Source organism: Streptomyces sp. NPDC017202, assembly GCF_044331705.1.
Classification (GTDB): Bacteria; Actinomycetota; Actinomycetes; order Streptomycetales; family Streptomycetaceae; genus Streptomyces.
Genome location: NZ_JBIRNP010000007.1, coordinates 141183 through 197508, shown reverse-complemented (window position 1 = coordinate 197508; position 56326 = coordinate 141183). Strand labels below are relative to the sequence as shown.

The window sequence follows — 56326 nt, the reverse complement described above, 5'->3', positions numbered from 1 at the left end:
GCTCTCCGTCCTCGTGTTCGCCGTGCTGCTGGTGGCCGTCGACGCGACCGTCCTCGGCCTGGCGACCCCGTACATCAGCGAGGACCTCGAGCCCTCGGGGACCCAGCTCCTGTGGATCGGCGACGTGTACTCCTTCGTCATCGCCGGTCTGCTGGTCTCGATGGGCAGCCTCGGTGACCGGATCGGCCGCAAGCGCGTCCTGCTCGTCGGCGCCACCGCCTTCGGCGCGATATCCGTGCTGAACGCGTACGCGACGACACCCGAGATGATGATCGCCGCCCGAGCGCTCCTCGGCGTCGCGGGCGCGACCCTGATGCCCGCCACCCTCGCCCTGATCCGCAACCTCTTCCACGACCCGCGCGAGCGGAGCCTGGCCGTGGGCATCTGGGGCGCCACGGCCTCCGCCGGCACGGCGGTCGGCCCGATCGTCGGCGGCTTCCTCCTCGAGCACTTCTGGTGGGGCTCGGTCTTCCTCATCAACCTGCCCGTGATGGCGGTCCTCGTCGTGGTCGGCATCCGGACCCTGCCCGAGTCCCGCAACCCGGACCCGGGCCCGTGGGACCTGGCCGGCGTGGTGCTCTCCCTCGTCGGTGTGATCGCGGTCGTCTACGCCGTCAAGGAGGCCGCCGCCCACGGCCTCACCCGGGCCACGGCCGGCGCCGCCCTGCTGGGCGCGGCGGCGCTGTACGGCTTCGTCCGCCGCCAACTGACGCTGCCGGTGCCGCTGCTGGACATGCGCCTGTTCCGCAACCGCGGCTTCAGCGGCGCGGTCCTGGCCGACCTGCTGACCGTCCTCGGCCTGTCCGGCCTGGTCTTCTTCCTGTCCCAGTACCTGCAACTGGTGCAGGGCAGAAGCCCGTTGGAGGCAGGACTCGCCGAACTGCCCGCCGCGGTCGGCGCGGTGGTCGCCGGTCTGCTCGCCGGACACGCGGCCCGGCGCTTCTCGGTCCGGGCGGTCGTCTCCGGCGGCCTCGCGGCGATCGGGCTGGCGCTGGCCGCCCTCACGGTGATCGACGAGAGCACCGGCTATCCGCTGCTGGGAGCGTCCCTGCTGGTCGTCGGCGTGGGCGCGGGCCTGTCGTTCACCGTCACGGCCGACGTGATCCTGTCCTCGGTGCCCAAGGAGGAGGCCGGCTCGGCGTCCGCGGTCTCGGAGACGGCGTACGAACTGGGCGCGGCTCTGGGCATCGCCGTCCTGGGCTCGATCGTGACGGGCGTCTACCGTGGCTTCCCGTCCCCGCCGGGCACGCCCGCGGGAGCGCACGAATCGCTGGGCGGGGCGGTGGAGGCGGCCTCGGGCCTGCCCGCGGCCACGGCCCGGGAACTGCTGGCGTCGGCGCGCGGGGCCTTCGTCGACGGCCTGACGATCGCGGCGGGCGTGGGCGCGGCGGTGCTCCTGGCGACGGCGGCGTGGTTCATGCTCCGGGGCCAGCGGCTGGACAGCCGGCCCTGAGAGCCGCGGAGCCGTGCCGAGCCGCTGAACCGTGCCGGGCTCCGGAACCGTGCAGGGCCGCTGAACCGTACCGGCTGCGGCTCAGCAGCGAGGGCGCGGCCGCCCGGGCGGGGCGGCCGCGCCCGGGCGCGCGTCCTCAGGCGGCCTTCGCCTTCGTGGCGTACATGTCCACGTACTCCTGCCCGGACAGCCGCATGACCTCAGCCATCACGGAGTCCGTCACCGCGCGCAGCACGTACCGGTCCCGGTCCATCCCCTCGTACCGGGAGAACTCCATGGCCTCGCCGAACCGCACGGTGACCCGCCCGGGCCGGGGCATCCCCGCCCCGCCCGGCTGCAACTTGTCCGTGCCGATCATCGCGAAGGGAACGACGGGCGCACCCGTCATCAACGTCAGACGGGCGATGCCGGTACGCCCCCGGTACAGGCGGCCGTCGGGAGACCGGGTCCCCTCGGGGTAGATCCCGAAGACCTTCCCCTCCTCCAGCACCCGCCGCCCGGTCATCAGCGCGGCCACGCCTCCGCGGCCGCCGTCGCGGTCGACCGGGATCATGCCGACGCCGATGAAGAACCAGGCCATCAGCCGGCCCTTGAGGCTCTCGCCGGTGACGTACTCGTCCTTGCCGATGAAGAAGACCTGCCGGTCGCAGACCAGTGGCAGGATCATCGAGTCGATGAAGGTCAGGTGGTTGCCGGCCAGGATGACCGGACCGTCGCCCGGGATGTGCTCCGCGCCCTCGACCCGGGGGCGGAACATCAGGCGCATGATCGGTCCGAGCACTGCCTTGATGAGCGCGAAGCGGGACAACGGGCCCTCCGGTGTCAAGGGATAACGGTATGAGTCTGTGCAGGTGAGGACGATACTCGCGCCGCCGGGGGCGGCGCACATCGGGTTCACCGAGGTCTTACGCACTGTTGACCTACGTTTACCTGCACGGCCGCTCCGCCGCGGGCCCGACACACGGACGGAACGATGTGACGGACATCGCGCCCCGGAGGCCCGTGAGGTCCCCACGGCCTCCGTGCCGGCGGCCGGGTGCGGTCTCGGCCGGTACCGGTCGCGTACCCCGCCTCGCGCCACCGAATCGGACGCCCCGTCATGTCGTCGTACGGCACGCGCCATCCACCGTCAGCCGGGTGTTCCGATCGCGGTCTCCCGGCGGTCATGTCCACGCACCTACGATCGGCGCGCACGGGACGAGCCGATGGCAGGAGGATTCCCATGGTGACGCAGGAGCCGCAGGAGCCGCAGGACCCGAACGCCCAGCCGAGTGGAACCGGACGGCGGGCGTTCCTCGGAGCGGCCGCCGCGCTCGGCGCCGCCGGAACGGCCCTGGGCCTCGCCGGCACAGCGGGAGCGACCGGGGCGCGGCCTGCCGGCAAGGGCATCCGCAGTCTCCCCGTGCCGACGGTCATCGGCCACCGCGGCGCCAGCGGATACCGGCCCGAGCACACCTTCGGCTCCTACCAGCTCGCCCTCGACCTCGGCGCCGACATCGTCGAGGCCGGCGACCTCGTCCCCACCAAGGACGGTCACCTCGTCTGCCGCCACGAGCCGGAGATCGGCGGCACCACGGACGTCGCGAGCCACCCCGAGTTCGCCGGCCGCCGGACCACCAAGCTCCTCGACGGCGTCTCCACCACCGGCTGGTTCACCGAGGACTTCACGCTCGCCGAGCTGAAGACGCTCCGCGCGACCGAGCGCATCCCCGCCAACCGCCCCCACAACACCCTCTACAACGGCCGCTGGGAGATCCCCACCTTCGAGGAGGTCCTGCGCTGGCAGGACGAACAGACCCGCAAGCGCGGCAAGCAGGTCTGGATCTACCCCGAGCTGAAGCACCCCACCTACTTCCGCAAGCTCGGCCTGAACCTGGAGGAGCGCGTCGCCGGACTGCTGCGCAAGCACGGCAAGGACGGCCGGAACGCGCCCGTCATCCTCCAGTCCTTCGAGCCGACCAGCATCCAGCGCCTGGACCGGATGGTCCGCAACCCGCTCGTCGTCCTGCTCTCCGGCGCCACCACCCGCCCCTGGGACTTCGTCGAGACCGGCGACCCGCGCACGGTCGCCGACCTGGTCACCCGCGAGGGCCTGCGCGAGATCGCCGGCTACGCCCAGGGCATCGGGCCCACCCTGGACCTGGTCGTCCCCAGGGACGCGGCCGGCAACCTCACCACGCCGACCACCCTGGTGAAGGACGCCCACGCGGCCGGCCTCGTCCTGCACCCGTACACGATGCGCAACGAGAACCCCTTCCTGCCCGCGAACTTCCGCAAGGGCACCGACGCGGACGCCTACGGCGACGTGTTCGGCGCGTACAAGGCGTACTTCGCCACCGGGATCGACGGTGTCTTCACCGACCAGCCGGACACGGGCCGCCTCGCCCGCGAGGACTTCGTCAACGGCTCCTGACCCCGTCGGAGTGACAACCGGCCGCCCGGGCGACCCGCCCCCGGGCGGCCGCGTCGTGCCGCACATGACGTACGACATGCACGCCACCGCGCGCTGCGCGAGGCCGTGCACCGGCTGCCCGACCGGTGCTCCCGGCTCCTGGACGCCCTGCTGTCGCCGCAGGACCTCACGTACCGCGAGATCGCGGGGGAGTTGGGTATCTCACAGGGAAGTCTCGGACCGGAACATTCCAGATGTCCGGCATGTCCGCGACGTCTGCTCCGAGCGGAGGTTGCGGCCCATGGAGCGCGGGGATAGGAGTGTAGGACCACAGGCGATCAGGTGAGCGGGAGGCGTGCGCACATGGGCATGAGCGTGACCATCTCGGTGGGAACCGAGCAGGATGCCGAGCAGATCTTCAGGCTTCAGTACCTGTGCTTCCAGGGTGAGGCGGCGCTGTACGGCAACTACCGCATCGCCCCCCTCGTGCAGACCCTCGACTCCGTCCGGCAGGAGCTGGCCTCCGACTGCGTCTACGTGGCGCGGCTCGGCGAGGAGGTCGTCGGCTCGGTGCGCGGCACGATCACCGAGGACGGCACGGCCTCCATCGGCAGGCTCTGCGTCCACCCCCGCCTCCAGGGGCACGGCATCGGCGCGAGGCTGCTGCGCGCGGCCGAATCGGCGCTGGCCGACGAGCGCGGCGCCACCAGGTTCCGCCTCTTCACCGGTCACCGCAGCGAAAGCAACCTGCGCCTGTACCGCCGGGTCGGCTACCGCACGGTGGGCACCTCCCAGGGCTCGGACGGCGTCCCGATGATCGTCCTGGAGAAGCCGGCGGACGAGTTCGCCACCACGGCCTGACCGCCCGGGTCCGCCCCACGGACCGACCGCCCGGGCTCAGTCCGCCCGCCGCGCCTTCCGCAGCCAGAAGAGGGCGGTCAGGGGCAGCAGCACCGGGATGAACACATAGCCCATCCCGTAGTCCGACCACACGGTCGAGTCCGGGAAGGCGTCCGGGTCCACCAGGGTCCAGGTGCCCACGGCCAGCACGCCCGCCAGCTCGGCGGCGCAGCACACCTGCGCCGCCCTGCGGGCCGTCTCGCCGCCCCGCACCAGCGAGTACGTGATGAAGCCGTACACCAGACCGGCCGCCGCGGACAGCGAGTACGCGAGCGGCGCCCGGTCGAACTCCGTCGCGATCTGGTACGCCGACCGCGACACCGCGCCGACCACCATCACGCCGTAGAACCAGACCAGCAGCAGACCGGGCCCGCCGATCAGCCGCGCCGGCTTCTCCTCCACGGACGTCACCTCAGCCTCCCCAGATGTCATGGAGCCGCACCTCCAGGACGGCGAGCACGACCCCGCCGGCCGCGACCGTCACCGAACCCCACCGGGTCCGCTCCGCCAGCGACATGAACCCCGCCGCCGGGACGCACGCGAACGCGCCCAGCAGGTACGCCACGAAGATCGTCGTGCCCTGCGCCGGGTCCTCGCCCCGCGCCAGCAGCACGATCCCGACGACCAGCTGCGCCAGTGCCAGCACCGAGACCACGGCCATCCCGATGAAGTGCCAGTCCTTCGTCGGCTGGTCACGGTAGGCCGCCCAGCCGCACCAGGCGGCGAGCAGCAGCGCGGCGACACCGGTCGTCAGCGTCAGGGCAGCGAGCATGCAGTGACCTTATTACGGCCGTATGCGGCCCCCACGGCCGGGCCCGCGCCGCGCGCCGGACCCGGCGGCGGCCGTGGCGTTGACCACAACCCGCCACGGCGGCGGACCCGGGTCCGGCCGCCGCGAAGAGGCCCCGTCCTCCTTGTCCGCACTGGTCGGCGTTGAAGGAGCGGGGGACTCCGGTTGTGCGGACGCACTGTCCACGACTGTCCAGCATGTGGACGACCGGACCTTGTCAGGACCGTAGGTCTGCTTTACTGATCGCATGACCACGACGAGCAGCCGCACCCTTGCGACCGAGGCGACCATGACGCCCGGTGCTCGTTGTACGTGTCGAATGTGCGCCTTCTAGAGGGCCCCCGCACCACCCCGAGCTCGCGCCCCGAAGCGAGACGCCGTGGCACGTCCGTACCCCCGCGTACGTGACGAGGCACCTCCCCGCTGCCCGGACGGCGCGGGGAGACCCATCGCGCACATGTTCTCCCCCGGTTCCATCGCCACCGCGAGAACCGTGTCGCGTCCCTGACCGAATGCATCCGTGCCCGGGCACACCCACGCCCGCGCACTCGACAGTGACGGAAACCCACGTGATCACCACCACGGGCCTGAGCAAGGTCTACCGCTCACGCGGCCGTGAGGTCACCGCCCTCGACGGCGTCGATCTGCACGTCCGCGAAGGCGAGGTGTACGGCGTCATCGGCCAGTCCGGCGCCGGCAAGTCCTCGCTGATCCGCTGCGTCAACCTCCTGGAGCGCCCCACCTCCGGCACGGTCACCGTCGCCGGCCAGGACCTCACCGCCCTCGCCGGCCGCGGCCCGCGCGCCGGCCGGGAACTGCGCGAGGCGCGCAGCCGTATCGGCATGGTCTTCCAGCACTTCAACCTGCTGTCGTCGCGGACCGTGCGGGACAACGTCGAGCTGCCGCTGGAAATCCTCGGAAAGTCGGGGAAGGAACGTTCCCGCAAGGCGCTCGAACTGCTCGACCTCGTCGGTCTCGCCGACAAGGCGGGCGCCTACCCCGCCCAGCTCTCCGGCGGCCAGAAGCAGCGCGTCGGCATCGCCCGCGCCCTCGCCGGCGACCCCAAGGTGCTGCTCTCCGACGAGGCCACCAGCGCCCTCGACCCGGAGACCACCCGCTCGATCCTCCAGCTGCTGCGCGACCTGAACCGGCAGCTGGGCCTGACGGTCCTGCTCATCACCCACGAGATGGGCGTGGTGAAGTCGATCTGCGACTCCGCGGCGCTCATGGAGCGGGGCCGCGTCGTCGAGTCCGGCACCGTCGGCGAGCTGCTCGCCACGCCGGGCTCCCAGCTGGCCGCCGCGCTCTTCCCGGTGGGCGGCGAGGCGACCGGCGGCGACCGGACCGTCCTCGACGTCACCTTCCAGGGCGAGGCCGCGACCCAGCCGGTCATCTCCCAGCTGTCGCGCACCTACAACATCGACATCTCGATCCTGGGCGCGGCCATCGACACCGTCGGCGGCCTCCAGGTCGGCCGGATGCGCATCGAACTGCCCGGCCGCTACGAGGACAACGTGGTGCCGATCGGCTTCCTGCGTGAACAGGGTCTTCGGATCGACGTGCCGGGCGCCGCCGACGAGCGGCCCCAGCTGGTGAAGGACGGTGCCAAGTGACCTGGTCCGAAATGCAGCCCCTGCTGGAGCAGGCGTGTTGGGACACCCTCTACATGGTGGGCTGGTCCACGCTCATCGCCGTCGTCGGCGGTCTTCCGCTCGGGATCCTCCTGGTCCTCACCGACCGGGACGGCCTGCTGCAGAACGTCGTCGCCAACAAGGTGATCGGGCAGGTCGTGAACGTCGCCCGCTCGATGCCGTTCATCATTCTGATGGTCGCGCTGATGACCTTCACCCGCTGGCTGACCGGGACGACCATCGGCCGCGAGGCCGCCATCGTGCCGCTCGCGATCGGCGCGATCCCCTTCTTCGCGCGGCTGGTGGAGATGTCCGTCCGCGAGGTCGACGGCGGGCTCGTGGAAGCCGTGCAGTCCATGGGCGGCAGCACCTGGAAGATCGTCCGCAGCGTGCTCGTCCCCGAGGCGCTGCCGTCCCTGATCTCCGGCGCCACCACGACCGTCGTCGCCCTGATCGGCTACTCCGCCATGGCGGGCACCGTCGGTGCGGGCGGCCTGGGCGACATCGCGATCCGCTACGGCTACCAGCGCTTCGAGACCGGCCTGATGTGGATCACCGTCGCCGTCCTGGCCGTCGTCATCTCCCTGCTCCAGTTCGGCGGCGACCTCGCGGCCCGCTCCCTGCACCGGCGCAGCGGCAAGGGCGGCCCCCTGCTCCTCTTCAGGCCGCTGCGCGGCGTCCTGCCCGGCACGGTCGCCACCGACGCCGTCAGGAAGAGCTGACCGCGGCCCCGACCGCACCCCCTGCGCCACCCCCCGTTCTCCCCCGCACACCCACCGCGGGGACGCACCACCTCAGGAAAGGCACTTTTCGTGCGTAACACCGCCAAGATCACCACCGCTGTCCTCGCCGTCGGAGCCCTCACCCTCGGGCTCAGCGCGTGCGGCTCGGACAAGGACTCCGGCTCCGGCTCCGCCGGCACGAGCGGCCCGCTGGTCGTCGCCGCGAGCCCCGTCCCGCACGCCGAGATCCTCACCTTCGTCAAGGACGAGCTGGCCAAGGACGCGGGCCTCGACCTGGAGGTCAAGGAGTTCACCGACTACGTCACGCCGAACACGGCGACGGAGGACGGCTCGGTGGGCGCCAACTACTTCCAGAACCAGCCCTACCTCGACGACTTCAACAAGAAGAACGGCACCCACATCGTGCCCGTCGTCACGGTCCACCTGGAGCCGCTCGGCCTCTACTCCCACAAGTTCAAGAGCGTGGGCGACCTCAAGAGCGGCGCGACCGTCGCCGTTCCGAACGACACCGTCAACGAGGCACGCGCCCTGAAGCTGCTCGCCGCGAACGGCCTCATCACGCTCAAGGACGGCGCGGGCAACTCCGCGACCCCCGCCGACATCGCCAAGAACCCGAAGAACCTCAAGTTCAAGGAGCTGGAGGCGGCGCAGACCCCGCGCTCCCTGGACGACGTGGACGCCGCCGTCATCAACGGCAACTACGCCATCGAGGCCGACCTGAAGCCCTCGAAGGACGCCCTCGTCCTGGAGTCCGCCACGGACAACCCCTACGGCAACTTCCTCGCCGTCAAGGAGGGCAACGAGGACGACCCGCGCGTGCGGAAGCTCGCGAAGCTCCTCACCTCTCCCGAGGTCAAGAAGTTCATCGAGAACAAGTACGCCGGTTCCGTCATCGCGTCCTTCTGACCCGGGTTCCGGCTCCGTCCCGGCCGGTCAAGTCCTGACGTGGACGAACGAGTTCAGCACGGGGTCCGCGCCGTCCGCCGGCGCGGACCCCGTGGTGCGACCCGGTGCTTTCATGCTGCATGCTGAGCAGTTCAGCGGGCCTGACGGCCAACCAGGTCGGACCCTGACGGTTTCGAAGGTTACGGAGCGGCGCATGACGAGCACCTTCCCCAGCATCTCCATCAGCACGGAGCGGTTGGTGCTGCGTCCCCTCGACGAGGACGACGTGCCCGCACTGGCCGAGATGATGAACGACGAACAGGTCACGGCCTGGACCTCCGTCCCCCAGCCCTTCACCGCCGAGAACGCCCGCGCCTGGATCACCGAGTACGCCCCCGCCGAACGCACCTCCGGACGCGGACTCGACCTCGCCGTCACCGAGTTCCTCACCCAGCGGCTCGTCGGCGTCATCCAGCTCGGCAGGACCAACTGGCACGTACGGTCCACCGAACTGTCGTACATCATCGCCCCCTGGGCCCGCGGCGAGGGCTACGCCTCCGAGGCCGCGCTCGCCACCGCCCAGTGGCTGCTCACCGACCAGAAGCTCGAACGCATCGAGCTGCGCACGGCCGCCGACAACACCGCCTCGCAGCAGGTCGCGCAGAAGATCGGCTGCATCAGCGAAGGCGTCCTGCGCGGCGCCTGCATAGCGCGCGTGCGCGCCGACGACGGCACCTGGAGCGAGGCGCGCACCGACTTCATCGTGTGGAGCCTCCTCCCGGAGGACATCGAGGGCGCGGGGGAGCACCTCACGGAGAGCGGCGGCTACCCGTCGTACGGCGACTGGAACTGACCTCCGGACGCCGCACCGACGCCGCCCGCCCCGTACGACCAGGTACTCTCACGGAACCCCGCCAGCCCCGCCAGCCGCGCAGACCCACGGGAGACATACGACGATGGCCGACCGCGTCACGGTGATCGGCTGGGACGGCTCGCCGCCGACCGCCGCCGCCCGTTCGGCCCTGGGTGCCGCCACCCTGGTGGCCGGTGCCGCCCACCACCTGGCACTGCCCGAAGTTCCCCCCGCCGCCGAACGCATCCGCCTCGGCAGCGTCGCCCTCGCCGCCCGCCGCATCGCCGGCCACCGCGGCACGGCCGTCGTCCTCGCCGACGGCGACCCCGGTTTCTTCGGCGTCGTACGGACCCTGCGCGCCCCCGAGTTCGGCCTGGAGGTCGAGGTCGTCCCGGCCGTCTCCTCCGTCGCCGCCGCGTTCGCCCGCGCCGGCATGCCCTGGGACGACGCCCAGGTGGTCGTCGCGCACCGACGCACCCTGCGCCGGGCGGTGAACGTGTGCCGGGCCCACCCCAAGGTCGCCGTCCTCACCTCACCCGGTGCCGGCCCCGCCGAGCTGGGACTGCTCATGGAGGGCGTCCACCGCACCTTCGTCGTCTGCGAGGAACTCGGCACCGACCGCGAACAGGTCAGCGTCGTCACCTCCGAGAAGGCCGCCGACCACACCTGGCGCGACCCCAACGTCGTCATCGTCATCGGCGGCACCACCGGCACGCCGCCGGCGGGCGACGGCGGCTGGATCGCCGGCCGCGACCCGGGCACCGGCCCCCGCGGCTGGACCCTGCCCGCCGGGGAGTACGGCGGCGGACTGGGCGAGGGGGAGGCGGAACTGCTGCGGGCGGCCCAGCTCGCCCGGCTCGGACCGCGGGTGGGCGACCTCGTCTGGGACATCGGCTGCGGCAGCGGCGCCTTCGCCACCGAGGCCGCGCGGGCCGGGGCGGCCGTCATCGCCGTCGACCGAGCCCTGGAGGCGTGCGCCCGCACCGACGCCGCCGCGCGCCGCTTCGGCGTCCAGCTCCAGATCGTCCGCGGCACCGCCCCGCACGTCCTGGAGGACCTGCCCGAACCGGACGTCGTCCGCGTCGGCGGCGGGGGAGCGGCCGTCGTCTCGGCGGTCGCCGACCGCCGCCCGCAGCGCATCGTCACCCACGCCATGACCCGCGACGCCGCCGAACGCGTCGGCCGCGACCTGACCGAGCACGGCTACCGCGTGCAGTGCGCGCTCGTGCAGTCCGTCGAACTCGACACGCGGGCCTGGACGGAGACGGAGCGGAGCGTCGCGTTCCTGCTCAGCGGGGTTCTGCCGGACCGTTCGGACCGACCCGGTCCGCCCTCCCCGTGATCCTGTCGTCCTGCCGCGCGCGGTAGGCTGGCCGATCGTCGTACCGCATTCGGGCACCCGGCTTCTCCTCGGTCGATGTCCGCAAAACGCGTCTGTTCCGGGGTGGGTGTGGTACGGCAGAACCTGAGGGCGCGCAACGTGGCGCAGTCCACAGCGGAGCGTCGCGGATCAAGCTGTCGCGACGCGGCAACGGCCGCGACAATGCCACTGAATGGCTTTGTCGTCTTTTCCGGGCGGGTCGTTCGTGCCGCTGGGCGCGGACGCTCGTTCTTCACCACGGGGCGGTCGGTGCGCCGTTCCGGGTGAGCTGGTCGTAGGAGCACTAACCGATGGGCGAGGGGTACGCATGACCGACACCGGCCAGGTTCCGGGCGAGGGACTGCCGGAGAACGCAGGCATGGTGGATCAGCAGGGCGTCCCCGCGCCCGGCGCGTACACCTACCTCTCCGAGACCACCGCCCAGGACGAAGACCTGCTGCTGCTGCCCGGCGCCCAGAGCGCCTGGGGCAACGAGGTGGCGCCGCCCGCGCCGGAGCCCGTGGTCGAGGCGGTGCACGAACCCGGCCCGCACGAGACGGCGGGCCGTGACACCGGCTCCGTCGACCTCGGTGCCGTCCGCCTCCCGAACCCGTCGGCGCCGCCCGCGGCACCGCGCCGCCCCCTGCACCTCGGCCCGCCCATCCCCGACACCTCCGCGAGCCCGGTCCGCTCCCTCGCCGACCGCGGCCCCGCGGGCGCACCGGTACGCCACCCGGGCACGCCCGCCTCCGGGCCGGAGTACCTCGACGTCCAGCACCTGCGCGACATGCCTCCGCAGGGCGCGGCGCCGTGGGGCGCGCAGCCCGCCGCCCAGACGCAGGCCGTCCCGGGGGCGTCCCCCGCGGAAACGGTTGCCCCGGCGGCTCAGCAGCCCGAGCAGCGGGGCGCGGCCCAGGCGGTCATGGACCGCCTGGCCTCGGAGACGGGCGCCCCGCAGCCCGAGGACCCCGCGCGGACGCCCCGGACACCGGAGGCCGCCGGGCCCGCGGCCGCCGAGGCGACCGTGCCCACGGCCCCGGTGCCGCAGCCGGCGGACCCGGCCCGGACCTCCGACGCCGTGCCCGGCCCGGGCCCGGAGCCGGTGGCGCAGGTACCCGAGCCCGCGCCGGACGCCTCGGCGCCCGGGGCTCCTCAGGGGCCCGACGCTTCCCGGACCCCCGACGCGGACGCGGTCCCCGCCGCCGAGGCGGCACCGCCCGCCGAGGCGGTCGAGGCGCCCGCGGAGGTGCCGGCGCCCGGGACTCCGGCGCCCGCCGCGACCCCCGAGGCACCCGCCGCCGAGATCGCGCCGACTCCGCAGGCCCCGGCGGCCGCCGAAGCCGTCGTTCCTCAGGCCCCGGAGGCCGCCGTACCCGTCGCCCCTCAGGTTCCGGAAGCTCCCCAGGTGCCCGAGGCCGTCGTCACGCCGGATCCCGCGCAGGAGCCCCCGGCAGGCCTGACCCCGACCCCGGACGCCTCCCAGGCGGCCGGAGCCGTACCCGCCCCGGGCCAGGCGCCCGAGCACGCGGTCCCCGCGCCGGAGGCGGCCGCGCCCGCGCCGGAATCGGCCGCGCCGCTGCCCGAGCCGGTGACCGTCGTGCCCGCGCCGGAAGCCCCCGCGCCGGAAGCCCCCGCGCCGGAAACCCCCGCCCCGGCACCGGACGTCGTCGTGCCCGGCCCGGTACCCCCGGCCGCCGAGACCCCCGCCCCCGAGGCCGCCCTCGCCGAGCCGGCCCCTGCCCAGCAGCCGGGCCACCAGGCGGTCCAGCAGCCGGGCCATCAGCCGGAGTCCGAGCAGACGGCCCCGGAGCACACCGGGACGGAATTGCCCGCCGAGCCCGCCCCGAGCGCCCGGCCCGCCGAATCCGCCCTGGACGCCTTCCTCGCCCAGCCCGCGCAGGACGTCCACCTCGCGCAGGACGTCCACCCCGCCCCGGCCGCGCAGCAGCAGGAGCACCCGCAGGACCCCGTCCACCTCACGGAGGACCCCGCGTCCCAGAGCCCGGACGCCTCCGGTTCCGTCGTGGCGACGGCCCAGGACGCACCGCAGGCGGACCCGACGCCTGCCGCTCCCGCCGCGGCGGTCCTCCCGCCCACGGAGCACGTCCCTTCCCCGGAGCCCCAGCCGCACCAGCCGCTGGGCCAGTTCGTGCCGGTGGAGGGCACGGTGCCGACCACCCCGCACCTCGCTCCCACCCCGCCGCACGCCCTCGTGCTCCCCACCGACGACGAGCCGCTGACCCCCGAGGTCACGCCCGAGGCAGCGGCGCCCGAGGCAGCCGTGGTCGAGGTGCCCGCACCCGAGGCGGCAGTGGCCGAGCAGGCGTCCCTTCCCGAGGCGACCCCGGCCGCGCCGCCCGCCGTCGCCCCGCCGGCGGACATCCCCGCCCCCCGCGAAGCGGACCCCGCTGCCCCGGACCCCGCCGCCCCGGACCCCGCCGCCCCGGACCCCGTCGCCGTGGAGGCCGACCCCGTGCAGGAGCCCGACCCGCAGGCCGCGCAGAACGCGGAGGAACCGGAGGCCCCGGAGGACCCGGACACCGGGGCCACCGACCAGGAAGAGAGCACGGCCGCAGTGGAAGAGGTACGGGAGTCCACCGGCCCCGCCGCCCCCGCGTACGACGATGCCGAGCGCGAAGCCGTCCTGAAGGTCATGCGCGAGCGCCGGGACATCCGCAACGGCTTCCGCAGCGACCCCATCCCGCACGAGGTGCTGCTGCGCGTCCTGGAGGCCGCCCACACCGCGCCCTCCGTCGGCCACTCGCAGCCCTGGGACTTCGTCGTGATCCGCTCCGCCGAGACCCGGCGCGCGATGCACGAGCTGGCGATGCGGCAGCGGGACGCCTACGCGAAGTCCCTGCCCAAGGGCCGGGCCAAGCAGTTCAAGGAACTGAAGATCGAGGCCATCCTCGACACGCCGGTGAACATCGTCGTCACCGCCGACCCGACCCGCGGCGGCCGCCACACCCTGGGCCGCCACACCCAGCCCCAGATGGCGCCGTACTCCTCCGCGCTCGCCGTGGAGAACCTGTGGCTGGCGGCCCGCGCCGAGGGCCTCGGCGTCGGCTGGGTCAGCTTCTTCGACGAGCGCGAGATGGTCCGCGCCCTCGGTCTGCCCGAACACCTCGACGTCGTCGCCTACCTCTGCGTCGGGTACGTCGACGAGTTCCCGGACGAGCCCGAGCTGATGCAGGCCGGCTGGGCCAAGCGCCGTCCCCTGTCGTGGGTCGTCCACGAGGAGACCTACGGCCGCCGCGCGCTGCCCGGCGAGGACCCGCACGACCTGCTCGCCGAGACCGTCGCGGGGATCCGCCCGCTGGACGCCAAGGCGCTCGGCGAGGCCTGGGAACGGCAGAAGCGCATGACGAAGCCGGCCGGCGCGCTCGGCATGCTGGAGATCATCTCCGCGCAGCTGTCCGGGCTGTCCCGCCAGTGCCCGCCGCCCATCCCGGAGCCCGCGGCCGTCGCGATCTTCGCCGGCGACCACGGGGTGCACGCCCAGGGCGTCACCCCCTGGCCGCAGGAGGTCACCGCGCAGATGGTGGCCAACTTCCTCGGCGGCGGCGCGGTCTGCAACGCCTTCGCGAACCAGGTGGGCGCCGAGGTCTGCATCGTGGACGTCGGCGTCGTGGCCGACCTCCCGGCCACCCCCGGCCTGCTGCCCCGCAAGGTCCGCGCGGGCACGTCCGACATGACGACCGGCCCCGCGATGTCCCGCGAGGAGGCCAAGCAGGCCATCGAGGTCGGCATCGAGACGGCCCGCGACCTGGTGGCGGCCGGCAACAAGGCCCTCCTCACGGGCGAGATGGGCATCGCCAACACGACGGCCTCCGCGGCCCTCATCTCGGTCTTCACCGGCGCCGACCCGGCCGAGGTCACCGGCCGCGGCACCGGCATCAACGACGAGACCCTCGCCCGCAAGACCGAGGTCGTCCGCCGCGCCCTGGAACTCCACCAGCCCGACCCGGCCGACCCCATCGGGGTGCTCGCGGCGGTCGGCGGCTTCGAGCACGCGGCGATGGTCGGCCTCCTGCTGGGCGGCGCGTCCCTGCGCACGCCCGTGATCCTGGACGGGGTGAGCGCCGGCGCCGCCGCACTGGTCGCCCGCGCGATCGCCCCCGAGGTCCTCGCGGCCTGCATCGCGGGCCACCGCAGCGCCGAGCCCGGTCACGTCGCCGCCCTCAACAAGCTGGGTCTGCGCCCCCTCGTCGACCTCGACCTCCGCCTGGGCGAGGGCACCGGCGCCCTGCTGGCCCTTCCGCTGGTCCAGAGCACGGCACGGGCGATGCACGAGGTGGCGACCTTCGACTCGGCGGGAGTGACCGAGAAGTAGGACGCCCCCGAGGTCGGGGGCATGCGCTCCTGCATGCCCCCGACCCCGCCGTACGCTGAACGCACCTCTAAAATGCGCACGTCAGGGCCGCTCCAGAGCCGCAGCGCCCGCCTCCGCCCGTTCGAGGAGCCGCCCCTCATGGCCGAACACCCCGCCTACCCCGTAGGCCTCCGCCTCACCGGCCGCCGCGTGGTCGTCGTCGGCGGCGGCCAGGTCGCCCAGCGACGCCTGCCGGCCCTGATCGCCGCGGGCGCGGACGTCCTCCTCGTGTCCCCCGAGGCGACCCCCTCCGTCGAGGCGATGGCGGACGCGGGTGAGATCACCTGGGAGCGTCGGGTCTACGCCCCCGGCGACCTCGCCGACGCCTGGTACGCCCTGATCGCCACCAGCGACCCCGACGCCAACGCCGCCGCCTCCGCCGAGGCGGAGCGTCACCGCGTGTGGTGCGTGCGCTCCGACAACGCCGACGCGGCCACCGCCTGGACCCCCGCGACGGGCCACAGCGAGGGCGTCACCGTCGCCGTGCTGACCACGGACGCCAAGGGCCGTGACCCCCGGCGCACCGCGGCCATCCGCGACGCGGTGGTCGAGGGACTGCGCGACGGCACCCTGGTCGCGCCCCACCACCGCACCCGCACCCCTGGCGTCGCCCTCGTCGGCGGCGGCCCCGGCGACCCCGACCTGATCACGGTCCGCGGCCGCCGCCTCCTCGCCGAGGCGGACGTCGTCATCGCGGACCGCCTCGGCCCGCGCGACCTCCTCGCCGAACTCCCCCCGCACGTCGAGGTGATCGACGCCGCGAAGATCCCGTACGGGCGGTACATGGCCCAGGAGGCCATCAACAACGCGCTGATCGAGCACGCCAGGCAGGGCAAGTCGGTCGTCCGGCTCAAGGGCGGAGACCCGTACGTCTTCGGCCGCGGCATGGAGGAACTCCAGGCCCTCGCCGAGGCCGGCATCGCCTGCACGGTGGTCCCCGGCATCTCCAGTTCGATCTCCGTCCCCGGTGCGGCCGGCATTCCGGTCACCCACCGCGGGGTCGCCCATGAGTTCACCGTGGTCAGCGGCCACGTCGCCCCCGACGACGAGCGTTCCCTGGTCGACTGGCCCTCCCTCGCCAAGCTCACCGGCACGCTGGTGATCCTGATGGGGGTCGACAAGATAGGGAAGATCGCGGAGACGCTGATGGCGCACGGCAAGCCGGCCGGCACGCCGGTCGCGCTCGTCCAGGAGGGCACGACGGCGGCCCAGCGCCGCGTCGACGCGACCCTGACGACGGTCGCCGAGACGGTCCGCACCCAGGAGGTCAGGCCGCCCGCGGTCATCGTCATCGGTGAGGTCGTCGGCGTCGGCCTGCCGGCCCCGGCGTGACCGCCGGTACGTAACCCCCGGTAACGGACCCCTGTCAGGCCGTTGGCACCGCACTCAGGACAAGGCAGTATCACCGCTGTGGCCGATCTCATCACCATCGAGGATCCCGACGACCCGCGCCTGCGCGACTACACCGGCCTGACCGACGTGGAGCTGCGCCGCAGGCGCGAGCCCGCCGAGGGCCTGTTCATCGCCGAGGGCGAGAAGGTCATCAGACGGGCCAAGGAGTCCGGCTACGAGATGCGCTCGATGCTGCTGTCCGCCAAGTGGGTCGACGTCATGCGCGACGTCATCGACGAGCTCCCGGCCCCGGTCTACGCCGTCAGCCCGGAGCTCGCCGAGCGGGTCACCGGCTACCACGTCCACCGTGGTGCCCTGGCCTCCATGCAGCGCAAGCCGCTTCCGGCCGCGGCGGAACTCCTGCCCACCGCCCGCCGCGTCGTGATCATGGAATCGGTCAACGACCACACCAACGTCGGCGCGATCTTCCGCTCCGCGGCGGCCCTCGGCATGGACGCGGTCCTGCTCTCCCCGGACTGCGCCGACCCCCTGTACCGCCGCAGCGTGAAGGTCTCGATGGGCGCGGTCTTCTCCGTGCCGTACGCCCGCCTGGACACCTGGCCCAAGGGCCTGGACCCGGTCCGCGAGGCCGGCTTCACGCTGCTCGCCCTCACCCCCGACGAGAAGGCCGGCAGCCTGGACGAGGCGGCGCCCCACACCATGGACCGGGTCGCGCTCATGCTCGGCGCGGAGGGCGACGGCCTCTCCACCCAGGCCCTGGTCGCCGCCGACGCGTGGGTCCGCATCCCCATGTCCCACGGCGTCGACTCCCTCAACGTGGGCGCCGCGGCCGCCGTCGCCTTCTACGCCGTGGCGACGGGCCGCCCGTCGGCATAGGCTCCGTCCGCCCTCGCGGGCGACCGCCCGCCGGGCCCGCCACCGGCCTCCCGCACGTCCGCCTGTGCCTGGTGCCGGTGCCGTACGACGTCGTTCTCGTCGCCGAGTCCCCGGGCCGGGCCCTGACAGCCCTGGACGACCGCGATGCCGAGCGCCACGAGCAGCGTCACCACGACGAAGACGAACAGCCGCTGCCGCAGCAGCCGCGGATTGGCGGGCCGCAGCCCGGTGCCCGTGGCGCGCGGTGTCCGTCGGCCGGTCCCGCTGCGCGGCGCGGGTCTGCCGCCGCTGCCGGAACGGGTGTTGCGGGAGGAGCCCGTGTTCCGGGAGGAGCCCGTGTTCCGCGAGGCCGGGGTCGGCCGGGCCCCCGAACGGGACGAGGGGGTGCCGCCGCCGCGCGAGGGCGTCCCGCCCCTGGGCGGCACGGTCCCGCGTGAGGACGGCACCCCGCCGCGGGACGGCGGCGGACCGGGCTGCCGCAGTGTGCGCTCCGGGTAGCCGGTGTCGGCCAGCCGCCCGGTGGCCCGGTCGGCCTCGCCCGCACGCGGTGCGGGCGGCCGCACCTCGGCCGGACCGTGGGCCTCACGGGCCGCGATCTCCTTCAGCCGCAGCGAGAGGTCGAGCGTGCTGGGCCGCTCCTGCGGATCCTTCGCCAGACAGGCCTGGATCAGCGGGGCCAGGGCGTCGGGGACGCCGTGCAGATGGGGCTCCTCGTGCACCACCCGGTACAGCATCACCTCGGAACTGCCGTGCCCGAAGGGGGAGTCGGCGGTCGAGGCGTAGGCGAGGGTGGCGCCGAGCGAGAAGACGTCGGTGGCCGGCGTGACGAGCGCACCGCGCACCTGCTCCGGCGCGAGGAACCCGGGGGAGCCGACCGCCGTACCGACGTGCGTGAGCGTGGAGGCACCCGTCGCCCAGGCGATGCCGAAGTCGATGATCCGCGGGCCCTTGGGGGAGAGCAGGATGTTCGAGGGCTTCAGGTCCCGGTGCACGACCCCGGCCTCGTGAACGGCGACGAGCCCCTCCGACAGGGCGGCCCCGATCGACGCCAGCTCGGCCGCCCCGAGGGGACCGTCGTCGGCGACCTTGTCGTGCAGCGAGGGGCCGGGCACGTACTGGGTGGCGAACCACGGCCGGTCGGCGTCCAGGTCCGCCGCGACCAGCCGGGCGGTGCACCCGCCCCGGATCCGCCGTGCCGCCGACACCTCACGCGCGAACCGCGACCGGAACTCCTGGTCCTCGGCCAGATCGGGCCGGATCACCTTCAGCGCGACCCGCTGCCCCTTCTTGTCGGAGCCCAGGTAGACGACGCCCATCCCGCCCGCGCCGAGCCGTCGGTGAAGCTTGAACGAGCCGACGACGCGCGGGTCCTCGCGCCTCAGGCGCATCATCGCCATGTTCATCCCCGCTGCCCGGTCCGTGTGACGTGGCACAGCTTACGTTTCCACGGCCGCTCGCGCGCAGAGGCCGCGCCCTCTCGGTCCCACCGATTGTCCGTGCCGGGCAGCGGACGTGAAGAGGGGTCAGCGACCCGGCGGGCAGGCTCACTTCGCTTTTCCCGTGATCACAACCGCCGGTCGCGGAAGGGGGATTGACCCCTTGGGGGCCGACCGGACGCAGAGCGCCGCCGACGCCGGCGGGACGGCGCCAACCCCTGACGGGGCGACCGGTCGAGCGGGCCGCCGGGTGGGGACCGGGGTGCCCGCAGGGGTGACGGAAGTGAGCGAAGTCACCCGGTGAGGACAGTTGGGGAAAACCGGCCCGCACCGGGCACCCCCTCCGGGAAGACCCCGAGAGCCGTGACCACGTCTCCACCCAGGGGAGTACTCCGCAGGTCACGGCTCATCCTCCGGGAGGCCCGGCAATCGGTACGAGGGCATGACGCCCGGCGCCCGCCGCACGCCTAGATTGGAGGTCGAGCGGCGGGTGCAGCACTCGTCCCCCGAGGTCAGACACCCGCCGCTCGCCAAGGACAACCGAGAACGGTCAGGAGAGGGACCATGGCCCACACGGCACCGCGGACGCACCTCCGCACCGCGCGACCCCGCCGTACGGGCCGCCGCCACCCCCTGGTGGCGACGGTCATGGCCCTTCCCCTGGCGGTCCTGCTCCTCGTCGTCTTCGACGGCTGGGAGACAGTGGCCACACAGGCGTCGTCCGTGGGTGCGATGCTGGGGCGCTGAGCGGCGACCCCAGGCCCGGAAGAGCGGTCCGGGCGGGGACATCCATCCATGAAACCCCGTGGGGACGGGGGTGCGGCGGACGGCAAGAAATGCCGGCGCAGCTGGGGAGCTGCGCCGGCATTGCCGTTTCGGAAACCACCCACAACGCGCCCCGCCCGGCGAGCCCCGCCCGTCCGGCGTTCGAGGACGCGTCCCGTTCAGGGCCGAAGCGGGGGTCTGGGGGCGGCAGCCCTCAGGGACGGGAAGGGGCGGCGGGGGCGAGAGACCCGCTCACCCACAGCAGCACCCCCGATACCCTGCGGGGCAGACCCGCACCGCCCCAGGAGCCCTGTGCCCACCCACCCCCTGCTCGCCGGACTCACCTCCCGCGCCCGAGCCCACGCGCACACCCGCACCCCCGCCTGCCCCTGCGGGGCGGCCACCCTCGCCGACCGCCCCGACGCCACCGTCGTCCGCCACGCCGACACCGTCGCCAAGGCCCACGCCCCGGACACCGACCCCGCCGCCCTCGTCCCCCGCCTCACCGCCGCCGCCCGCCTCCCCGACATCCTCCTGCCCCCGCTCACCCCGACGCCCACCGTCCTGGACACCCGGCTCGTCACCTTCTGGCCGTACGGCGCCCCCGTGGACCCGCAGGACCCGGACGCCGCCCCCTGGGAAGCCGCCGGCAGCCTCCTCGCCCGCCTCCACCGCACCCCCGCCCCGACCCCGCTGCCTCCGATGCGCGGCCCCGCCAAGGCCGCCCGCGCCGTGGCCCGCCTCCGCGGGGCGGGGGACCGCCCCGGGGCCGGCCCCGTCCTGGACGCCTGGGCCCGCCTGCCCGCCTGGGCCCGCGGCGAGGCCCCGATGCCCGACGACACCACCGTCTGCCACGGCGACCTCCACCTCGGGCAACTGGTCCGCCACCCCGCCCCCGACGGCCCGTGGCGCCTCATCGACGTCGACGACCTGGGCGTCGGCGTCCCCGCCTGGGACCTGGCCCGCCCCGCCGCCTGGTATGCCTGCGGGCTGCTCCCGCCCGAGGAGTGGACCCGCTTCCTGTCCGCCTACCGGCAGGCCGGCGGCTCCGCCGTCCCCGCCGACGGCGACCCCTGGCCCGCCCTCGACGTCCCGGCCCGCGCCCTCACCGTCCAGACCGCCGCCCGTGCCCTCACCAAGGCCCTCGCCGCGGGCAGGGAACTGGACGAGGTCGAGCGGGCCCTCGTCGACGCCTGCGCGCGCATGGGCCCGGTACCGGCCCCGTCGGCGCCGGACTCCGCGCAGTAGGGTGCAACCGACCGCAGCGGGACAGAGTCTGTCCTGGTGACAGGCGAAGCAGGACCGACCGGCGAGGAGTTGAGCCGAAACATGCAGTGTCCGAAGTGCCACGCACCGATGCACACGTACAACCGCAACGGCGTCCAGATCGAGCAGTGCAGCAACTGCCGGGGAATCTTCCTCGACTACGGCGAGCTGGAGGCGCTGACCCGCGTGGAGTCCCAGTGGACCCAGCAGGCCCCGCCGCCCCCGCCCGCCCCGCAGGGGTACCCCGCCGCCCCGGCCGCTCCCGCCTGGGGCGCCCCGCACGGCGGTCACGGCGGTCACTACGGGCACCAGCGCCACAAGAGCTTCGGGCACATGCTCTTCTCCAGCTGAGCCGCGCACACGAAGGAGCCCCCGACCGCGCTGGGCGGCCGGGGGCTCCGGTGCGTGGACGATACTGGGATTGAACCAGTGACCTCTTCCGTGTCAGGGAAGCGCTCTCCCGCTGAGCTAATCGTCCTCGGGAATGATCACGGCCAGGGACCGTGGATGCTGCGTGCGCGATACTGGGATTGAACCAGTGACCTCTTCCGTGTCAGGGAAGCGCTCTCCCGCTGAGCTAATCGCGCGGGGGATCCGAAGATCCAGTGGACGATACTGGGATTGAACCAGTGACCTCTTCCGTGTCAGGGAAGCGCTCTCCCGCTGAGCTAATCGTCCTTGGAGGTGGAGACGGGATTTGAACCCGTGTAGACGGCTTTGCAGGCCGTTGCCTCGCCTCTCGGCCACTCCACCAGGAGTGTAGGGGACCGGGAAGTCCCCTTCTTCCTTCGAGCGGACGACGAGGCTCGAACTCGCGACCTCAACCTTGGCAAGGTTGCGCTCTACCAACTGAGCTACGTCCGCCTGTCGTTTCGGCCCGCTCGCGCGGCCCGGCGACGAGTTGAACTCTAGCGGATTCCGGGGCCAGTACAAAAACGCGTTTGTGCAGCGTGCTGCGCTGCGTCCCGCCGAGCGCCCGCCCGGGCCACCGCCGGGACGTCCCCGGGCCACCCCCGGGACACCCGCCCTAGACTCGGCACCGTGCTCCACCTCCCTCCTCTCGCCCGCTTCGGTGACCGCGTCGCCACCGGCCTCCTCGACGTCACGGAAGACCCTCAGGCCCTGGAATCCACCGGTTTCTGGGCCGTCTCCGCCGATTTCGAGGGCCGTCTGGTCTGCGCCCGCTTCGCCGACGTACGGGTCGAGCCGGTGCCCGCTCCGGTGCCGGGGGAGTGGCGGGGGCCCGCGGCCGGTGACTGGACGTCGTCCCTGGACCGCGCGGCGTACACGGCCGGGGTGCGCCGGATCCGTGCGTACATCGCGGCCGGCGAGGTCTACCAGGCGAACCTGTGCCGGGTGCTGTCCGCGCCGCTGCCCCACGCCGCCGACCCGGACGCGCTGACGGCCCTGCTCGCCCGCGGCAACCCGGCGCCGTACGCCGGAACGATTCGGCTGCCGGGGCACGGGGTCGAGATCGCCACCGCGTCCCCGGAGCTGTTCCTGCGGCGGGACGGGCGGGTCGTGGAGTCCGGGCCCATCAAGGGGACCGGACGCACCGAGGCGGACCTCCTGGAGAAGGACCACACCGAGAACGTGATGATCGTGGACCTGGTCCGCAACGACCTCGGCCGGGTCTGCGCCACCGGCAGCGTCACCGTGCCCGACCTGTGCGCCGTGGAGAAGCACCCGGGCCTGGTCCACCTCGTGTCCACGGTCCGCGGCGAGCTGCGCGAGAACGCCGGCTGGCCCGAACTGCTCGCCGCCGCGTTCCCGCCGGGCTCCGTCACCGGCGCCCCCAAGTCCAGCGCCCTGCGGATCATCGACGAACTGGAGACGGCGCCGCGCGGCCCGTACTGCGGCGGCGTCGGCTGGGTCGACGCCGACCGGGGCACCGGCGAGCTGGCCGTCGGCATACGCACCTTCTGGATCGACCGCGAGGCCGGCGCCCTGCGCTTCGGCACCGGAGCCGGCATCACCTGGGGCTCCGACCCCGAGGCGGAGTGGCGGGAGACCGAGCTGAAGGCGTCCCGGCTGCTCGCGGTAGCGTCGGGGACGTACGAGGTGAGTGGAGAGGGACTGACGTGAAGATCTGGCTCGACGGCGGGCTGCAGGACAGCGAGTCCGCCCGTGTCTCCGTCTTCGACCACGGACTGACCGTGGGCGACGGCGTCTTCGAGACCGTGAAGGCGGTGGACGGCGGGACGTTCGCGCTCACCCGGCACCTCGACCGGCTGACCCGCTCCGCGCGCGGTCTCGGCCTGCCCGACCCCGACCTCGACGAGGTCCGCCGCGCCTGCGCCGCCGTCCTGGCCGCGAACCCGATGCCGCTCGGCCGGCTGCGCATCACCTACACCGGCGGCCACGGGCCCCTCGGCTCCGACCGCGGCGAGGACGGGCCGACCCTCGTCGTCGCCCTCGGCGAGACCGGCCGCCGCCCCGACTCCACGGCCGTGGTCACGGTCCCCTGGACCCGCAACGAGCGCGGCGCCCTCACCGGTCTGAAGACGACGTCGTACGCCGAGAACGTCGTCGCCCTGGCCCGCGCCCACCGGCACGGCGCCAGCGAGGCGCTGTTCGGCAACACGGTCGGCCGGCTCTGCGAGGGCACCGGGTCGAACGTCTTCGTCGTCCTGGACGGCGAGATCCACACCCCGCCGCTCGCCTCCGGCTGCCTCGCGGGCATCACCCGCGAGTTGACCGTCGAGTGGACCGGAGCCAAGGAGACCGACCTGCCGCTGGACGTGCTGGAGCGCGCCGACGAGGTCTTCCTCACCTCCACCCTGCGGGACGTCCAGGCCGTGCACCGCGTCGACGGCCGCGAACTGCCGGGCGCCGCGGGGCCCGTGACCGCCAAGGCGATGCGCGTCTTCGACGAGCGGGCGGCCGACGACCTGGACCCCTGAGCTCTCCGGCCGTCGTTCTCCCCGCCCGCTCCGGTTATTCGGCTGACCCGAGGCGCGCCGGCGGGTAGAACACCCGTGATGACCACGACCCTGCGGCCGACCGAGCCGCTCCAGCGCAGCGCCGACGGGGCGCTGTCCCGCCGCTTCCAGGTGTGTGTGAACAGCCGCCCCGTCGGCGCGGTCCACCTCTCGACCCATCCCGACTTCGGTCCGGCGGTCGCCCGCATCGACGATCTGCGCGTCGAGGAGGCCGACCGCGGGCGTGGCCGGGGCGCGGTCGCCGCGCTCGCCGCCGAGGAGGTGGCGCGCGGCTGGGGCTGCCGGAGGATCGAGATCCGGGTGCCCGCCGAGGCCGAGGCCGCCCTGCGCCTGGCGCACGCGCTCGGGTACGCCCACCGCAACCGCGGGATGGAGAAGCCGCTCGGCACCGTCCCGCCCCGGCTGCCCGACGGCAGCCGGGCCAGACCCATGACCGAGGCCGAGTTCGGGCCCTGGCGCCGGCGGGGCGTCGTGGAGTACGCGCAGGACTGGATCGACCGCGGTGTCCCCGAGGAGGAGGCCTGGGCCAAGTCCCGGCGGGACAACCTGCTGCCGCGGGGCGTGGCCACCGAGGGCATGCTGTTCAGCATCCTGGAGCACGAGGGCGGCCGGGTCGGCACGCTGTGGATGTCCTTCGCCGGCGACAAGGCCTTCGTCTTCGACGTCGAGACCGACGAGTCCTTCCGCGGCCGGGGCCACGGCCGCACCCTGATGCTGCTGGCCGAGGCCCAGTCGATCGCCGCCGGCAAGCCCGTCATCGGTCTCAACGTCTTCGAGGGAAACACGCCCGCCGAGCGCCTCTACGACTCACTCGGCTACGTGCCGGTGGGGTACTCCCTCTACAAGCAGTTGCTCTGAGACGCCTCAGCCCTGCCCGGCCAGCAGCCGGTTCGCGATCTCCTCGACGCGCTCGCGGAGCCCCTCCTGGCTCTTGCCGCCGTCGAGGCGCTCGCCGCCGATGACGTACGTCGGGGTGCCGGTGACGCCGATCGCCTTGCCCTCGGCCTGGTCGGCGTCGACGATCAGGATGTGCCGCCCGTCGATGAGCGCCGTGTCGAACTCCTCGGCGTCCAGACCCAGTTCCCGTGCCACCTCGACCAGGAAGGGTTCTCCCCCGCGGTCCAGTTCCTCGACCCGCGCCAGCACCGCCTCGACGTACGGCCAGCCCCGCCCCTGCTCCGCGGCCTCCTCGGCGGCCTGGGCCGCGGCGAAGGCGTGCCGGTGCTTCTCCAGCGGGAAGTGCCGCAGTCGCGGCTCCAGCCGGTCGCCGTAGCGCTCGCGCAGGGCACGGAGATCGGCCAGGGCGGTACGGCAGTCCGGGCACTGGAGCTCGCACCAGATGTCGAGGACGACGGCGGGAGGGGCGGAATCGGGCGCCGGGACGGCCGCGGGGGAGGAGTCGCTCATGCCCCCAGTCTTCCAGCCCCCGCCCCGGCCCCCCCATCCGGACGGCCCGCACCGCCGCGACGTACGGCGCCCACCGGCACCTGGGGAGGAGCCGACCCGGAGATGTCCCTGATGTCCGGCTGAGGCATGGCCCGGCGGCCACCCGCAGGTGCAGGATGGAGGAGCGAAGTGCCGCTTCCGCAGCGGTGCGGAGCCGTACCGCCTCTGCCCGAGTGTCCCGTGTCTGGAGGACCGGATGATTGCCGAGACCGTGTGTTCCGCCGTCGCCGCGGCCGGCCTGGGCATCGCGGCCGTCACGGCGTACCGCAAGCGTTTCCTGGCGGCGGCCCGGATCGCGGCCTACGCACTGGTGCCCCTCGGTCTGGTGATGACGGGGGTCGTCGAGTGGGCCGCCGACACCGCCTTCAGCCCGACGGCCTGGGCCGGCTTCGGCGTCCTCGGCGCCGCCTGGGCACTGTTCGCGACCACCCGCGCGGTCGAGCGCCGCAGGGGTGGCGGCACCCGCAAGGAGCGCAGGGCGGCGGCGCGCTCCGCACCGGCCGGCGCGGTGGCGCCCGCCGCGTCCGCACCCTCGCTGGGGCAGGGCGCCCGGCCCGCCTCCCGCCCCGCCGCCGCGCCCCGGGCGACCCCCTCGGACGACTTCAGCGACATCGAGGCCATCCTCAAGAAGCACGGCATATGAAGCGGCGCCGACGGCCGGTGACGGCCCGGCACCAGTACGTCACCACGGCTGACGGCGTCTCCCGCGCCAGGACCGCCCCGCGGCGGAAACGACACAGTCGGACCGCACGCGCGCGGAAGTGATCACGGCCGAAACCGACATCACGGAATTCGGCGAACAACCGCTCAATCCGGGCACGCTGATCGCGTACGGTGCGCCGCCTGCGTCATCATCGCCGCGAGATGCTGGACACGACACAGAGTGATGCCGCGCCCCCTCAGGACGAGCCGCGCGGGTGCCTCTTCGCCCTTTCCCAGCCACCGCTGATGATCTTCCTGGCGGTGATCGGGTGTCTGCTGCTCATGGCCTCGCTGCACGACCTGCTGCTGCTCTGAGCCGTACCCGCGGTCCCCGGCGCCACCCGCCGGGGCCGCGTCGGCGTCGCAGGCGGGGGCCTCAGCCCGCCGCCTCCTTGCGGCGCGCCCGGTAGGCGGCCACATGCAGGCGGTTGCCGCAGGTGCGGCTGTCGCAGTACCGGCGTGACCGGTTGCGGGAGAGGTCGACGAAGGCGCGACGGCAGTCCGGTGCCTCGCAGCGCCGCAGCCGCTCCTGCTCCCCGGCCACCACGAAGAAGGCCAGGGCCATCCCGCAGTCCGCCGCCAGATGGTCGGCGATCGAGGCGCCGGGGGCGAAGTAGTGCACATGCCAGTCGTAGCCGTCGTGGTCGGTGAGCCGGGGAGTGGTGCCCGCGGCGGCGACCAGCTCGTTGATGAGCGCGGCGGCGGCGCGGGGGTCCGGAGCCGCGAAGATCCGGGCGAACCGTCCCCGGGCCTTGCGCACCGCGGACAGATCGAACTCGGAGAGCACGCCGACGTCGCTGATCTCGTGCTTCCGCACGAAATCCCCGAGGGTGGCGACATCCGGCAGCCCGTCCGGGGCGGTGTCGTCCTCCGGTGCGGTGTTCACCAGATCCACCACGGCATCGAGCGCACACCGGGTGTCGTGGGTGATCAGCACGTTTCGCTCCCTGGCCTGGAGGGGCGGGCGGGCGCCCGCCGATGCTGGCCGATCGTAGCCGCACCGGGCCGTCCGGCCACCGGTCGGTCGAGACCGGAATCGCGCAGCCGTCCGCCCGGCGGACGGGGGCGGCGGCCACGGGCCCGGCGCGCACGCCGAAGCCGCCCCACGGGTGATCCGTGGCGCGGCGGCGGCGCATGCCCTATGCGGTTGTTGTCCGAGCCCGAGCCGTCTCCCCGAGTGGACGGCGCCGGGCAGCTCGGTGAGAGCCCTCTGCCTAGCTTTCCGCCAGGATGTGCGAGAGCTCCTGATCGAGGTCGAAGTGACGGTGTTCCGTGCCCGGGGGCACGGCCGCGTCCGTCCGCTTCAGGAAGGATTCCAGGGCCCGCGCCGGGGCCTCGAGCAGTGCTTCCCCCTCCGGAGAGCTCAGGGCGATGCAGACGACGCCCTGACCGTGACTGCGCGACGGCCAGACTCGGACGTCGCCGGTGCCCGTGGGCCGGTGCAGGCCCTCCGCGAGGAGGTCGCGGGCGAACACCCACTCGACGGTTTCCTCGGCTCCGGTGTGGAAGGTGGCGTGCACGGCGTAGGGGTCGGCCGTGTCGTACCGCAGGCCTGCGGGGACAGGCAGGGAGGACTCGCTCGACACAACGAGGCGCAGGTGCAGCTCGCAGCTGACCGTGGTGTTCATAAGCGCCAGGGCCTTTCGCTCAGTGTGCGCTCGGGGATTCGCACGTCGGCGAAATCGACATGCCACCTACGGTGCCGTTGTAAACCCCTCTGCGTGGTTTGCGTGCGTTTACGTAACTCTTCCGGCCCAGGGTGTGATCGCGGAGTACCACCATTACGGTGACTCGAATCTCTCGGGTAGGGTTTGGCTGTATGAATACGGGGAGTGACGCTCCGGGCGAGGTGGCCATGGCGGCGAACGACGCGAGGTCGGACGGGGCGGCGGAGCAGCAGGAGAAGGCCCTCGGTTCCCGGGCCCCGGAGTTCATCAGGGCTCGCCGGTTCCTGCATCTGAGCTGGCAGGTCGGGATCTTCGTCGTCGGCCTCGCGGTCGTGGTCGCCGGCATCATCATGCTGCCGCTGCCCGGTCCCGGCTGGGTCGTGATCTTCGGCGGCATGGCGATCTGGGCGACCGAGTTCGTCTGGGCCCAGCTGGTGCTGCGCTGGACCAAACGCAAGGTCACCGAGGCGGCGCAGCGCGCGCTCGATCCGAAGGTCAGACGCCGCAACATCGTGCTGACCTCGATCGGACTCGTGATCATCACGGCCGTCGTCGGCTTCTACGTGTGGAAGTTCGGGGTCGTGATGCCCTGGAAGATCGAGGACCAGTGAACCGCCGCCGAGGCGCGGGGACGGCGACCCGGCCATGGTCACGGGGACCCGCTGACATGCGGTAATGTACTTCCTGCGCCCGGGCGATTAGCTCAGTGGGAGAGCGCTTCGTTCACACCGAAGAGGTCACTGGTTCGAACCCAGTATCGCCCACCCGGTACGGCGGCCCGTCTGCGACACAGCAGGCGGGCCGCCGTCGTGTGTGCGGGCTCTCCTGGACTGCCGCGTCGCCCGGTGAACGCCCGAACGTCCCGCGTCGCGGACGTGGGCGGACATGCCGGGGACGCGGTCGCCGACGGTCCCCGTCGCGGTGGACGGCCCGTGACCGCCGGCCTCGGGCGTGGCCCGCGCCGGCCCTTCCGGGCCCTGCGGCCGGGCCGCCGTGACCGGCCCCTGCGGCCGGTTCCGTGGCCTGGTTGTGCGGCCGGCCTCCGTGTCCCGCCCCTGCGACCTGCTCCCGGCCGCCGGTCCGGGCGTGGCGGTCCTGCGGCCTGCTCTTGGTGGTCGGTCCGGGCGTGGCGGTCCTGTGTGGGGCCTCCGCGGGGTGACGTCAGGTGGGGGCCCTCCGCAGGTCGGCGTGACGGACGCCGCGGATCGACCCGGCGTGGCCGGTCGGCGTCGGGCGGTCCGAGGTCGCGGTGTCCGCGGGGCGGCCCCTGTCCCGCGCTCCGGCGTCGGGGTACCGATCGGAGTGCGGGTCCGGGTTCTGCCGCCCTGACCGGTCAGGGCGGCCGGACGAGCGGTCGATCAGGCGGTCGGCCGGACGGTCGGACGGGTGGACGGGTGGACGGCCAGGCGGTCGGACGGGCGGTCGGACGGGTGGACGGGTGGACGGGTGGACGGGTGGACGGCCGGACGGGGGCAGTCGGGGCGACGGGCGGGATCGATCACGTTCTCCGTCGAGGGTCTGATCGAGATCTGGTCCACGCGCGACCAGGGGCCGACCGGTCCCGTCTCCGCCGCACCTCCGAACACCGGGCCCGAGATCTTCCGCCCCCCGAGCAGGTCACCTGCCCGGCACCGCCCTGCCTCCCTCCGCCCCTTCCGGCTCTCCCGTCCCGCGCGCCAGGCGCATTTCAGCCGCCCGCAGTGACCGCGCGAACCGCCGGTTGCTGTCCGGGTGGCCGAACGGGCGTCCCCGACCTGCGTGTTCGCCCTGCTGACGGCATGGCGCCAGCTCCTCGGTGGCCCGATGCCCCGCGGCTACCGATCGAGAAATTCCTGTCCGAATCATTGACGCTCCCCCCACCCCCTCGTACCTTGTGCCAGCAAGCGCTTTCTTGAAACGATTCATGCAAGCGGCAACGACGCTGCGGGGAGGCCGGCTGTGGGAACCAGCAGGAATGTGGAGAGGCGAACGATCCTGAAGGCGGCGGGGGCCACGGCGGCGACGCTCGGCCTGGCCGCGACCACGGGTTGCGGGGGGAGCGGAGGAGCTTCCTCCGATGGGACGGTGACACTCCGTTACGCGTGGTGGGGCGGCGAGCCGCGCACCATTGCGATCAAGAAGACGATCGCACTCTTCGAGAAGAAGTTCCCGAAGATCAAGATCAAGCCTGAATTCACCGACTACGAGGCGTTCTGGGAGAAGTTCCAGACCCAGGCCTCCGGCGGGAATCCGCCGGACGTTTTCCAGAATGCGGTCGGTTTCCTGCGTAAGTACGACAAGCGCGGCGTTCTGATGGATCTCAAGACGCAGGCGGACGCGGGCAATCTGCGCCTGGAGAACTTCCGCAACGGCGTTCTGGCGAACGGTCAGGTCGACGGCAAGCAGATCGGCGTCCCCGTCGGCGCCAACACCATGGCGCTCGTCATCGACCTCAACGCCTTCAAGAAGGCGGGCGTCGAGGCGAAGTTCGGCTGGACCTGGGACGAGTACTTCGACGCGCTCCAGACGATCCAGGACAAGCTGAAGATCGCCGGCGACACCGGTTACTTCAGCATCATGTACCTCTACGACCTCTACCTGCGCCAGAACGGCAAGGCCTTCTTCACCGACTCCGACCTCGGATTCACCGAGGACGACCTGACGCAGTGGTGGGAGGACGGCTACAAGCGCGTGAAGTCCGGGCTGGTCGCCGATCCGAAGAAGATCGAGCAGGCCAAGCCGAAGTCCGGTCTCTCGGCGGGCCTCGCCGCGTCCGAGTTCACCTGGGACAACTTCTCCATCCGCTACCAGGGCGAGGGCGAGTCGGACTACGGACTCGCGCCGATCCCCACCCAGGACGGCAAGAACACCGGCCAGTACCTCGGCTCGCTGATGCTCAGCGCCTTCTCCGGGACCAAGCACCCCAAGGAGGCCGCGCAGTTCATCGACTTCATGGTGCACGACCCCGAGGTCGGCAAGATCATGGGCTACGACCGCGGCATCCTCGCCACGACCGAGCAGTACGAGGCGTTCACGCCCACCGACGACAACAACAAGGGCGTCAAGGCCTACGAGGAGGAGGTCGCCGCGGCCGGTGTGCTCGGGAAGATCACCCCGCACCCGTCCGGCGCCGACGTCATCGAGGCGGCGTTCCTGCGGCTGGGCGGTGAGGTCGCCCAGGGCAAGTCCAAGCCGGCCGCCGCCGCCAAGGCGCTGTTCAGCGAGGCCAAGGCCGCGTTCGCGGGCTGAGGGGACGTACCATCATGACGCTCGTCAAGGAAGCGCCCGCGCGCTCGGCCGGGAAGCGGTCCGCCGCTCCCGTCGCCGGGCGGCGCGGGCGGCGCCGCGAGAACCTCGCCGGCTATCTCTTCATGTCGCCGTGGATCGCGGGGTTCCTGCTGCTCACGGCGGGGCCGATGATCGCGTCCCTCTACTACGCGTTCACCAGCTACAACCTGTTCACGCCGCCCCGGTGGGTGGGGCTGGACAACTTCACGACGATGTTCCAGGACCCGCGCTGGCAGAAGTCGGTGGAGGTCACGCTGAAGTACGTCGTCGTGGCCACTCCGCTGAAGCTGCTGCTCGCGCTCGGCGTCGCGCTGCTGCTCGCGCAGAAGCGGCGCGGCCAGGGCCTGTACCGGGCCGCGTTCTACATGCCCTCGCTCATCGGCGCCAGCGTCTCCGTGGGTTTCGTGTGGCGGGCGCTGTTCTCGGACGACGCGGTCGTCGACCGCACGCAGAAGATCTTCGGTCTCGACGTGGGCGGCTGGATCGGCAACCCGGACTACGTCCTCTACGCGCTGGTGGCCCTGAGCATCTGGCAGTTCGGCGCGCCCATGGTCATCTTCCTGGCCGGCCTCAAGCAGGTTCCGCGGGAGCTGTACGAGGCCGCCGAGGTGGACGGGGCCGGACCCTTCCGCAGGTTCTGGAACATCACGCTCCCGATGATTTCCCCGGTGCTGTTCTTCAACGTGCTGCTGGAGTCCATCCACGCGTTCCAGGTGTTCGGCTCCGCGTACGTCGTCTCCGACACCCGGTGCGGGCCCGCCGACGCCACGCTCGTCTACACCTGCTACCTCTACCAGAAGGGCTTCAAGGAGGCCCAGATGGGCTTCGCCTCCGCGATGGCCTGGACGCTGGTGGTCGCGGTGGCGCTCGTCACGGCGGTCCTGTTCTGGTCGCAGAAGAAGTGGGTGCACTACGAGGAGGCCGCCAAGTGACCACCGCCACCAGCCCCGCCGCGCGCACCGCGGACGAGCGGCGGCGCACCGGATCGCTCGCCTGGCACGTGGGCGCGCTCGTCATCCTCGCGGTAGTCCTGTATCCCGTGATCTGGGTGGTCGGCGCCTCGTTCAAGCCGAGCAAGGACATCATCGCCAGCCTCGACCTGCTGCCCACCGAGCCGGTCTGGGCGAACTTCTCCGGACTCGCCGACGGCATCTCCGGCATCTCCATCAGCAGCTTCTTCGTCAACTCGCTGATGTACGCGGTCCTCGCCGTGGCCGGTGTCGTGGTGTCCAGCTCGCTGACCGCGTACGCCTTCGCCAAGATCCGGTTCGCCGGGCGGAACCTGCTGTTCACGCTGATGATCGGCACGCTGCTGCTGCCGTACCACGTCCTGCTCATCCCGCAGTACGTGATGTTCCGCAACCTGGAGCTCGTCGACACGCTGGTGCCGCTCGTCGCGGGCAAGTTCCTGGCCACGGAGGCGTTCTTCGTCTTCCTCATGGTGCAGTTCATGCGCGGGCTGCCGCGCGAGCTGGACGAGGCCGCCAAACTCGACGGCTGCGGCCACCTGAGGACCTACTGGTCCATCGTGCTGCCGCTGTGCCGGCCCGCCCTCATCACCAGTGCCATCTTCACCTTCATCAACGCGTGGAACGACTTCATGGGGCCGTTGATCTACCTCAACACCCCCGAGAAGTACACCGTCTCGCTCGGCCTGATGATGTTCCGCGACCAGGAGGGCATCTCCAACTACGGCAGCATGATCGCGATGTCGCTGGTGGCGCTGGTGCCGGTCATCGCCTTCTTCATGGCCTTCCAGCGCTATCTCATCGACGGCATGGCGACGTCCGGGCTGAAGGGCTGAGGCGGTCACCATGGCGCAAGCACGCGTGAAGGACCGCGCCCCGCGCAAGGAGCGCCCGCGCAAGGAGTCCGTGTTCGGCGAGCGCTTCGCGGTGTTCGCCGAGTGCCTGCTCACCGGCGTGTGGATCGCCGTGGCCTGTCTCGGGGTCGTCACCTACCCCGCCGCCCTCGCCGCCGGCGCACGGCACCTGCGACGGCGTACGCGCCATGAGGGCGGCGGCCTGCGGGAGTTCGTCGCGGACTTCCGGGCCGCCCTGCGCCACGGGTGGGCCGTCGGGCTCGCCGGGTGGGCGGCGGCCGCCGCGGTCCGGTTGGACGTCCAGGCCGCGCGGGCCGGGCTGCCCGGCGGGCCGTTCGTCGGGGCCGTCGGTCTGTTCGCACTGATCGGGCTGGTCGTGGCCCTGCTGCGGGCGGCCGCCGTATGGACGCCGGAAGACTCCTGGCGGACCCTGCTCGCGGACGCCGGACGCCGGACGGTGCTCGACCCCGCGGGGTCCTTCCTGATCGTCTGCGGGCTGGGCGTCATGGCGCTGTCCGCCCTGTTCGTCGCGCCGCTGGCGGTTCCCGTGCTGGGGGCCGTCGCGGCGGCGGCCGTCGCCGTCGAGGAGCGTCACCGGCACCGCTGACGGGCGGTGCCCCTCTCCGGGCCGGCGCCCCGGGCGCCGGACCTCGATCTGTCATGCCCCTGACCACCCCCTGCATTCCGCACGGAAGGAAAGGCAGCATCCCATGTCTCCCATCCCCCGCAGGTCCCTCCTCAAGGCGGCGGCCGTCGCCGGAGCCGCCGCACAGTTCTCCTGGGCGCTAGGGACGAAGAACGCCGAGGCCGCCCCCGCGGCGGCGCCCGCGGACGCCGACCCGGTCACCCTGGACTGGCTGGAGGACGGCGGCCTCGGTGCCGCCCCCGGTTCCACGCTCGGCGTGCCCTGGCCGATGGGCGTCCACCGGGAGGACCAGACCTTCGCGCTGACGGACGCCGACGGCAAGGCCGTCCCCGTACAGTCCTGGCCGATCGCCTACTGGCCGGACGGATCGCTCAAGTGGACCGCCCACGCGGTCAGTTCGGGCAACGGCAAGCTCACCCTGGCCGCCGGGGCGCCGGCCGCCCCCGCCAGGAAGGTCACCGTCGACAAGAGCGGCGGCACCATCGACGTGTCGACCGGTGTCATCACCGCGAAGATCGGCAAGTCCGGCGCCACCCTCGTCAAGTCGATCACCCGCGGCTCCACCGAGATCGCCAGGAACGGCCGTCTGGTGCTGATCCGGCAGCCCGAGATCGAGGACGGGGACCAGGGCGCCGTCAAGACCGAGCGCTTCGACGGGGCCGTCGACGCCGTCACCGTCGAGCAGGAGGGCCCGGTCCGCGCCGTCGTCCGCATCGACGGCAAGCACCGCAAGGGCAGCCGCAGCTGGCTGCCCTTCTCGATCCGCCTCTACTTCTACGCGGGCGCCGACTCCTTCCGCATGGTGCACACCATCACCTACGACGGCACGCAGGAGCCCGGCAAGGCCAGTGGCGACTTCATCCGCGGCCTCGGCGTGCGCTTCACCGTCCCGATGCGCGACGCGGCCTACGACCGTCACATCCGCATCGGCGGCGAGGGCACCGGGCTGCTGCGCGAGGCCGTCAAGGGCATCACCGGCCTGCGCCGCGACCCGGGCGCGGCCGTGCAGGCCGCCCAGTACGCGGGGGAGAAGCTGCCCGACCCGGCCACCTGGGACCAGCGGGTCACCACCCGGCTCCCGTACATCCCCGAATGGGGCGACTACACCCTGTCCCAGCTCTCCGCCGACGGCTTCACCGTGCGCAAGCGCACCGGGAAGGGCCACGGCTGGATCGGCGCCGGCGGCGGCAGGCGCGCCTCCGGCTTCGGATACGTCGGCGGGGCGAGCGGCGGACTCTCCTTCGGGCTGCGGGACTTCTGGGAGAAGTTCCCCGCCCAGCTCGACATCCGCGACGCCCAGACCGAGGAGGCCGAGGTCACCCTCTGGCTCTGGTCGCCCGAGGCGCAGCCCATGGACCTGCGCTTCTACCACGACGGCATGGAGCAGGACACCTACGCCGAACAGCTCGAGGGCCTCAACATCACCTACGAGGACTACGAGCCCGGCTTCGGCACCCCCTACGGCATCGCCCGTACCTCCGAACTCCTCTTCTGGGCCAACGAGTCGACGCCGACCCCCGCGCAGCTCGCCGAACAGGTCGAGGCCGTCCGGGTGCTGCCCCAGCTCGCCGCCCCGCCCAAGCAGCTCATCAAGGCCCAGGTCTTCGGTCCGGGCCTCTACTCCGAGCCGGACCGCTCCACCCCCGCCAAGGCGAAGATCGAGGACCACCTCGACTTCCTCTTCACCTACTACAAGGACCAGGTCGAGCAGCGCCGCTGGTACGGCTTCTGGGACTACGGCGACATCATGCACACCTACGACACCGTGCGGCACCAGTGGCGGTACGACATCGGCGGCTACGCCTGGGACAACTCCGAGCTGTCGCCGGACCTCTGGCTCTGGTTCGCGTACCTGCGCAGCGGCCGGTCGGACATCTTCCGCTTCGCCGAGGCGATGACCCGGCACACCGGCGAGGTGGACGTGTACCACCTCGGCCAGTGGGCCGGCCTCGGCACCCGGCACGGCGTCCAGCACTACGCCGACAGCGCCAAACAGCAGCGCATCGCCAACACGACGTACCGCCGCTACTACTACTTCCTCACCGCCGACGAGCGGGTCGGCGACCTCATGCACGCCAACGTCGACTCCGACGAGACGTTCCTCGTCCTGGACCCGATCCGCAAGATCCGCACCGAGCCGTACACCCCCGACCGGCACGCCCTGTCGATCGGCTTCGGCACGGACTGGAGCGGCCTGGTGTCGGCCTGGCTCACGGAGTGGGAGCGCAAGGGCCCCAAGTGGGAGAAGGCCAGGGCCCGCGTGCTGTCGACGATGGAGACGATCGCCGCCCAGCCCAACGGCTTCGTCCAGGGCACCGGCCTCTACGACCTGGACACCGGGAGGTTCGCCGTCGCCGAGAAGCCCGCCGTCGGCGTCTCGCACCTCTCTGCCGTCTTCGGCCTCAACGAGCTGTGCGCCGAGCTGATCCACCTCGTGGACATGCCGAAGTTCAACGAGGCCTACTTCGACTACTGCCGCTACTTCAACGCCACCAAGGCCGAGCAGGCGGCCCGCTACGGCTCCAACTTCGGCACCCTGCTGCTGTTCCAGGGCCACTCCCGCCTCGACGCGTACGCCGCCGTGCGGACCGGGGACGACAAACTCGCCAAGCGGGCCTGGGAGAAGTTCTACAACTCCGACGGCTACAAGGAGTCCGCGCCCTGGAAGACGGAGGCACTGAGCGGGCCCGTCACCCTGGTGCCGGGCAGTGAGGCCGCATGGGTGTCCACCAACGACACCGCGCTCTACGGCCTCGCCGCCATCGAGAACCTGGCACTCCTCGGCGACAGGATGCCGTCGTAGGGGAGCGGTCCGCGAAGGCCGGTTCCCCGCGGGATGTCCTGGGCTAGTTCATCCTGCCCAGGACATCCCGCACGTGCCGGACGTCCCGCAGCCGCCGCTCGTACGTCGCGCCCACGGCGAGCAGCAGGACTCCGCCGAGCGCGGGGGGCACCCAGCGGGGCAGCGCGTCGGCCACCTGCACCAGGTAGGGGGCCAGTTCGTGGAGGGCGTCCAGTACCAGCACCGAGCCGCCGAGGACCAGCGGGGCCCGCAGCCGGTGCCGGGCGCCGAGCAGGGTGACCAGCAGGGCGGCCGCGCCCAGCAGCAGCGGGCGCGGCCACTGCGGGTCGCTCCAGGCCGCGGCGAGGCTCGGCACCAGGGTCGCGGCCAGGCCGGGGCCGTACGCCGTCCACGACCCGGTCAGCGGGTCGCGGCGCCGGCGCCAGGCCCCGACGAGCAGCGCAGGCACGGTCACGGGAAGGGTGTACGCCTCCGGGGTGGTGACGTCCCAGGCGGCGAGCCTGACCCAGGCGGCCAGCAGGAACAGGGCGGCGGCCGGGTACGCGGCCCGACGGCGGTCGGGCCGGGCCGCCGTGCCCGCGGCGATCACGCCGCAGGCCGCCAGCACCGTGGCCAGCATCGGCGCGTCGGGCGCCGCCAGGCCCAGGGCGAGCAGCGCGGCGGCGGCTCCCGTCACCTCGACCGGCACGGTCGCCGCCGACGCGCCGAGCCGGGCGGCGGCCAGAGCAGCGGCCACGGGGACGCAGAGAACGAGCAGCGCCGTGTGGGACGGCTGCCAGCCCGCCGCGGCGCCGGCCGCGACGGCCAGCGCGGTGGCGTACCCGAGGGCGGCCGGCGCCGCGACCGGGGCGAGGCGCGGCCACCGGGACGCCGTCGCACACGACACGGTCAGCGCCGACAGGACGGTCAGGGTCGCCGACTGCGTCGCCAGGGAGAGGAACGCCAGGTGGAGCGAGCCGGCCAGAGCCGGCCACGGCGTCGGCAGGAAGGCCGTCGCCACCGTCACGGCACCCAGCATCGCCAGGGCCGCGACATAGGGCAGCCCGAGCACCGCCGGGAGGGCCACGCAGGCCGCCCAGGCCAGCACCGGCGCCCCGGTCCGCACCCACGGCCGCCGGGCCCCGTGCCGCCCCGCCAGGAACAGGACACCGGCGACGGCCACCAGGACGAGGAGGGCCTGCCCCGCGTACGGCGGCCACGGCGTGTGCACGGTGACCGCGGCACGGGCGTCCGACGGCTCGCCCCGCCAGGGGCGCTCCGCCCAGCCGAGCGGTCCCAGCAGCGTGACGACCACCAGCGGCACCGCCCACAGCAGTGCGAGCGCCTGCACGGCGGCGGCGGCCCGGACCAGTCCCTGCCGCACCGGCTCGGGGAGCCGGTCCGCGCGCACCGCCGCCGACAGCGCGACGCCGAACGCCAGATGGACCGGGACCGCCCAGCCGGCGGGCAGGGCGGCCCGCAGCGGGCCGCCGGCCGCCGCCACCAGCAGCAGACCCCCGGCGACCGCCGTGCCCGCCGCGACGCCCGGCTCCGGCAGCCGCGCGGCCGCCACCAGCGCGATCACCGCCGCGAAGGCGAGGAGCGCCGCCGCGCGGGCGGCGTCGCCCGGACCGCCGGCCGTCCACGACAGCCAGCCCGCCGCCAGAACGCCCCAGCCGCCCAGGCCGTACCCGCCGGCGGTGGCGGTCACCCGTACGGCACCGCCGGCACCGGCCGGCAGCACCAGCGCCAGGACCGTGTCCAGACCGGCCGTCACCAGCAGCGCCGTGGCGACCGCGTACGGGTCCGCGCCCGCCGCGACCGACCAGAGGGTCAGGGGGAGCTGGGCCGCCACCAGCGCCGCGGGCAGCGGCAGCCGCAGCGCGCCGAGACCGCGGCCGTACGCCGCCCAGAGCCCGGCGAGCACCGCCGCCGCGCCCGCCGCGTAGCCCGTGCCGTCGGTGCCGGCGAGGGCCGCCTCGTGCAGGGCGTAGGCGTCCAGCACCGTCAGGGCCAGGCCGAGACCGGCCACCGACTCCGCCGTCGAGCGCAGTCCGCGCCGCAGCAGCGGCAGCGGCGCGGCGAGCACCGCCAGGGTGACCGTGCCGAGCACCAGGGCCCGTCCGGTGATCCCGAGGTGCCCCCAGCTGACGAGCGTGAACGCGACCGCCGCGACGGTGAGCAGGATGCCGCCGAGCAGCAGGAGCACGTTCTGGACCCGTGGGGCGCTCGCCTCGGGGCGCGGCGCGGCCGGGGGCAGGGGCGGCGCGGCCGGGCGCGACGACTGGAGCGAGGCGAGCAGCCAGGCGCGGCGCGCGAGCAACTGGGCCCGGCGGGCGTCCAGTTGCCACAGCTCCGCGTCGAGGAGCCGCAGCTCCTCGGCCGGGGGCGGAAGGTGCGTCATGGAACGGAGTGTGGCCCCCGTCCCGCCGTGGGGCATGAGCGTGGCTACTCAGGGCGTACTCAGATCCCGGCCTTCCCGGCCCGCGGGCGGGCACACTCGACGCATGGACCTCAACCACTACCGTTTCCTCAGCCGGTGGCCGCTGCCCGCGCCGCCCGCCGCCGTCCACGCGGCGCTGGAGCGGGTCGAGGACTATCCGCGCTGGTGGCCGCAGGTCCGCGAGGTGACCCGGCTGGACGGCGCCACCGGTGTCGTCACCGTCCGCTCGTTCCTGCCGTACGGCCTGACCTTCACCGCGCGCGAGGTGCGGCGGGACCCGGTGGCCGGGGTGCTGGAGATCGCGATGGCCGGGGACCTCGAGGGCTGGGCGCGCTGGACGGTCACCGCGCACGGCTCCGGGAGCCTGGCCCGCTACGAGCAGGTCGTCGACGTCACCAAGCCGCTGCTCAGGAGGTTCGCCGTGCCCGGGCGCCCGCTGTTCCGCGCCAACCACCGGCTGATGATGAGAGCCGGGCGGCGCGGCCTGCTCCGGTATCTCGAAGCGGTTTGAAGGATCCCCGGGGGGACCTGTATTGTTCAGTCCGTTCCCGGGCGATTAGCTCAGTGGGAGAGCGCTTCGTTCACACCGAAGAGGTCACTGGTTCGAACCCAGTATCGCCCACCGGAAAAGGCCGGTCCGCATCACGCGGACCGGCTTTTTACATGTTTCCGTGGGCCGGCCGGGCGCCCCGCGTCACGCCGCCGCCGGCAGCGCCGGGCGCAGCGGCCAGGACGTGTCCACCGTCTCGGGGGTGCCGCTGTGCGCGAACCACGCCTGGAGCCCGCGGGCCTGCGCCGCGTGCCAGGACGTCTGGAGCGCGTGCAGCTCGGCGGGGGACAGCCGCTCCAGCCGGGCCGCGAAACGCCGGCCCAGCGCCCGCACCACCTCCAGCGCGGCCAGCGCGTCCGCGGCCGCGTCGTGCGCCTCGGCCAGCGTCACGCCGTAGTGCCCGCACAGGTCGGTGAGCGTGCGGCGGCCCTTGCGGTAGCGGTCCAGGTGCTTGTCCAGGACCCGTGGGTCCAGCACCCGCAGCGGCGCCGGCTCCAGCCAGTGCCCCAGCGTGGACGCGCGGTGCCGGCGCAGCTCGCGGTCGAGCAGCGTCAGGTCGAACGGTGCGTTCATCACCACCAACGGCCGCCCCGCCGCCGCCTGCTCACCGAGCAGTTCGGCTATCTCGTACATCACCGGCGCCGGCCAGCGGCCGTTGCGCTGAAGGTGCTCGTCCGTCAGACCGTGGACCGCCGTCGCCCCTTCCGGCACCGGCACGCCCGGGTTCACCAGCCACCGGCTCACCCGGGGCCGGTGACCCGGCGCGTCCTGCACGACCAGCGCGGCCGACACGATCCGGTCGGTCTCGACGTCGACGCCCGTCGTCTCCGTGTCGAAGGCCGCCAGCGGCCCCTCGTACCAGCACGTCATGTCCACCCAACCCCTCACTCGTCCACGGCGGCTGACGCCCCGTCCTCTGCCCGTCTGGTGATACCCGGCCTGTTTGCGCCGTACGCCGGGAGGAGACAACAGGAGTACCGGTCCTGCCAGTTCAAGGGCCTGAAGCGAAGTTCTCCCAGTCCCCGGTGCCGGGGATCCTCATTGCTCGGAAGGCTGTTCGGTCATGGTGACAGCGCAGCCCGAACGGGGCGGGCTGCTGCCCGAACTCACGGGCCCTCCTCGCGGATCGCTCGCCACCACGGCGTGCATGGAGACACTCCAGGTCGGTTATCTCCACGCGGTCGCCGCGGCCGCGGGCTGTTCGCTGTCCCAGCCGTTCCCCGACAACGGCATCGACTGGCACGTCAGCCACAGCGCCCCCGGACACACCGTCGACGACGAGGTGACCATCAAGGTGCAGCTGAAGGCCACGTACCAGCTCCCGCCCGACCCCCCGGGGCCCTTCTTCTCCTTCACGCTGGACAACGACCACCTGCGCAAGCTCGCCCGCACCCCGGTGTCGGTCCACAAGATCCTCGTCGTGATGATCGTCCCGCGGTCCCGGGACCAGTGGCTGCGGGCCGGACACGACCGGCTCGACCTGCGGCACTGCTGCTACTGGGTCAACCTGGCCGGACATCCGGTCACCGGCCGGTTCCGGACCACCGTGCGGATCCCGACCGCACGGATCTTCGACGACCGGGCGCTGTGCGAGATCATGACGCGGGTCGGGACGGGAGGCAGACCATGACGCACCGCCCGCTGCAGGAGCCCCTGAGGCCGGTACGGCCGCACCCCGTCGACTCCTCCTGGAACCGGCCCCCCGAGGCCGCCGAGGTCGACCCGGCCGTCCTCGGCGCCCTGCTGCGCCGGCACGGCTGGCAGCGCCGCGGCGGCGCGGCCGGCCGCTACGGCCGCTGGACCCCGCCCGGACCGGGCGGCGCCGCGACCAGCCTGCTCGTACCGGAGAACCGCGCCTTCCCCGACAGCGACGACCTGCTCGGCGAGGCGCTGCTGGCGCTGGAGCGCAGCCAGACGCCCGCCGCCCGCGAGGTCCTCCTCGCCCTGGCCGTGCCGAGCGACGAGATCCGCTGGTGGCGGGAGACCCCCTCCGGGCCCGCCGAGACGGCCGGAACCACCTCCTGGGCGGTCGAGGACCGGCTGCGCGACGCCGCCCGGCAGATGCTGCTCGCCGGCGCGCTCGCCACCCGCGCGCGGGCCGGCTACCACGGCGCCCGCCACCGGCGGTCGGCCGGCGCCATGCTGGAGAGCGTCCTCGTCGGCACCGCCGCCGACGGCCGCCGGCTGACCGCCTTCGCCCCCGTCGGCACCGCCCGCCCCCTCGCCGTACGCCTCCACCAGGCGCTCCACGCCGTCCGCGAGGCCATCGACTACCGGCGCGCCACCGGCGGCATGGACGCCTTCGACGGCGCCGTCGAGGCCGGTGCCAGCCGTGAGCTGACCGAGGCGCTCGTCGCCCTGGTGCGCGGCACCGAGGGAGCCCGGATCGCCGTCGAGTGGGCGCCCGCCGCCGGGGTCCCCGAGGACTGCGCGGCCGGTGCCGAACCCGTGGAGTTCTCCCCCGGAGACCTCACCGCCCTGCGCGAGGCGGGCGCCCGCTACCTGCGGGAGGAACCCTCCGTGTCCGTGCGGATCACCGGCACCGTGGTCCGGCTGCGCAGGTCGGGGCCGCGCGGCGAGGGCGGCGTACGGCTGCGGGTGCTCGCCGGGGCCGAGGTCCCGCAGGTCCGGCTCACCCTCGACGAGGAGGACTACCGCATCGCCGGCCAGGCCCACCTGGTCGGACTGCCGGTGCGGGTGCAGGGCCGGCTGGAGAGCCGGGGCGGGTTCCGCAGGCTCACCGGCGCCCACGGCGTGGTCCCGGTGCAGGTGGACGACGCCGAACGGGACCGGCTGATGAAATCGCTCCAGGAGAACCTGGACTTCTTCGAGGAGGCCTGCGGAGGGGAATGATTTCGCGGAGGGCGGTCCCGGGTCGGTACGATCGCCTCTTGCGTGGCGATGTGTCCCGGGCCGCGCTTCCGCCTTCAGTCAGGAGAGACCGGTGTCAGACGTCCGTGTGATCATCCAACGCGATTCCGAGCGGGAAGAGCGCACGGTGACGACGGGCACCACGGCCGCCGATCTCTTCGCCGGTGAGCGCTCGATCGTCGCCGCGCGCGTGGACGGCGAACTGAAGGACCTCGCCCACGAACTGCGCGACGGCGTGACCGTCGAGGGCGTCGAGATCTCCTCCCCGGACGGTCTCGACATCCTGCGCCACTCCACCGCGCACGTCATGGCGCAGGCCGTGCAGGAGCTGTTCCCCGAGGCCAAGCTCGGCATCGGCCCGCCGGTCAAGGACGGCTTCTACTACGACTTCGACGTCGAGAAGCCGTTCACGCCCGAGGACCTCAAGGCCGTCGAGAAGAAGATGCAGGAGATCCAGAAGCGCGGGCAGCGGTTCTCCCGCCGGGTGGTGACCGACGAGGCCGCCCGCGAGGAGCTGGCGGACGAGCCGTACAAGCTGGAGCTGATCGGCCTCAAGGGCGCCGCCTCCCATGACGACGGCGCGGACGTCGAGGTGGGCGCCGGCGAGCTGACCATCTACGACAACCTGGACGCCAAGACCGGCGAGCTGTGCTGGAAGGACCTCTGCCGCGGTCCCCACCTGCCCACCACCCGGCTCATCCCGGCGTTCAAGCTGATGCGCAACGCGGCCGCCTACTGGCGCGGCAGCGAGAAGAACCCCATGCTCCAGCGCATCTACGGCACCGCCTGGCCGTCCAAGGACGAGCTGAAGGCGCACCTCGACTTCCTCGCCGAGGCGGAGAAGCGCGACCACCGCAAGCTGGGCAGCGAGCTGGACCTGTTCTCCATCCCCGAGCAGATCGGCTCCGGCCTCGCCGTCTTCCACCCCAAGGGCGGCATCATCCGCCGGGTCATGGAGGACTACTCGCGCCGCCGCCACGAGGAGGAGGGCTACGAGTTCGTCTACACCCCGCACGCGACGAAGGGGAAGCTCTTCGAGACCTCGGGCCACCTGGACTGGTACGCCGACGGCATGTACCCGCCCATGCAGCTCGACGAGGGCGTGGACTACTACCTCAAGCCCATGAACTGCCCGATGCACAACCTGATCTTCGATGCGCGCGGCCGCTCCTACCGCGAACTGCCGCTGCGCCTCTTCGAGTTCGGGACCGTCTACCGGTACGAGAAGTCCGGCGTCGTGCACGGTCTGACCCGTGCCCGCGGCTTCACCCAGGACGACGCGCACATCTACTGCACGCGCGAGCAGATGTCGGAGGAGCTCGACAAGACGCTCACCTTCGTCCTCGGCCTGCTGCGCGACTACGGCCTGACCGACTTCTACCTGGAACTGTCCACCAAGGACCCGGAGAAGTTCGTCGGCTCCGACGAGGTCTGGGAGGAGGCGACCGAGACGCTGCGCCAGGTCGCCGAGAAGCAGGGCCTCCCGCTCGTGCCCGACCCGGGCGGCGCCGCGTTCTACGGCCCCAAGATCTCCGTCCAGACCAAGGACGCCATCGGCCGCACCTGGCAGATGTCGACCATCCAGCTGGACTTCAACCTGCCGGAGCGCTTCGACCTCGAGTACACCGGCCCCGACGGCTCGAAGCAGCGCCCGGTGATGATCCACCGTGCCCTCTTCGGCTCGATCGAGCGGTTCTTCGCGGTGCTCCTGGAGCACTACGCGGGCGCCTTCCCGGCCTGGCTGGCCCCGGTGCAGGCGATCGGCATCCCGATCGGCGACGCGCACGTGGAGTACCTGGAGAAGTTCGCCGCGGCCGCGAAGAAGCAGGGGCTGCGGGTCGAGGTCGACTCCTCCTCCGACCGCATGCAGAAGAAGATCCGCAACGCCCAGAAGCAGAAGGTGCCCTTCATGGTCATCGCGGGCGACGAGGACATGTCGAACGGCTCGGTGTCCTTCCGCTACCGCGACGGCTCCCAGGAGAACGGCATCCCGCTCGACGAGGCCGTCGCGAAGATCGCGAAGGTCGTCGAGGAGCGCGCGCAGGTCTGATCCACCGGATGCGGGGCCCCGGGGAGTCCGCTCTCCGGGGCCCCGTCCCGTCCTCGTGGAAGCGGCCTCCCGGGCCCGGGGGCCATCGCCCGGTGGTCACCTTCCCGGTGGTCACCTTCCCGGCGGGCGTCCGGCATCGTCCCCCGGCTCGCCCTCGCGCGAGAAGACCTGGATCAGCCAGGACGAGAAGGAGCCGGTCACCGCGCCCAGCAGGGCCAGGCCGCACGCCATCAGGCCGACCCCGACCAGCCTGCCCATGGGAGTGACCGGTACGACATCGCCGTAGCCGACGGTGGCCAGGGTCGAACAGGCCCACCAGACCGAGTCGCCGAACGTGTGCATCTCCGTGCCCGGCGCCCCGCGCTCCTCGGCGTACACGGCGAGCGAGCCCGCGAAGCCGAGCAGCAGCGTCGACACCCCCGCGTAGAACATCACGCGCGCGTGCAGCGACAGCCGTGGCTCCCCGCGCCGATGCAGTACCGCCTCGTAGAGCCGCACGATCCGCAGCGGGCGCAGCAGCGGCAACAGCACCACCAGGGTGTCCAGCGCGTGCCGCCGCACGAAACCCGGGCCCTGTCCGCCGAGCCGCCAGCGCACCGCGTAGTCCACCACGAACAGCGCCCACGACGCGAGCAGGACCGCCAGACTGCAGTCCCGCCAGGCGTCGGCCAGGTCGGGGGCGAGAACGAGGACGGCGTACCCGGCGAGGTAGGTCAGCGAGGCGAGCGAGAGGAGCATCTCGGTGCGTCGTTCCCAGCGGATCACACGGCTGTCTTCGGTCATCGGCCCAGCCTGGCCCCCGTCGCGTTCGCGCTCCCCCCGCCGACACGCCGCGAACGGGCGAAGCCATATGCTGCCTAGCATGACGAGTGAGCCGGAGCAGCAGATCGGAGTGGGGACGCAGGACGCGTTCCAGCGCCTGTGGACGCCCCACCGGATGGCCTACATCCAGGGCGAGAACAAGCCCACGGGTCCCGGAGCCGACGACGGCTGTCCGTTCTGCGCGATCCCGGCGAAGTCCGACGAGGACGGCCTGGTGGTCCGGCGCGGAGAGCACGTGTACGCCGTGCTGAACCTTTACCCGTACAACGGCGGCCACCTGATGACCGTCCCCTACCGGCACGTCGCCGACTACACCGACCTGACCGGGCCGGAGACCGCGGAGCTGGCCGAGCTGACCAAGCAGGCGATGACCGCGCTGCGCACCGCGTCCGGCGCCCAGGGGTTCAACATCGGCATGAACCAGGGGTCGGTCGCGGGCGCCGGCATCGCCGCGCACCTGCACCAGCACATCGTGCCCCGCTGGGGCGGCGACACGAACTTCATGCCGGTGGTCGGCCACACGCGCGTGCTGCCGCAGCTGCTGGCGGACACCCGCAAGATGCTGGCGGAGGCATGGCCGGCCACTTGACGGCGGGGGCATGACCAGCCCGTCCGGCGCTTGAGGACGAGGCCGTCCAGGCCGACAGCGGGGGCCTGGGGGCGGCAGCCCCCAGCACCCCGGCCACCTCGAACCGTCCCACCGCCGGAGGCCTACGCGTCGTAGGTGTCGGCCTTCTTCGGCGTCAGGTCCTGCACCGCGCCGCTGAGGGCCGACGAGCGGGAGCTGAACTTCTCGATGTCCACGTCGTGCTCCTTGAGCACCCTCAGCGCCGCACTGTGCACCACCCTCAGCACCGGCGTCGCCGCGCGCAGCGCGTCGTCGGCCATGAAGCGGTGCCGCCACGGCTGGTCGGCCCAGGCGTGCCGCAGGCCGAACGGCTCGGGCAGGCCTATGGAGCCGCCGAGCCAGTTCAGCAGCGGCGGGTACCAGCTGATCGTGGCGCGCGCCGCCACCCGCACCACCTCGTCGGCGGTGACCAACGGCAGGCTGACCTTCCGCGTCTCCCAGAACCGGACGGTCTTGGCGACCTCCTTCGTGGGCGCCTCCGGCTTGGAGGTGAACAGGGAGTTCACCGGGCCCAGCGCATGACCGGTGACCTCGATGCGCAGCGTCTCGTGCAGCACGGTCACGGTGATCAGCATGGTGATGATCAACTGGCCGTCCCACAGCGGCCACTGCACGCCGAGGTAGTGCCGGTCGCCGCCGCCGAACTGCTGGTTGTTGCAGATGTCCTCCACGGCCCTCGGCTTGACCTGGTACGCCTCCACGTCGGTGCCCTCCGGCCGGGCCACCGCCTTGGCGTTCTCACCGACCGGCGTGACGATCCAGTGCCGTACCGAAGGAGGCGGGAAACCGCCGGTCTTCAGGCTCTGCCGGTGCAGCAGCTGGAGCTGGTCGTGGATGGCCCGGACCACCGTCCAGCTGCGGAACTCGTGGACGCCCTTGACGGGGTCGAGCGGGGTCAGCTCCTCCGCGAGGTGCCAGGCGCCCCAGCGGGTGCCCATGCCGAGGATCCCCTTGGGGCCGGCGTAGAACACCGAGTTGGACTGCTGCTCGGCGCTCAGCCGGGCCAGGGACTGGCGCAGTTGCTCGGCCGCCGTCTGGTTGGGGCTGGTCGGCACCGCCTCGGGGACCTTGGCGCCGACGCTGCCTCCCGACAGCAGGCTGTCCCAGCGCTCGCGCAGGTCCTTCGCCGTGCCCTCGCAGATCCGTTTGGCCAGGAACCAGCCGGCCACCGGCGCGACGACCGCACCGCGCGCGTACCACCCGGCCAGGCCGGAGAACGGCATCTTGAGGAGGAAGAGCGCGGCGAGCGCGGCGACGGCCACGAGCAGCCCGGTGGCCAGCCCGGAGACCCGCTTGTCGCCCGCCTTCGTCATGGTGGCCCGGAGCTGGAAGACCAGCAGCCACACCAGCAGCCCGGGCAGGAACAGCAGCCCGCACACGATCATGATGCCGGTGAGCTTCTTGTCGCGCTCCCGGCGGATCCGGTTGGCGGCCAGACAATGCTCGACGACCACCTGCGGTTCACTGCCGAACGACTGGATCAGCGGCTTGCGCCCGACGCCCAGCATGCGGTCGACCACCGCCTGGGAGAACGCCTCGCCGAGGTTGGGCCGGAAGATCCTGGCCCAGCCGCGGCCGGTGGAGACCGTCGACTGGTGCCACTCGTTGTCGGCCTTCTTGATGTCCTCGACGGGGTTGTCCCGGTAGGCGGCCGACGCCAGCGCGAAGGTCGGAGTCTGCCCGCCGTCGCCCTGCTGCGGCACCTGTGGCCCGAAGAAGTCCCCCACGGTCATTCCCGCCCCCGATCGCCGCCACTGTCGCTCCTGCGGCCTTCCCGACTTCCGTGCTCCGCACACCTGTTGATCAGGTCATCAGCGTATATCCAGGCACGGACATCCGTCGGCGGACGGCCGAAGCCGCCCGCCACGGTGGAAGAACGCGTTCCGCACCCGTCACTTGAGGATGACCGCGTCCCAACCCCTACGCCGCCCGCTCCTGTTGACGGAGCCGCTCCGCCACCTGCGCCGGCATCGGCTCGTGCCGGGCGTACGCCCGGTGGAAGCGGGCCGTGCCGTGCGACAGGGAACGCAGGTCGACCGCGTACCGGCCGATCTCGATCTCGGGTACCTCCGCGCGCACCAGCGTGCGACCGCCGCCGCTCTGTTCGGTGCCCAGGACCCGGCCGCGCCGCCCCGACAGGTCGCTCATCACGGCGCCCACGTACTCGTCGCCGACCAGCACGCTCACCTCCGCCACCGGCTCCAGCAGATGGATCCTCGCCCCGGTCGCGGCCTCCCGCAGCGCGAGCGCCCCGGCCGTCTGGAAAGCGGCGTCGGAGGAGTCCACCGAGTGCGCCTTGCCGTCGACCAGGGTCACCCGCACGTCGACGAGGGGATGCCCCGCGGCGACGCCCCTGGCGGCCTGCGCCCGTACGCCCTTCTCCACGGACGGGACGAACTGGCGCGGCACCGCGCCGCCCACGACCTTGTCCACGAACTCGACGCCCGAACCGCCCGGCAGCGGCTCCACCTCGATCTCGCAGATCGCGAACTGCCCGTGCCCGCCGGACTGCTTGACGTGCCGGCCGCGCCCGGCGGAGGCGGCGGCGAACGTCTCCCGGAGGGACACTTTGTGCGGGACGACGTCCACCTGTACGCCGTAGCGGCTGCGCAGCCGTTCCAGGGCGACGTCCGCGTGGGCCTCGCCCAGGCACCACAGCACCACCTGGTGGGTGTTCTGGTTCTGCTCCAGCCGCATCGTCGGGTCCTCGGCCACCAGCCGGGACAGCCCCTGCGACAGCTTGTCCTCGTCGGCCTTGCTGTGCGCCTGGATGGCCACCGGCAGCAGCGGGTCGGGCATCTGCCACGGTTCCATCAGCAGCGGGTCGTCCTTGGCGGAGAGCGTGTCGCCGGTCTCCGCGCGGCTCAGTTTCGCCACGCACGCCAGGTCGCCCGCCACGCAGTGCGTCAGGGTCCGCTGCTGCTTGCCGAAGGGCGCGGACAGGGCGCCGACGCGCTCGTCGACGTCGTGGTCCTCGTGGCCGCGGTCGGTGAGGCCGTGCCCGGACACGTGGACGGTCCGGTCGGGGCGCAGGGTGCCGGAGAACACGCGCACCAGCGAGATCCGGCCGACGTACGGGTCGGAGGCCGTCTTCACGACCTCCGCGACCAGCGGGCCGTCCGGATCGCACAGGGCCGCCGCGCGCGGCTCGCCGCCGACCGTGGTGACGCGGGGCGCCGCACGCTCCAGAGGCGTCGGGAAGCCCCTGGTGACCAGTTCGAGCAGTTCCACGGTGCCGATGCCCTGCCGGGCGCCCTCGGCGGCCGGGGCCGCGGCCAGGACGGGGAAGAACGTGCCGCGCGCCACGGCCCGCTCCAGGTCCTCGATCAGCGTCTTCACGTCGATCCGCTCGCCCCCGAGGTAGCGGTCCATAAGGGTCTCGTCCTCGCTCTCGGCGATGATCCCCTCGATCAGCCGGTCGCGGGCCTCCTCGATCCCGGGCAGCACGTCCTCGCCCGGCTCGGACTCCTCGCGCGCGCCGGAGGAGTAGTCGAACAGCTTCCGCGACAGCAGTCCGGTCAGACCCGTCACGGGCGCGTGCCCGTCCGGCGCCCGCGGGCCGTGCAGCGGCAGGTACAGCGGCAGCACGGCGTCGGGGTCGTCGCCGCCGAAGGCCTCCGCGCAGATCCGCGTCATCTCCTCGAAGTCCGCGCGCGCGGCCTCCAGGTGCGTGACGACGATCGCCCGGGGCATCCCGACGGCCGCGCACTCCTCCCACACCATCCGGGTCGAGCCGTCCACACCGTCCGAGGCCGAGACGACGAAGAGGGCCGCGTCCGCGGCGCGCAGACCGGCCCTCAGCTCCCCGACGAAGTCGGCGTACCCGGGGGTGTCGAGGAGATTGATCTTGATGCCGTCCCATTCGACCGGCACCAGGGAGAGCTGCACCGAGCGTTGCTGGCGGTGCTCGATGTCGTCGTAGTCGGAGACGGTGCCGCCGTCCTCCACGCGGCCCGCCCGGTTCACCGCCCCCGCCGTCAGCGCGAGAGCCTCCACCAGGGTCGTCTTGCCGGATCCGGAGTGGCCGACCAGCACCACGTTCCGTACGGATGCGGGGTGGTCGGCCGCCGTGGCCCTGCCGGCGGCCCCGGGGTGTGTGTTCGCCTTGTCGCCCATTTCTCCGCCTCCCGTGCACGGTGAGGTCATCGGGGCGCGGACCCGGCGGCTCCTCCCTCCCCCGGATTCCACCCGGGGGTGACCCCCGGCGGTGGCGGCTCCGGCGACGTCCGCGGTCCTTCGAGCTTTCCACTCCCGTCACGGCGCGTCCATACGGAGGACGCCCGAGGCCCCCGGCGCGGCCGTGACACGGGCACCGGAACGACCCGGCCGGCCCCCGGACGCGGTCCGGCCGTGACACCGGGCCCGGGTGCCCGAGGGCCGCGCACGCGCGCGCGTGGCTACGATGGGCCAGCCGGTGGCCAGCAGGGGCCGCGCGGTCATACAACCTTCGGGAAGGCCATGCTGAACAAGTACGCGCGTGCATTCTTCACGCGTGTCCTCACACCGTTCGCCGCGTTTCTCATCCGCCGGGGCGTGAGCCCCGACACGGTCACGCTGCTCGGCACCGCCGGCGTGGTCGCGGGCGCGCTGGTCTTCTACCCCAGGGGCGAGTTCTTCTGGGGCACGGTCGTGATCACGCTGTTCGTGTTCTCCGACCTCGTCGACGGCAACATGGCCCGCCAGCTCGGCCGCTCCAGCCGCTGGGGCGCCTTCCTGGACTCCACCCTCGACCGGGTCGCCGACGGCGCGGTCTTCGGCGGGTTCGCCCTCTGGTACGCGGGTCACGGCGACGACAACGTGCTGTGCGCCGTCTCGATCTTCTGCCTGGCCAGCGGCCAGGTCGTGTCGTACACCAAGGCGCGCGGCGAGTCGATCGGGCTGCCGGTCGCGGTCAACGGGCTCGTCGAGCGCGCCGAGCGGCTCGTGGTGTCGCTGGTCGCCGCCGGGCTCGCGGGCCTGCACGCGTTCGGGGTGCCGGGCATCCAGTACCTGCTGCCGGTCGCCCTGTGGGTCGTCGCCGTCGGCAGCCTGGTCACGCTGATCCAGCGGGTCGTCACCGTACGGCGCGAAGCGGCGGAGGCCGACGCGGCGACCGCGGCGGCCGCGGCGAAGCCCGAGCCGGAGGGGCGGGAGACCGCCCAGTGAGCGCACGTGACCAGCTGGCCGACGGGCTGTACGGGCTCGGCTGGAGCACCGTCAAGAAGCTGCCCGAACCGGTCGCGGTCCGCCTCGGACGCACCATCGCCGACCTCGCCTGGAAGCAGCGCGGCAAGGGCGTCCAGCGCCTGGAGAGCAACTACGCGCGCGTGGTGCCGGACGCGAGCCCCGAGCGGCTCGCCGAGCTGTCCCGCGCGGGCATGCGCTCCTACCTGCGCTACTGGATGGAGTCCTTCCGCCTCCCCGCCTGGAGCCCGGAGCGGATCGCGTCCGGGGTCGAGGTCAAGGACCTGCACCACCTGACCGACGGCCTCGCGGCCGGCAACGGCGTCATCGTCGCGCTGCCGCACCTGGCCAACTGGGACCTGGCCGGCGCCTGGGTCACCACGAAGCTGCGCATCCCGTTCACCACGGTCGCCGAACGCCTCAGGCCCGAGACGCTCTACGACCGTTTCGTCGCCTACCGCGAGGGCCTCGGCATGGAGGTCCTGCCGCACAGCGGCGGCACCGCCTTCGGCACCCTCGCCCGGCGGCTGCGCGACGGCGGCCTGGTCTGCCTGGTCGCCGACCGCGACCTGTCCGCGTCGGGCGTCGAGGTCGAGTTCTTCGGCGCCACCGCGCGCATGCCCGCCGGGCCGGCCCTGCTCGCCCAGCAGACCGGCGCGGCCCTGCTCCCCGTCACACTCTGGTACGACGACTCGCCCGTGATGCGGGGCCGCGTCCACGCCCCCATCGAGGTGCCCGGGTCGGGCACGCGCGCGGAGCGGACGTCCGTCATGACACAGGCACTGGCAGACGCCTTCGCCACGGGTATCGCCGACCATCCGGAGGACTGGCACATGCTCCAGCGGCTGTGGCTCGCCGATCTCGACCCCGCGAAGGGACCCTCGTGAGAATCGGCATCGTCTGCCCGTACTCCTGGGACGTGCCCGGGGGCGTCCAGTTCCACATCCGCGACCTCGCCGAGTACTTCATCCGGCTCGGCCACGAGGTGTCCGTCCTCGCCCCCGCCGACGACGACACCCCGCTGCCGCCGTACGTCGTCTCGGCCGGCCGTGCCGTCCCGGTGCCGTACAACGGCTCGGTGGCCCGGCTCAACTTCGGCTTCCTGAGCGCCGCCCGGGTGCGGCGCTGGCTGCACGACGGCGCCTTCGACGTGGTCCACATCCACGAGCCGACTTCGCCCTCGCTCGGACTGCTGACCTGCTGGGCGGCGCAGGGCCCCATCGTGGCCACGTTCCACACGTCGAACCCGCGCTCGCGCGCGATGCTCGCCGCCTACTCGATCCTCCAGGCCGCCCTGGAGAAGATCAGCGCGCGGATCGCGGTGAGCGAGTACGCCCGCCGCACCCTGGTGGAGCACCTCGGCGGGGACGCCGTGGTCATCCCCAACGGCGTCGACGTCGACTTCTTCGCCCGCGCCGAGCCCAGGCCCGAGTGGCAGGGCCAGACGATCGGCTTCGTGGGACGCATCGACGAGCCCCGCAAGGGCCTGCCGGTGCTGATGGCGGCCCTGCCGAAGATCTTCGCCGAACGCCCGGACGCCCGCCTGCTGGTGGCCGGCCGCGGCGACGAGGAGGAGGCCGTCGAGAACCTCCCGGCGGAACTGCGCCCGCGCGTCGAGTTCCTCGGCATGGTCAGCGACGAGGACAAGGCCCGCCTCCTGCGCAGCATCGACCTCTACGTCGCCCCCAACACCGGTGGCGAGAGCTTCGGCATCATCCTGGTCGAGGCCATGTCCGCCGGGGCCCCGGTGCTCGCCTCCGACCTCGACGCCTTCTCCCAGGTCCTCGACCAGGGCGCCGCGGGCGAACTCTTCGCCAACGAGGACGCGGACGCGCTGGCCGAGGCGGCCGTACGGCTCCTGGGCGACCCGGAGCGACGGGCCCGCCTGCGCGAACGCGGCAGTGCCCACGTCCGGCGCTTCGACTGGTCCACGGTCGGCGCGGACATCCTCTCCGTCTACGAGACGGTGACGGCGGGCGCGGCGGCGGTGGCCGCGGACGACAAGGGCTCCCCGGGACTGCGCGCCCGGTTCGGCCTGGCCCGGGACTGACCCGGGGCGGGCACGGCGGCACCGGCCGGGCGACCCGGCCCGTCCGGCCTCCACCTACGTAGGCCGACGAAGGCCGACGAGGAGGGGGCCGGGGCGGGGCTCCGGGGACGGCGGCCCCCGGCAGCCGCCGGGGGAGGCACCCCGGCCGGGCACGCGGAGCGACTAGCCTTGCCGCCCGTGACCGCAACCCTCATCTGGATCCTCGTCGTCCTCGTCGCCATCGGCCTCTACCTGAGCTGGACCGCGGGACGCCTGGACCGGCTGCACGCCCGTATCGACGCCGCCCGCGCCGCACTGGACGCGCAACTGCTGCGCAGGGCCTCCGTGGCCCAGGAACTGGCCACCTCGGGCGTGCTCGATCCGGCCGCCTCGATCGTGCTGTACGAGGCCGCGCACGCCGCCCGGCAGGCCGAGGAGGAACAGCGGGAGGTCGCCGAGAGCGACCTGAGCCAGGCCCTGCGGGCGGTCTTCGCGGACGCGCAGCAACTGGAGGCCGTCCGTGAGGCGCCCGGGGGAGAGGCCGCGGCGCACGAGCTGACCGAGGCCGTCCTGCGGGTCCCCATGGCCCGCCGCTTCCACAACGACGCGGTGGGCGGGGCCCGCAGACTGCGCGAGCACCGCAAGGTGCGCTGGTTCCGGCTGGCCGGCCACGCCCCCTTCCCGATGGCCTTCGAGATGGACGACGAGCCACCGGCCGTACTGACGGACCGCTCGCGGTCGTGAGCACCGCAGCCTCCGGCGACGCGTCCCGGCTCACGGGGCGCGGGCGGGGACGCGGGTTCCGCTCGGGGCCCCCACCGGGCCACGCCGCGTCCTGCCCCGCAAAAGGATCCACCACCTTCCCATTGGCCCTTGCTGTGGACTGGTCCACTCGCGTTTCCTCGGTGCGGTACAAAACCCTCTTTCCCTTCAGTGAGGTCACCCCGTGTCCAGCACCCAGAACCAGGCCCCCGAGACCGGCACCGCCCGCGTGAAGCGCGGCATGGCCGAGCAGCTCAAGGGCGGCGTGATCATGGACGTCGTCAACGCGGAGCAGGCGAAGATCGCCGAGGACGCGGGCGCCGTCGCCGTCATGGCCCTGGAGCGGGTGCCCGCCGACATCCGCAAGGACGGCGGCGTGGCCCGGATGTCGGACCCGAACATGATCGAGGAGATCATCGAAGCGGTCTCCATCCCGGTCATGGCCAAGTCCCGCATCGGCCACTTCGTCGAGGCCCAGGTCCTCCAGTCCCTCGGCGTGGACTACATCGACGAGTCCGAGGTCCTCACCCCGGCCGACGAGGTCAACCACTCCGACAAGTGGGCGTTCACCACCCCCTTCGTCTGCGGTGCCACCAACCTGGGCGAGGCCCTGCGGCGCATCGCCGAGGGCGCCGCGATGATCCGCTCCAAGGGCGAGGCCGGCACCGGCAACGTCGTCGAGGCGGTCCGTCACCTGCGCCAGATCAAGAACGAGATCGCCCGGCTCCGCGGCTTCGACAACAACGAGCTGTACGCCGCCGCCAAGGACCTGCGTGCCCCGTACGAGCTGGTCAAGGAGGTCGCCGAGCTGGGCAAGCTGCCCGTCGTGCTGTTCTCCGCCGGTGGCGTGGCCACCCCCGCCGACGCCGCCCTGATGCGCCAGCTCGGCGCCGAGGGCGTCTTCGTCGGCTCCGGCATCTTCAAGTCCGGCGACCCGGCCAAGCGCGCCGCCGCCATCGTGAAGGCGACCACCTTCTACGACGACCCGAAGATCATCGCGGACGCGTCCCGCAACCTCGGCGAGGCCATGGTCGGCATCAACTGCGACACCCTCCCCGAGGCCGAGCGCTACGCGAACCGGGGCTGGTAAGCACCCATGGGCGACACCCCCGTCATCGGCGTCCTGGCCCTCCAGGGCGACGTCCGGGAGCACCTCATCGCCCTGGCCGCGGCCGACGCCGTGGCCAGGCCGGTCAGGCGCCCCGAAGAACTCGCCGAGGTCGACGGCCTGGTCCTGCCCGGCGGCGAGTCCACCACCATCTCCAAGCTGGCCGTCCTCTTCGGCGTGCTGGACCCCCTCCGCGCGCGCGTGCGGGCCGGTCTGCCCGTCTACGGCACCTGCGCGGGCATGATCCTGCTCGCCGACAAGATCCTCGACCCGCGCTCGGGCCAGGAGACCGTCGGCGGCATCGACATGATCGTGCGCCGCAACGCCTTCGGGCGGCAGAACGAGTCCTTCGAAGCGGCGGTCGGCATCAAGGGCGTCGAGGGCGATCCCGTGGAGGGCGTCTTCATCCGCGCCCCCTGGGTGGAGTCCGTCGGCGCCCGCGTCGAGGTGCTCGCCGAGCACGAGGGCCACATCGTCGCGGTCCGCCAGGCGAACGCGCTGGCCACGTCCTTCCACCCGGAGCTGACCGGCGACCACCGCGTGCACGCGCTGTTCGTGGACATGGTGCGCGCGAACCGGACACCGGAGTCCTTGTAGGATCTCTGGCGTTCATGCAGAGATGGGTTACGCGAAGGAGACAGGCAGATGTCCGGCCACTCTAAATGGGCCACGACGAAGCACAAGAAGGCCGTGATCGACGCCAAGCGCGGCAAGCTCTTCGCGAAGCTGATCAAGAACATCGAGGTCGCGGCGCGCATGGGCGGTGTCGACCTGGACGGCAACCCCACGCTCTACGACGCCGTCCAGAAGGCGAAGAAGTCGTCGGTCCCCAACAAGAACATCGACTCCGCGATCAAGCGCGGCGGTGGACTTGAGGCCGGCGGTGCCGACTACGAGACGATCATGTACGAGGGCTACGGCCCGAACGGCGTCGCGGTGCTCATCGAGTGCCTCACCGACAACCGCAACCGCGCCGCCTCCGACGTCCGCGTCGCCATGACCCGCAACGGCGGATCCATGGCCGACCCCGGCTCGGTGTCGTACCTCTTCCACCGCAAGGGCGTCGTCATCGTCCCCAAGGGCGAGCTGACCGAGGACGACGTGCTCGGCGCCGTCCTGGACGCGGGCGCCGAGGAGGTCAACGACCTCGGTGAGTCCTTCGAGGTCCTCAGCGAGGCCACCGACCTGGTCGCGGTCCGCACCGCCCTCCAGGACGCCGGCATCGACTACGACTCCGCCGACGCCAACTTCGTCCCGACCATGCAGGTCGAACTGGACGAGGAGGGCGCCCGGAAGATCTTCAAGCTGATCGACGCGCTCGAGGACAGCGACGACGTGCAGAACGTCTTCGCCAACTTCGACGTCAGCGACGAGGTCATGGAGAAGGTCGACGCGTAGCGCCGCTACGAACCGAGCGGATCCGTGGGGGGGGGGGGGGGGGGGGCCCCCCCCCCCCCGGGGGGGGGGGGGGGGGGGGTGGGGGGGGGGGCCGCCGGGGGAGCCCGGCGACGGCAAGGGGGGGGGGGGGCCCCGGCCCCCCAGCCCCCGGCC

The 56326-nt window shown here is 72.8% G+C and carries 49 protein-coding genes, 7 tRNA genes and 1 pseudogene (1 of these 57 running past the window's edge); 40 read left to right on the top strand and 17 right to left on the bottom strand.

Features of this window, described 5'->3' with window-relative positions; translation table 11 throughout:
- A protein-coding gene (locus ACH4N1_RS16690) for an MFS transporter (RefSeq protein WP_398097758.1) crosses the window boundary here: on the top strand, positions 1–1453 show its 3' portion. 65 nt of this gene lie to the left of the window's left edge; 1453 of the gene's 1518 nt are visible here — the last part of the coding sequence; its start codon lies beyond the left edge, outside the window; the stop codon is at positions 1451–1453.
- 136 nt (positions 1454–1589) lie between these two features.
- Here the strand turns inward: ACH4N1_RS16690 and ACH4N1_RS16685 are convergent, their stop codons facing one another.
- Entirely contained in the window at positions 1590–2261 is a 672-nt protein-coding gene (locus ACH4N1_RS16685; RefSeq protein WP_366057936.1) for a lysophospholipid acyltransferase family protein, read from the bottom strand.
- Positions 2262–2675: 414 nt separating this feature from the next.
- On the opposite strand from ACH4N1_RS16685, the gene ACH4N1_RS16680 reads away from it, so the two are divergent.
- From ACH4N1_RS16680 to ACH4N1_RS16670, 3 genes and pseudogenes are all read left to right on the top strand, one after another.
- Positions 2676–3866 carry a glycerophosphodiester phosphodiesterase gene (locus ACH4N1_RS16680; RefSeq protein ID WP_398097756.1) on the top strand — a complete coding sequence of 397 codons (1191 nt, stop codon included), beginning with the start codon at positions 2676–2678 and terminating at the stop codon, positions 3864–3866.
- Positions 3867–3944: 78 nt separating this feature from the next.
- Positions 3945–4163, top strand: a pseudogene (locus ACH4N1_RS16675) (sigma-70 family RNA polymerase sigma factor); the annotation flags it as partial.
- Positions 4164–4208: 45 nt separating this feature from the next.
- Positions 4209–4706, top strand: coding sequence for a GNAT family N-acetyltransferase (locus ACH4N1_RS16670; RefSeq protein WP_398097755.1), 498 nt, complete (start codon positions 4209–4211; stop codon positions 4704–4706).
- A 36-nt stretch (positions 4707–4742) separates the two neighbouring features.
- On the opposite strand, the gene ACH4N1_RS16665 is transcribed toward ACH4N1_RS16670, so the two are convergent.
- Together ACH4N1_RS16665 and ACH4N1_RS16660 are read right to left on the bottom strand one after the other, a co-directional pair.
- The gene (locus ACH4N1_RS16665) at positions 4743–5177 is read right to left on the bottom strand and encodes a hypothetical protein (protein WP_398097753.1); all 435 of its coding nucleotides are present in this window, start codon (positions 5175–5177) and stop codon (positions 4743–4745) included.
- The gene (locus ACH4N1_RS16660; RefSeq protein WP_363089146.1) at positions 5158–5517 is read right to left on the bottom strand and encodes a hypothetical protein; all 360 of its coding nucleotides are present in this window, start codon (positions 5515–5517) and stop codon (positions 5158–5160) included. Before ACH4N1_RS16660 ends, ACH4N1_RS16665 begins: the two co-directional genes overlap by 20 nt.
- A gap of 587 nt (positions 5518–6104) precedes the next feature.
- On the opposite strand from ACH4N1_RS16660, the gene ACH4N1_RS16655 reads away from it, so the two are divergent.
- The 8 genes from ACH4N1_RS16655 (at position 6105) to ACH4N1_RS16620 (ending at position 17608) form a co-directional block, all read left to right on the top strand.
- Positions 6105–7148: an ATP-binding cassette domain-containing protein gene (locus tag ACH4N1_RS16655; protein ID WP_363089145.1), complete on the top strand. Its 1044-nt coding sequence runs from the start codon at positions 6105–6107 to the stop codon at positions 7146–7148.
- Positions 7145–7888: a methionine ABC transporter permease gene (locus tag ACH4N1_RS16650; RefSeq protein ID WP_398097751.1), complete on the top strand. Its 744-nt coding sequence runs from the start codon at positions 7145–7147 to the stop codon at positions 7886–7888. The genes ACH4N1_RS16655 and ACH4N1_RS16650 overlap by 4 nt, the downstream gene beginning before the upstream one ends.
- Positions 7889–7978: 90 nt before the next feature.
- Entirely contained in the window at positions 7979–8815 is an 837-nt protein-coding gene (locus ACH4N1_RS16645; protein ID WP_398097749.1) for a MetQ/NlpA family ABC transporter substrate-binding protein, read from the top strand.
- A gap of 193 nt (positions 8816–9008) precedes the next feature.
- On the top strand, positions 9009–9647 hold the full coding sequence (locus ACH4N1_RS16640) for a GNAT family N-acetyltransferase (protein WP_398097747.1): 639 nt from the start codon (positions 9009–9011) through the stop codon (positions 9645–9647).
- A 103-nt stretch (positions 9648–9750) separates the two neighbouring features.
- Positions 9751–10989: a precorrin-6y C5,15-methyltransferase (decarboxylating) subunit CbiE gene (cbiE, locus tag ACH4N1_RS16635; protein ID WP_398097745.1), complete on the top strand. Its 1239-nt coding sequence runs from the start codon at positions 9751–9753 to the stop codon at positions 10987–10989.
- A gap of 346 nt (positions 10990–11335) precedes the next feature.
- Complete coding sequence (gene cobT / locus ACH4N1_RS16630) at positions 11336–15340, top strand: nicotinate-nucleotide--dimethylbenzimidazole phosphoribosyltransferase (RefSeq protein WP_398097743.1); 4005 nt, start codon at positions 11336–11338, stop codon at positions 15338–15340.
- A 138-nt stretch (positions 15341–15478) separates the two neighbouring features.
- On the top strand, positions 15479–16711 hold the full coding sequence (gene cobA, locus ACH4N1_RS16625; RefSeq protein WP_398097741.1) for a uroporphyrinogen-III C-methyltransferase: 1233 nt from the start codon (positions 15479–15481) through the stop codon (positions 16709–16711).
- Between the two features lie 78 nt (positions 16712–16789).
- Complete coding sequence (locus ACH4N1_RS16620) at positions 16790–17608, top strand: TrmH family RNA methyltransferase (protein ID WP_398097739.1); 819 nt, start codon at positions 16790–16792, stop codon at positions 17606–17608.
- Here the strand turns inward: ACH4N1_RS16620 and ACH4N1_RS16615 are convergent.
- On the bottom strand, positions 17575–19011 hold the full coding sequence (locus ACH4N1_RS16615; RefSeq protein WP_398097934.1) for a protein kinase: 1437 nt from the start codon (positions 19009–19011) through the stop codon (positions 17575–17577). The two genes, ACH4N1_RS16620 and ACH4N1_RS16615, sit on opposite strands and share 34 nt — an antisense overlap.
- Before the next feature lie 597 nt (positions 19012–19608).
- Between ACH4N1_RS16615 and ACH4N1_RS16610 the strand changes: the two genes are divergently transcribed.
- The 3 genes from ACH4N1_RS16610 to ACH4N1_RS16600 all read left to right on the top strand — a co-directional run bounded on the left by ACH4N1_RS16610 (position 19609) and on the right by ACH4N1_RS16600 (position 21426).
- Positions 19609–19791 (top strand): hypothetical protein, encoded by a 183-nt coding sequence (locus ACH4N1_RS16610; RefSeq protein ID WP_398097738.1) that lies wholly within the window; start codon positions 19609–19611, stop codon positions 19789–19791.
- A 330-nt stretch (positions 19792–20121) separates the two neighbouring features.
- On the top strand, positions 20122–21057 hold the full coding sequence (locus ACH4N1_RS16605; RefSeq protein ID WP_398097736.1) for a phosphotransferase family protein: 936 nt from the start codon (positions 20122–20124) through the stop codon (positions 21055–21057).
- A gap of 81 nt (positions 21058–21138) precedes the next feature.
- On the top strand, positions 21139–21426 hold the full coding sequence (locus ACH4N1_RS16600; protein ID WP_398097734.1) for a zf-TFIIB domain-containing protein: 288 nt from the start codon (positions 21139–21141) through the stop codon (positions 21424–21426).
- A 55-nt stretch (positions 21427–21481) separates the two neighbouring features.
- Here the strand turns inward: ACH4N1_RS16600 and ACH4N1_RS16595 are convergent.
- From ACH4N1_RS16595 to ACH4N1_RS16575, 5 genes are all read right to left on the bottom strand, one after another.
- Positions 21482–21553, bottom strand: a tRNA-Val gene (locus tag ACH4N1_RS16595).
- Between the two features lie 37 nt (positions 21554–21590).
- Positions 21591–21662 (bottom strand) — tRNA-Val (locus tag ACH4N1_RS16590).
- Between the two features lie 19 nt (positions 21663–21681).
- Positions 21682–21753, bottom strand: a tRNA-Val gene (locus tag ACH4N1_RS16585).
- A 1-nt stretch (position 21754) separates the two neighbouring features.
- Positions 21755–21828: transfer RNA gene (locus tag ACH4N1_RS16580), tRNA-Cys, on the bottom strand.
- 38 nt (positions 21829–21866) lie between these two features.
- Positions 21867–21939, bottom strand: a tRNA-Gly gene (locus ACH4N1_RS16575).
- Positions 21940–22116: 177 nt separating this feature from the next.
- On the opposite strand from ACH4N1_RS16575, the gene ACH4N1_RS16570 reads away from it, so the two are divergent.
- From ACH4N1_RS16570 to ACH4N1_RS16560, 3 genes are all read left to right on the top strand, one after another.
- Complete coding sequence (locus ACH4N1_RS16570; RefSeq protein WP_398097732.1) at positions 22117–23160, top strand: chorismate-binding protein; 1044 nt, start codon at positions 22117–22119, stop codon at positions 23158–23160.
- Entirely contained in the window at positions 23157–23978 is an 822-nt protein-coding gene (locus ACH4N1_RS16565; RefSeq protein ID WP_398097731.1) for an aminotransferase class IV, read from the top strand. Before ACH4N1_RS16570 ends, ACH4N1_RS16565 begins: the two co-directional genes overlap by 4 nt.
- Positions 23979–24056: 78 nt before the next feature.
- Entirely contained in the window at positions 24057–24875 is an 819-nt protein-coding gene (locus ACH4N1_RS16560) for a GNAT family N-acetyltransferase (protein WP_398097729.1), read from the top strand.
- Between the two features lie 6 nt (positions 24876–24881).
- Here the strand turns inward: ACH4N1_RS16560 and ACH4N1_RS16555 are convergent, their stop codons facing one another.
- Positions 24882–25424: a DsbA family protein gene (locus tag ACH4N1_RS16555; protein WP_398097727.1), complete on the bottom strand. Its 543-nt coding sequence runs from the start codon at positions 25422–25424 to the stop codon at positions 24882–24884.
- A 235-nt stretch (positions 25425–25659) separates the two neighbouring features.
- Between ACH4N1_RS16555 and ACH4N1_RS16550 the strand changes: the two genes are divergently transcribed.
- On the top strand, positions 25660–26106 hold the full coding sequence (locus ACH4N1_RS16550) for a hypothetical protein (protein ID WP_398097726.1): 447 nt from the start codon (positions 25660–25662) through the stop codon (positions 26104–26106).
- A 221-nt stretch (positions 26107–26327) separates the two neighbouring features.
- Entirely contained in the window at positions 26328–26480 is a 153-nt protein-coding gene (locus ACH4N1_RS16545) for a hypothetical protein (protein WP_020128804.1), read from the top strand.
- A gap of 61 nt (positions 26481–26541) precedes the next feature.
- On the opposite strand, the gene ACH4N1_RS16540 is transcribed toward ACH4N1_RS16545, so the two are convergent.
- Both ACH4N1_RS16540 and ACH4N1_RS16535 read right to left on the bottom strand, forming a co-directional pair.
- Positions 26542–27102 carry a CGNR zinc finger domain-containing protein gene (locus ACH4N1_RS16540; RefSeq protein WP_398097725.1) on the bottom strand — a complete coding sequence of 187 codons (561 nt, stop codon included), beginning with the start codon at positions 27100–27102 and terminating at the stop codon, positions 26542–26544.
- 277 nt (positions 27103–27379) lie between these two features.
- Positions 27380–27793: an SsgA family sporulation/cell division regulator gene (locus ACH4N1_RS16535; RefSeq protein WP_004002642.1), complete on the bottom strand. Its 414-nt coding sequence runs from the start codon at positions 27791–27793 to the stop codon at positions 27380–27382.
- A gap of 191 nt (positions 27794–27984) precedes the next feature.
- Between ACH4N1_RS16535 and ACH4N1_RS16530 the strand changes: the two genes are divergently transcribed.
- The 7 genes from ACH4N1_RS16530 to ACH4N1_RS16500 all read left to right on the top strand — a co-directional run bounded on the left by ACH4N1_RS16530 (position 27985) and on the right by ACH4N1_RS16500 (position 36370).
- Positions 27985–28443, top strand: a complete 459-nt coding sequence (locus ACH4N1_RS16530; RefSeq protein WP_398097723.1) for a TIGR02611 family protein — start codon at positions 27985–27987, stop codon at positions 28441–28443.
- 81 nt (positions 28444–28524) lie between these two features.
- Positions 28525–28596, top strand: a tRNA-Val gene (locus ACH4N1_RS16525).
- 1174 nt (positions 28597–29770) lie between these two features.
- The gene (locus ACH4N1_RS16520; protein WP_398097722.1) at positions 29771–31060 is read left to right on the top strand and encodes an ABC transporter substrate-binding protein; all 1290 of its coding nucleotides are present in this window, start codon (positions 29771–29773) and stop codon (positions 31058–31060) included.
- A 14-nt stretch (positions 31061–31074) separates the two neighbouring features.
- Positions 31075–32031 (top strand): carbohydrate ABC transporter permease, encoded by a 957-nt coding sequence (locus tag ACH4N1_RS16515; RefSeq protein WP_398097720.1) that lies wholly within the window; start codon positions 31075–31077, stop codon positions 32029–32031.
- Positions 32028–32903, top strand: a complete 876-nt coding sequence (locus ACH4N1_RS16510; RefSeq protein ID WP_398097717.1) for a carbohydrate ABC transporter permease — start codon at positions 32028–32030, stop codon at positions 32901–32903. The genes ACH4N1_RS16515 and ACH4N1_RS16510 overlap by 4 nt, the downstream gene beginning before the upstream one ends.
- A gap of 10 nt (positions 32904–32913) precedes the next feature.
- Positions 32914–33528 carry a hypothetical protein gene (locus ACH4N1_RS16505; protein WP_398097715.1) on the top strand — a complete coding sequence of 205 codons (615 nt, stop codon included), beginning with the start codon at positions 32914–32916 and terminating at the stop codon, positions 33526–33528.
- Positions 33529–33631: 103 nt separating this feature from the next.
- The gene (locus ACH4N1_RS16500) at positions 33632–36370 is read left to right on the top strand and encodes a Tat pathway signal sequence domain protein (RefSeq protein ID WP_398097713.1); all 2739 of its coding nucleotides are present in this window, start codon (positions 33632–33634) and stop codon (positions 36368–36370) included.
- A 43-nt stretch (positions 36371–36413) separates the two neighbouring features.
- On the opposite strand, the gene ACH4N1_RS16495 is transcribed toward ACH4N1_RS16500, so the two are convergent.
- Positions 36414–38753 carry an SCO7613 C-terminal domain-containing membrane protein gene (locus ACH4N1_RS16495; RefSeq protein WP_398097711.1) on the bottom strand — a complete coding sequence of 780 codons (2340 nt, stop codon included), beginning with the start codon at positions 38751–38753 and terminating at the stop codon, positions 36414–36416.
- A 103-nt stretch (positions 38754–38856) separates the two neighbouring features.
- Here ACH4N1_RS16495 and ACH4N1_RS16490 point away from each other — a divergent pair, with 103 nt between their 5' ends.
- Positions 38857–39303, top strand: a complete 447-nt coding sequence (locus tag ACH4N1_RS16490) for an SRPBCC family protein (protein ID WP_398097709.1) — start codon at positions 38857–38859, stop codon at positions 39301–39303.
- 39 nt (positions 39304–39342) lie between these two features.
- A tRNA-Val gene (locus ACH4N1_RS16485) sits at positions 39343–39414 on the top strand.
- A gap of 72 nt (positions 39415–39486) precedes the next feature.
- Here ACH4N1_RS16485 and ACH4N1_RS16480 read toward each other — a convergent pair.
- Entirely contained in the window at positions 39487–40212 is a 726-nt protein-coding gene (locus ACH4N1_RS16480) for a 3'-5' exonuclease (protein WP_398097707.1), read from the bottom strand.
- A gap of 193 nt (positions 40213–40405) precedes the next feature.
- Here ACH4N1_RS16480 and ACH4N1_RS16475 point away from each other — a divergent pair, with 193 nt between their 5' ends.
- The 3 genes from ACH4N1_RS16475 (at position 40406) to thrS (ending at position 44263) form a co-directional block, all read left to right on the top strand.
- The gene (locus ACH4N1_RS16475; RefSeq protein WP_398097706.1) at positions 40406–40972 is read left to right on the top strand and encodes a DUF4365 domain-containing protein; all 567 of its coding nucleotides are present in this window, start codon (positions 40406–40408) and stop codon (positions 40970–40972) included.
- Positions 40969–42195 carry a hypothetical protein gene (locus ACH4N1_RS16470; RefSeq protein ID WP_398097705.1) on the top strand — a complete coding sequence of 409 codons (1227 nt, stop codon included), beginning with the start codon at positions 40969–40971 and terminating at the stop codon, positions 42193–42195. The genes ACH4N1_RS16475 and ACH4N1_RS16470 overlap by 4 nt, the downstream gene beginning before the upstream one ends.
- A gap of 91 nt (positions 42196–42286) precedes the next feature.
- A complete protein-coding gene (thrS, locus tag ACH4N1_RS16465; RefSeq protein WP_398097704.1) occupies positions 42287–44263 on the top strand; it encodes a threonine--tRNA ligase in 1977 nt (658 codons plus the stop codon).
- A 111-nt stretch (positions 44264–44374) separates the two neighbouring features.
- Here thrS and ACH4N1_RS16460 read toward each other — a convergent pair whose 3' ends face one another.
- Complete coding sequence (locus tag ACH4N1_RS16460) at positions 44375–45046, bottom strand: potassium channel family protein (protein ID WP_398097702.1); 672 nt, start codon at positions 45044–45046, stop codon at positions 44375–44377.
- 67 nt (positions 45047–45113) lie between these two features.
- On the opposite strand from ACH4N1_RS16460, the gene ACH4N1_RS16455 reads away from it, so the two are divergent.
- On the top strand, positions 45114–45674 hold the full coding sequence (locus ACH4N1_RS16455) for an HIT family protein (RefSeq protein WP_398097700.1): 561 nt from the start codon (positions 45114–45116) through the stop codon (positions 45672–45674).
- Positions 45675–45796: 122 nt separating this feature from the next.
- Here the strand turns inward: ACH4N1_RS16455 and ACH4N1_RS16450 are convergent, their stop codons facing one another.
- Positions 45797–47446, bottom strand: a complete 1650-nt coding sequence (locus tag ACH4N1_RS16450) for a hypothetical protein (RefSeq protein WP_398097699.1) — start codon at positions 47444–47446, stop codon at positions 45797–45799.
- Between the two features lie 187 nt (positions 47447–47633).
- Positions 47634–49829, bottom strand: a complete 2196-nt coding sequence (locus ACH4N1_RS16445) for an elongation factor G-like protein EF-G2 (RefSeq protein WP_398097698.1) — start codon at positions 49827–49829, stop codon at positions 47634–47636.
- A gap of 342 nt (positions 49830–50171) precedes the next feature.
- Between ACH4N1_RS16445 and pgsA the strand changes: the two genes are divergently transcribed.
- From pgsA to ACH4N1_RS16410, 7 genes are all read left to right on the top strand, one after another.
- On the top strand, positions 50172–50858 hold the full coding sequence (gene pgsA, locus ACH4N1_RS16440) for a phosphatidylinositol phosphate synthase (RefSeq protein WP_398097696.1): 687 nt from the start codon (positions 50172–50174) through the stop codon (positions 50856–50858).
- Positions 50855–51763, top strand: a complete 909-nt coding sequence (locus ACH4N1_RS16435; RefSeq protein ID WP_398097695.1) for a phosphatidylinositol mannoside acyltransferase — start codon at positions 50855–50857, stop codon at positions 51761–51763. The genes pgsA and ACH4N1_RS16435 overlap by 4 nt, the downstream gene beginning before the upstream one ends.
- Positions 51760–52926, top strand: a complete 1167-nt coding sequence (locus ACH4N1_RS16430; protein ID WP_398097693.1) for a glycosyltransferase family 4 protein — start codon at positions 51760–51762, stop codon at positions 52924–52926. The genes ACH4N1_RS16435 and ACH4N1_RS16430 overlap by 4 nt, the downstream gene beginning before the upstream one ends.
- A 168-nt stretch (positions 52927–53094) precedes the next feature.
- A complete protein-coding gene (locus ACH4N1_RS16425) occupies positions 53095–53649 on the top strand; it encodes a hypothetical protein (RefSeq protein ID WP_398097692.1) in 555 nt (184 codons plus the stop codon).
- 202 nt (positions 53650–53851) lie between these two features.
- Positions 53852–54757 (top strand): pyridoxal 5'-phosphate synthase lyase subunit PdxS, encoded by a 906-nt coding sequence (gene pdxS / locus ACH4N1_RS16420; protein ID WP_356567268.1) that lies wholly within the window; start codon positions 53852–53854, stop codon positions 54755–54757.
- A 6-nt stretch (positions 54758–54763) separates the two neighbouring features.
- On the top strand, positions 54764–55372 hold the full coding sequence (gene pdxT / locus ACH4N1_RS16415; protein WP_398097690.1) for a pyridoxal 5'-phosphate synthase glutaminase subunit PdxT: 609 nt from the start codon (positions 54764–54766) through the stop codon (positions 55370–55372).
- Positions 55373–55420: 48 nt separating this feature from the next.
- Complete coding sequence (locus tag ACH4N1_RS16410; RefSeq protein ID WP_363091346.1) at positions 55421–56173, top strand: YebC/PmpR family DNA-binding transcriptional regulator; 753 nt, start codon at positions 55421–55423, stop codon at positions 56171–56173.
- Positions 56174–56326: the final 153 nt, after the last annotated feature.

Coding starts and splice junctions, on each gene's coding strand:
- ACH4N1_RS16680 (WP_398097756.1), top strand. CDS start 2,676: ATGGTGACGCAGGAGCCGCAGGAGCCGCAGGACCCGAACGCCCAGCCG.
- ACH4N1_RS16670 (WP_398097755.1), top strand. CDS start 4,209: ATGGGCATGAGCGTGACCATCTCGGTGGGAACCGAGCAGGATGCCGAG.
- ACH4N1_RS16665 (WP_398097753.1), bottom strand. CDS start 5,177: ATGACATCTGGGGAGGCTGAGGTGACGTCCGTGGAGGAGAAGCCGGCG.
- ACH4N1_RS16660 (WP_363089146.1), bottom strand. CDS start 5,517: ATGCTCGCTGCCCTGACGCTGACGACCGGTGTCGCCGCGCTGCTGCTC.
- ACH4N1_RS16640 (WP_398097747.1), top strand. CDS start 9,009: ATGACGAGCACCTTCCCCAGCATCTCCATCAGCACGGAGCGGTTGGTG.
- cbiE (WP_398097745.1), top strand. CDS start 9,751: ATGGCCGACCGCGTCACGGTGATCGGCTGGGACGGCTCGCCGCCGACC.
- cobT (WP_398097743.1), top strand. CDS start 11,336: ATGACCGACACCGGCCAGGTTCCGGGCGAGGGACTGCCGGAGAACGCA.
- cobA (WP_398097741.1), top strand. CDS start 15,479: ATGGCCGAACACCCCGCCTACCCCGTAGGCCTCCGCCTCACCGGCCGC.
- ACH4N1_RS16615 (WP_398097934.1), bottom strand. CDS start 19,011: ATGAACATGGCGATGATGCGCCTGAGGCGCGAGGACCCGCGCGTCGTC.
- ACH4N1_RS16610 (WP_398097738.1), top strand. CDS start 19,609: ATGGCCCACACGGCACCGCGGACGCACCTCCGCACCGCGCGACCCCGC.
- ACH4N1_RS16600 (WP_398097734.1), top strand. CDS start 21,139: ATGCAGTGTCCGAAGTGCCACGCACCGATGCACACGTACAACCGCAAC.
- ACH4N1_RS16560 (WP_398097729.1), top strand. CDS start 24,057: ATGACCACGACCCTGCGGCCGACCGAGCCGCTCCAGCGCAGCGCCGAC.
- ACH4N1_RS16555 (WP_398097727.1), bottom strand. CDS start 25,424: ATGAGCGACTCCTCCCCCGCGGCCGTCCCGGCGCCCGATTCCGCCCCT.
- ACH4N1_RS16550 (WP_398097726.1), top strand. CDS start 25,660: ATGATTGCCGAGACCGTGTGTTCCGCCGTCGCCGCGGCCGGCCTGGGC.
- ACH4N1_RS16545 (WP_020128804.1), top strand. CDS start 26,328: ATGCTGGACACGACACAGAGTGATGCCGCGCCCCCTCAGGACGAGCCG.
- ACH4N1_RS16535 (WP_004002642.1), bottom strand. CDS start 27,793: ATGAACACCACGGTCAGCTGCGAGCTGCACCTGCGCCTCGTTGTGTCG.
- ACH4N1_RS16530 (WP_398097723.1), top strand. CDS start 27,985: ATGAATACGGGGAGTGACGCTCCGGGCGAGGTGGCCATGGCGGCGAAC.
- ACH4N1_RS16515 (WP_398097720.1), top strand. CDS start 31,075: ATGACGCTCGTCAAGGAAGCGCCCGCGCGCTCGGCCGGGAAGCGGTCC.
- ACH4N1_RS16505 (WP_398097715.1), top strand. CDS start 32,914: ATGGCGCAAGCACGCGTGAAGGACCGCGCCCCGCGCAAGGAGCGCCCG.
- ACH4N1_RS16500 (WP_398097713.1), top strand. CDS start 33,632: ATGTCTCCCATCCCCCGCAGGTCCCTCCTCAAGGCGGCGGCCGTCGCC.
- ACH4N1_RS16495 (WP_398097711.1), bottom strand. CDS start 38,753: ATGACGCACCTTCCGCCCCCGGCCGAGGAGCTGCGGCTCCTCGACGCG.
- ACH4N1_RS16490 (WP_398097709.1), top strand. CDS start 38,857: ATGGACCTCAACCACTACCGTTTCCTCAGCCGGTGGCCGCTGCCCGCG.
- ACH4N1_RS16480 (WP_398097707.1), bottom strand. CDS start 40,212: ATGACGTGCTGGTACGAGGGGCCGCTGGCGGCCTTCGACACGGAGACG.
- ACH4N1_RS16475 (WP_398097706.1), top strand. CDS start 40,406: ATGGTGACAGCGCAGCCCGAACGGGGCGGGCTGCTGCCCGAACTCACG.
- ACH4N1_RS16470 (WP_398097705.1), top strand. CDS start 40,969: ATGACGCACCGCCCGCTGCAGGAGCCCCTGAGGCCGGTACGGCCGCAC.
- ACH4N1_RS16460 (WP_398097702.1), bottom strand. CDS start 45,046: ATGACCGAAGACAGCCGTGTGATCCGCTGGGAACGACGCACCGAGATG.
- ACH4N1_RS16455 (WP_398097700.1), top strand. CDS start 45,114: ATGCTGCCTAGCATGACGAGTGAGCCGGAGCAGCAGATCGGAGTGGGG.
- ACH4N1_RS16450 (WP_398097699.1), bottom strand. CDS start 47,446: ATGACCGTGGGGGACTTCTTCGGGCCACAGGTGCCGCAGCAGGGCGAC.
- ACH4N1_RS16445 (WP_398097698.1), bottom strand. CDS start 49,829: ATGGGCGACAAGGCGAACACACACCCCGGGGCCGCCGGCAGGGCCACG.
- pgsA (WP_398097696.1), top strand. CDS start 50,172: ATGCTGAACAAGTACGCGCGTGCATTCTTCACGCGTGTCCTCACACCG.
- pdxT (WP_398097690.1), top strand. CDS start 54,764: ATGGGCGACACCCCCGTCATCGGCGTCCTGGCCCTCCAGGGCGACGTC.
- ACH4N1_RS16410 (WP_363091346.1), top strand. CDS start 55,421: ATGTCCGGCCACTCTAAATGGGCCACGACGAAGCACAAGAAGGCCGTG.